This window comes from Streptomyces sp. NPDC057939, from assembly GCF_042887545.1.
Taxonomy (GTDB): domain Bacteria; phylum Actinomycetota; class Actinomycetes; order Streptomycetales; family Streptomycetaceae; genus Streptomyces.
This window is the reverse complement of record NZ_JBHVPG010000003.1, coordinates 111,925-169,595: the sequence shown is the minus strand read 5'-3', so window position 1 is coordinate 169,595 and position 57,671 is coordinate 111,925. Positions and strand designations below refer to the sequence as shown.

General features: G+C 70.2%; 47 protein-coding genes and 3 pseudogenes (2 of these 50 only partly in view). 27 read left to right on the top strand and 23 right to left on the bottom strand.

All coding sequences use genetic code 11. The features are described from left to right. The 10 genes from ACFVS6_RS05105 to ACFVS6_RS05060 form a co-directional block, all read left to right on the top strand. Nucleotides 1-28: the end of an AfsA-related hotdog domain-containing protein gene (locus ACFVS6_RS05105; protein WP_389700746.1), read on the top strand. The gene continues 773 nt to the left of window position 1, outside the view; the window shows 28 of its 801 coding nt (coding positions 774-801); the start codon falls outside the window, past its left edge; its stop codon occupies nucleotides 26-28. 277 nt (nucleotides 29-305) lie between these two features. Further along, nucleotides 306-923, top strand: a complete 618-nt coding sequence (locus ACFVS6_RS05100; RefSeq protein ID WP_389700744.1) for a hypothetical protein — start codon at nucleotides 306-308, stop codon at nucleotides 921-923. Between the two features lie 101 nt (nucleotides 924-1,024). Further along, nucleotides 1,025-1,876 carry a hypothetical protein gene (locus ACFVS6_RS05095; RefSeq protein WP_389700742.1) on the top strand — a complete coding sequence of 284 codons (852 nt, stop codon included), beginning with the start codon at nucleotides 1,025-1,027 and terminating at the stop codon, nucleotides 1,874-1,876. 14 nt (nucleotides 1,877-1,890) lie between these two features. Further along, the gene (locus tag ACFVS6_RS05090) at nucleotides 1,891-2,118 is read left to right on the top strand and encodes a 4-oxalocrotonate tautomerase family protein (RefSeq protein ID WP_389700741.1); all 228 of its coding nucleotides are present in this window, start codon (nucleotides 1,891-1,893) and stop codon (nucleotides 2,116-2,118) included. A 75-nt stretch (nucleotides 2,119-2,193) separates the two neighbouring features. Then, nucleotides 2,194-3,033, top strand: coding sequence for a carboxymuconolactone decarboxylase family protein (locus ACFVS6_RS05085; protein ID WP_389700739.1), 840 nt, complete (start codon nucleotides 2,194-2,196; stop codon nucleotides 3,031-3,033). A gap of 256 nt (nucleotides 3,034-3,289) precedes the next feature. Beyond that, a complete protein-coding gene (locus ACFVS6_RS05080; RefSeq protein WP_389700737.1) occupies nucleotides 3,290-3,991 on the top strand; it encodes an HAD-IB family hydrolase in 702 nt (233 codons plus the stop codon). Beyond that, a complete protein-coding gene (locus tag ACFVS6_RS05075; protein ID WP_389700736.1) occupies nucleotides 3,988-5,070 on the top strand; it encodes a 3-oxoacyl-ACP synthase III family protein in 1,083 nt (360 codons plus the stop codon). The genes ACFVS6_RS05080 and ACFVS6_RS05075 overlap by 4 nt, the downstream gene beginning before the upstream one ends. After that, a complete protein-coding gene (locus tag ACFVS6_RS05070) occupies nucleotides 5,067-5,300 on the top strand; it encodes a hypothetical protein (protein WP_389700734.1) in 234 nt (77 codons plus the stop codon). The genes ACFVS6_RS05075 and ACFVS6_RS05070 overlap by 4 nt, the downstream gene beginning before the upstream one ends. Before the next feature lie 2 nt (nucleotides 5,301-5,302). Beyond that, nucleotides 5,303-6,571, top strand: coding sequence for an MFS transporter (locus ACFVS6_RS05065; protein WP_389700733.1), 1,269 nt, complete (start codon nucleotides 5,303-5,305; stop codon nucleotides 6,569-6,571). Between the two features lie 48 nt (nucleotides 6,572-6,619). Further along, nucleotides 6,620-7,615, top strand: coding sequence for an aldo/keto reductase (locus ACFVS6_RS05060; RefSeq protein WP_389700731.1), 996 nt, complete (start codon nucleotides 6,620-6,622; stop codon nucleotides 7,613-7,615). Between the two features lie 169 nt (nucleotides 7,616-7,784). Here ACFVS6_RS05060 and ACFVS6_RS05055 read toward each other — a convergent pair whose 3' ends face one another. The 3 genes from ACFVS6_RS05055 to ACFVS6_RS05045 all read right to left on the bottom strand — a co-directional run bounded on the left by ACFVS6_RS05055 (nucleotide 7,785) and on the right by ACFVS6_RS05045 (nucleotide 14,495). Next, complete coding sequence (locus tag ACFVS6_RS05055) at nucleotides 7,785-9,014, bottom strand: DUF418 domain-containing protein (RefSeq protein ID WP_389700729.1); 1,230 nt, start codon at nucleotides 9,012-9,014, stop codon at nucleotides 7,785-7,787. A gap of 625 nt (nucleotides 9,015-9,639) precedes the next feature. Then, complete coding sequence (locus ACFVS6_RS05050; RefSeq protein WP_389700727.1) at nucleotides 9,640-9,954, bottom strand: hypothetical protein; 315 nt, start codon at nucleotides 9,952-9,954, stop codon at nucleotides 9,640-9,642. A 347-nt stretch (nucleotides 9,955-10,301) separates the two neighbouring features. Then, complete coding sequence (locus ACFVS6_RS05045; RefSeq protein WP_389700725.1) at nucleotides 10,302-14,495, bottom strand: ricin-type beta-trefoil lectin domain protein; 4,194 nt, start codon at nucleotides 14,493-14,495, stop codon at nucleotides 10,302-10,304. A gap of 683 nt (nucleotides 14,496-15,178) precedes the next feature. Between ACFVS6_RS05045 and ACFVS6_RS05040 the strand changes: the two genes are divergently transcribed. From ACFVS6_RS05040 to ACFVS6_RS05030, 3 genes are all read left to right on the top strand, one after another. After that, nucleotides 15,179-21,313, top strand: coding sequence for an RHS repeat-associated core domain-containing protein (locus ACFVS6_RS05040; protein WP_389700723.1), 6,135 nt, complete (start codon nucleotides 15,179-15,181; stop codon nucleotides 21,311-21,313). A gap of 41 nt (nucleotides 21,314-21,354) precedes the next feature. Continuing rightward, complete coding sequence (locus ACFVS6_RS05035) at nucleotides 21,355-21,822, top strand: hypothetical protein (protein WP_389700722.1); 468 nt, start codon at nucleotides 21,355-21,357, stop codon at nucleotides 21,820-21,822. Between the two features lie 306 nt (nucleotides 21,823-22,128). Further along, nucleotides 22,129-22,809 (top strand): adenylate kinase, encoded by a 681-nt coding sequence (locus ACFVS6_RS05030; protein WP_389700721.1) that lies wholly within the window; start codon nucleotides 22,129-22,131, stop codon nucleotides 22,807-22,809. 78 nt (nucleotides 22,810-22,887) lie between these two features. On the opposite strand, the gene ACFVS6_RS05025 is transcribed toward ACFVS6_RS05030, so the two are convergent. Genes ACFVS6_RS05025 through ACFVS6_RS05010 form a run of 4 tightly spaced genes read right to left on the bottom strand, consistent with a single transcriptional unit; the run spans nucleotide 22,888 to nucleotide 26,708 of the window. Beyond that, on the bottom strand, nucleotides 22,888-24,285 hold the full coding sequence (locus ACFVS6_RS05025) for an FAD-dependent oxidoreductase (RefSeq protein WP_389700719.1): 1,398 nt from the start codon (nucleotides 24,283-24,285) through the stop codon (nucleotides 22,888-22,890). Beyond that, entirely contained in the window at nucleotides 24,278-25,474 is a 1,197-nt protein-coding gene (locus ACFVS6_RS05020; RefSeq protein ID WP_389700717.1) for an MAB_1171c family putative transporter, read from the bottom strand. The genes ACFVS6_RS05025 and ACFVS6_RS05020 overlap by 8 nt, the downstream gene beginning before the upstream one ends. After that, a complete protein-coding gene (locus ACFVS6_RS05015; protein ID WP_389700715.1) occupies nucleotides 25,474-26,043 on the bottom strand; it encodes a hypothetical protein in 570 nt (189 codons plus the stop codon). Before ACFVS6_RS05015 ends, ACFVS6_RS05020 begins: the two co-directional genes overlap by 1 nt. An 11-nt stretch (nucleotides 26,044-26,054) precedes the next feature. Continuing rightward, nucleotides 26,055-26,708: a hypothetical protein gene (locus ACFVS6_RS05010; RefSeq protein ID WP_389700714.1), complete on the bottom strand. Its 654-nt coding sequence runs from the start codon at nucleotides 26,706-26,708 to the stop codon at nucleotides 26,055-26,057. 402 nt (nucleotides 26,709-27,110) lie between these two features. Here ACFVS6_RS05010 and ACFVS6_RS05005 point away from each other — a divergent pair, with 402 nt between their 5' ends. Next, on the top strand, nucleotides 27,111-27,830 hold the full coding sequence (locus tag ACFVS6_RS05005) for a DUF1963 domain-containing protein (RefSeq protein WP_389700713.1): 720 nt from the start codon (nucleotides 27,111-27,113) through the stop codon (nucleotides 27,828-27,830). A gap of 538 nt (nucleotides 27,831-28,368) precedes the next feature. Here ACFVS6_RS05005 and ACFVS6_RS05000 read toward each other — a convergent pair. Continuing rightward, on the bottom strand, nucleotides 28,369-29,232 hold the full coding sequence (locus tag ACFVS6_RS05000) for a class I SAM-dependent methyltransferase (RefSeq protein ID WP_389700712.1): 864 nt from the start codon (nucleotides 29,230-29,232) through the stop codon (nucleotides 28,369-28,371). A 48-nt stretch (nucleotides 29,233-29,280) separates the two neighbouring features. Between ACFVS6_RS05000 and ACFVS6_RS04995 the strand changes: the two genes are divergently transcribed. The 5 genes from ACFVS6_RS04995 (at nucleotide 29,281) to ACFVS6_RS04975 (ending at nucleotide 32,593) form a co-directional block, all read left to right on the top strand. Further along, nucleotides 29,281-29,904, top strand: a complete 624-nt coding sequence (locus ACFVS6_RS04995; protein ID WP_389700710.1) for a helix-turn-helix domain-containing protein — start codon at nucleotides 29,281-29,283, stop codon at nucleotides 29,902-29,904. A gap of 124 nt (nucleotides 29,905-30,028) precedes the next feature. Beyond that, nucleotides 30,029-30,712 (top strand): PepSY domain-containing protein, encoded by a 684-nt coding sequence (locus ACFVS6_RS04990; RefSeq protein WP_389700709.1) that lies wholly within the window; start codon nucleotides 30,029-30,031, stop codon nucleotides 30,710-30,712. Nucleotides 30,713-30,891: 179 nt separating this feature from the next. Continuing rightward, nucleotides 30,892-31,224 (top strand): hypothetical protein, encoded by a 333-nt coding sequence (locus ACFVS6_RS04985; protein ID WP_389700707.1) that lies wholly within the window; start codon nucleotides 30,892-30,894, stop codon nucleotides 31,222-31,224. 300 nt (nucleotides 31,225-31,524) lie between these two features. Continuing rightward, nucleotides 31,525-31,857, top strand: a complete 333-nt coding sequence (locus ACFVS6_RS04980; protein ID WP_389700706.1) for a hypothetical protein — start codon at nucleotides 31,525-31,527, stop codon at nucleotides 31,855-31,857. A gap of 274 nt (nucleotides 31,858-32,131) precedes the next feature. After that, the gene (locus ACFVS6_RS04975) at nucleotides 32,132-32,593 is read left to right on the top strand and encodes a hypothetical protein (protein ID WP_389700704.1); all 462 of its coding nucleotides are present in this window, start codon (nucleotides 32,132-32,134) and stop codon (nucleotides 32,591-32,593) included. Nucleotides 32,594-32,656: 63 nt separating this feature from the next. Here the strand turns inward: ACFVS6_RS04975 and ACFVS6_RS04970 are convergent, their stop codons facing one another. Continuing rightward, entirely contained in the window at nucleotides 32,657-35,341 is a 2,685-nt protein-coding gene (locus tag ACFVS6_RS04970; protein WP_389700702.1) for a LuxR C-terminal-related transcriptional regulator, read from the bottom strand. A 641-nt stretch (nucleotides 35,342-35,982) separates the two neighbouring features. On the opposite strand from ACFVS6_RS04970, the gene ACFVS6_RS04965 reads away from it, so the two are divergent. After that, nucleotides 35,983-36,159, top strand: coding sequence for a hypothetical protein (locus ACFVS6_RS04965; protein ID WP_389700700.1), 177 nt, complete (start codon nucleotides 35,983-35,985; stop codon nucleotides 36,157-36,159). Between the two features lie 215 nt (nucleotides 36,160-36,374). Here ACFVS6_RS04965 and ACFVS6_RS04960 read toward each other — a convergent pair whose 3' ends face one another. The 9 genes and pseudogenes from ACFVS6_RS04960 to ACFVS6_RS04920 form a co-directional block, all read right to left on the bottom strand. Beyond that, nucleotides 36,375-37,079 carry a hypothetical protein gene (locus ACFVS6_RS04960; RefSeq protein ID WP_389700699.1) on the bottom strand — a complete coding sequence of 235 codons (705 nt, stop codon included), beginning with the start codon at nucleotides 37,077-37,079 and terminating at the stop codon, nucleotides 36,375-36,377. 196 nt (nucleotides 37,080-37,275) lie between these two features. Next, nucleotides 37,276-37,881, bottom strand: a complete 606-nt coding sequence (locus ACFVS6_RS04955; protein ID WP_389700697.1) for a hypothetical protein — start codon at nucleotides 37,879-37,881, stop codon at nucleotides 37,276-37,278. Nucleotides 37,882-37,928: 47 nt separating this feature from the next. Then, a complete protein-coding gene (locus tag ACFVS6_RS04950) occupies nucleotides 37,929-39,860 on the bottom strand; it encodes a protein kinase (RefSeq protein WP_389700696.1) in 1,932 nt (643 codons plus the stop codon). A 102-nt stretch (nucleotides 39,861-39,962) separates the two neighbouring features. After that, a pseudogene (locus ACFVS6_RS04945) lies at nucleotides 39,963-40,157 on the bottom strand (beta-propeller fold lactonase family protein); the annotation flags it as partial. 38 nt (nucleotides 40,158-40,195) lie between these two features. Further along, nucleotides 40,196-40,306: pseudogene (locus ACFVS6_RS04940) on the bottom strand (beta-propeller fold lactonase family protein); the annotation flags it as partial. Nucleotides 40,307-40,748: 442 nt separating this feature from the next. Beyond that, nucleotides 40,749-43,643, bottom strand: coding sequence for a LuxR C-terminal-related transcriptional regulator (locus tag ACFVS6_RS04935; protein WP_389700694.1), 2,895 nt, complete (start codon nucleotides 43,641-43,643; stop codon nucleotides 40,749-40,751). A 349-nt stretch (nucleotides 43,644-43,992) separates the two neighbouring features. Then, nucleotides 43,993-44,157 carry a hypothetical protein gene (locus ACFVS6_RS04930; protein ID WP_389700693.1) on the bottom strand — a complete coding sequence of 55 codons (165 nt, stop codon included), beginning with the start codon at nucleotides 44,155-44,157 and terminating at the stop codon, nucleotides 43,993-43,995. A 325-nt stretch (nucleotides 44,158-44,482) separates the two neighbouring features. Continuing rightward, entirely contained in the window at nucleotides 44,483-44,998 is a 516-nt protein-coding gene (locus ACFVS6_RS04925; RefSeq protein WP_389700691.1) for a DUF4232 domain-containing protein, read from the bottom strand. Nucleotides 44,999-45,598: 600 nt separating this feature from the next. Continuing rightward, nucleotides 45,599-46,171 carry a dihydrofolate reductase family protein gene (locus ACFVS6_RS04920; RefSeq protein WP_389700689.1) on the bottom strand — a complete coding sequence of 191 codons (573 nt, stop codon included), beginning with the start codon at nucleotides 46,169-46,171 and terminating at the stop codon, nucleotides 45,599-45,601. A 1,031-nt stretch (nucleotides 46,172-47,202) separates the two neighbouring features. On the opposite strand from ACFVS6_RS04920, the gene ACFVS6_RS04915 reads away from it, so the two are divergent. Continuing rightward, entirely contained in the window at nucleotides 47,203-48,057 is an 855-nt protein-coding gene (locus tag ACFVS6_RS04915; RefSeq protein ID WP_389700687.1) for a class I SAM-dependent methyltransferase, read from the top strand. Nucleotides 48,058-48,490: 433 nt separating this feature from the next. Here ACFVS6_RS04915 and ACFVS6_RS04910 read toward each other — a convergent pair whose 3' ends face one another. Continuing rightward, complete coding sequence (locus ACFVS6_RS04910) at nucleotides 48,491-48,652, bottom strand: hypothetical protein (RefSeq protein ID WP_389700685.1); 162 nt, start codon at nucleotides 48,650-48,652, stop codon at nucleotides 48,491-48,493. Between the two features lie 215 nt (nucleotides 48,653-48,867). Between ACFVS6_RS04910 and ACFVS6_RS04905 the strand changes: the two are divergent. Continuing rightward, a pseudogene (locus ACFVS6_RS04905) lies at nucleotides 48,868-49,278 on the top strand (transposase); the annotation flags it as partial. A gap of 26 nt (nucleotides 49,279-49,304) precedes the next feature. After that, nucleotides 49,305-49,511: a hypothetical protein gene (locus ACFVS6_RS04900; RefSeq protein WP_389700683.1), complete on the top strand. Its 207-nt coding sequence runs from the start codon at nucleotides 49,305-49,307 to the stop codon at nucleotides 49,509-49,511. Nucleotides 49,512-49,633: 122 nt separating this feature from the next. Here ACFVS6_RS04900 and ACFVS6_RS04895 read toward each other — a convergent pair whose 3' ends face one another. After that, entirely contained in the window at nucleotides 49,634-50,827 is a 1,194-nt protein-coding gene (locus ACFVS6_RS04895) for a barstar family protein (protein WP_389700681.1), read from the bottom strand. Nucleotides 50,828-51,003: 176 nt separating this feature from the next. On the opposite strand from ACFVS6_RS04895, the gene ACFVS6_RS04890 reads away from it, so the two are divergent. Together ACFVS6_RS04890 and ACFVS6_RS04885 are read left to right on the top strand one after the other, a co-directional pair. After that, nucleotides 51,004-51,549, top strand: a complete 546-nt coding sequence (locus ACFVS6_RS04890) for a hypothetical protein (RefSeq protein ID WP_389700680.1) — start codon at nucleotides 51,004-51,006, stop codon at nucleotides 51,547-51,549. A 121-nt stretch (nucleotides 51,550-51,670) separates the two neighbouring features. Then, nucleotides 51,671-52,156, top strand: a complete 486-nt coding sequence (locus ACFVS6_RS04885; RefSeq protein ID WP_389700678.1) for a hypothetical protein — start codon at nucleotides 51,671-51,673, stop codon at nucleotides 52,154-52,156. Between the two features lie 156 nt (nucleotides 52,157-52,312). Here ACFVS6_RS04885 and ACFVS6_RS04880 read toward each other — a convergent pair whose 3' ends face one another. Both ACFVS6_RS04880 and ACFVS6_RS04875 read right to left on the bottom strand, forming a co-directional pair. Continuing rightward, nucleotides 52,313-52,609, bottom strand: a complete 297-nt coding sequence (locus ACFVS6_RS04880; protein WP_389700676.1) for a hypothetical protein — start codon at nucleotides 52,607-52,609, stop codon at nucleotides 52,313-52,315. A 1,067-nt stretch (nucleotides 52,610-53,676) separates the two neighbouring features. Next, entirely contained in the window at nucleotides 53,677-54,507 is an 831-nt protein-coding gene (locus ACFVS6_RS04875) for a tetratricopeptide repeat protein (RefSeq protein WP_389701128.1), read from the bottom strand. A 793-nt stretch (nucleotides 54,508-55,300) separates the two neighbouring features. On the opposite strand from ACFVS6_RS04875, the gene ACFVS6_RS04870 reads away from it, so the two are divergent. After that, a complete protein-coding gene (locus ACFVS6_RS04870) occupies nucleotides 55,301-56,272 on the top strand; it encodes a ribosome-inactivating family protein (protein WP_389700674.1) in 972 nt (323 codons plus the stop codon). Between the two features lie 458 nt (nucleotides 56,273-56,730). Then, nucleotides 56,731-57,216, top strand: a complete 486-nt coding sequence (locus ACFVS6_RS04865; RefSeq protein ID WP_389700672.1) for an RICIN domain-containing protein — start codon at nucleotides 56,731-56,733, stop codon at nucleotides 57,214-57,216. 434 nt (nucleotides 57,217-57,650) lie between these two features. Here the strand turns inward: ACFVS6_RS04865 and ACFVS6_RS04860 are convergent, their stop codons facing one another. Further along, nucleotides 57,651-57,671, bottom strand: the 3' end of a protein-coding gene (locus tag ACFVS6_RS04860; protein WP_389700671.1) for a hypothetical protein. Its footprint extends 396 nt past the window's final position; only the last 21 of its 417 coding nucleotides appear in the window; its start codon lies off the right edge, out of view; the stop codon is at nucleotides 57,651-57,653.

Below are 57,671 nucleotides of genomic sequence, written 5' to 3'. Positions count from 1 at the left end.
CCCGGCCGCAGCCCTCTCCGGCGTCTGACCGACCCGGTTTCCCCGGCCTACCCGGTTTCCCCGGCCTACCCGGCCGCACCCGGCCGTCCCACTCGCCGTACGCCGGCTGACCTGCCGGTCGCACCTGGCTGACGTGCCGCCCGCACCCTGCTGACGGGCCGGCCGACGGAACGGCCGCACCCCGGCCGCACCCCGGCTCCGGCTCCGGCTCCGGCCCACCCGCGGCTTCCGGCCGCATCGCGGGCCCTGCCCGCTTCCCTGCACCGAACCCCAACCACTCCACACCACTCCACCGAGGAGCAGTCATGTCCGCATCACTCATCACCGCCGTGGAACTGTCCGTCAAGCCCGATCAGGTCGATGCCGCCGCCACCGCGTGGAAGGCCCACCACGCCGCGTCCGCGTTCGAGGGTCGCGCCCTGTTCCGGAGCCTTGAGGGAGCCGGCCTCCTGGAGCTGGCACCGGTCGCCGGTTGGGAGCAGTTCGCCGATCTGCGATCCGACTGGGCGCAACTGTGGGACGCGCTGGCCCCGATGGCCGAGGGCGACTTCCGGCGTCAGGTGCTGGGCTTCGTCGACGCGCCCAAGCCGACCGACACCCCGTTGCCGCAGACCCCCTACATACAGATGCGGCACATCGAGGTGCCGCCGCGGGTCCACACGCCGTACCGCGCATGGCGCGAGGAGACGATCTACGACGTGGTGCGGACCTCCGACGAGGTCGAGGTCTTCGAGGCGTACCACTCCGTGCTGAGCACCGAGCCCGGTGTCATGTTCGTCTCCGGATTCAGCTGCGACCCGGCCGAGTACACGGCGGTGTTCACCTCCCCGCGCTACCAGGAGATCGTCCGGCAGGCCGGCGACCGCTTCATCGCGGGAGGCGAGCGCGGTCTCTACACCACGATCTACGCCCGCGTGGCGTAGCACGCCCGCCCCACGACCTGCCCGTCATCCGTATGACACGAGACCCCGAACACAAGACCCATGACGCCTGAAGACGATCATTCGAAGGAGAGGAGAAGCGGATGGGACCGTCGCGCACCTACCAGCTGAGTCTCACCACTCAGGGGCCGACCTACCCGCCCAGTGAAGTGATGGACGCGAACGGCGACTTCGTCGTGATCGGCCGCATCAACCGTGACGACGGCACGGGCGGCGTGTCGAACGGCTGGGGATGCGCCATCGTGTCCGCCGAGAGCCCGCTGCCGCCGTTCGGTGGCAACGAGCCGTACCGCATCGTCCGTGAGCTGCCGGATCATCCCGGCCAGTTCAGTCCGGCCGACAACGAGATCGTGCTGCACACGCTGCCGCTGCCCCTGCCATGCAGCAACTACCCGATGGTCTTCGCCCCGGAGCAGTTCCCGAGGGCGTCCGAGGTGGTGCGTCCGAGCTACCCGTTCCATCAGGTCGACGTGCCGGACATGCGCGCCCAGGACGGGCCGAAGGTGACGGAACCGGTGACGCTCGGCACCTGGGGGCGGGCGCGCGGCGAGCTGGAGGTGCGGCTTGCCGACGACGCGAAGTCCGCGGAGTTCCGCTTCGAATTCGCCGGGATGCTTCCCAACAGCCTGTACACGGTGATGTCACTACGGGCACGCGACCTGGACCCGGCGGGGCCGACCCGTCCCGGACCGCTCGGCGTGCCCAACGCCTTCGTCACCGACCAGGACGGCAAGGGCCGCTACCGGGCCTCCCTGCCCGACCCCTTCCCGGCACCCGGCACCGGCGGCAACCGCATCGTGAACGTCATCGTGCTCTGGATGAGCTACCAGCAGAACTACGGCGGTGCGATCGGCCAGTTCGGCCTGGGCGGGGACATCCACGCCCAGCTGAAGCTGCAAGGACCCAGCTTCGAGGAATTCACCACCACCGGCTGACGAGAGGAACCACCATGCCGATCATCTCCGTGACGACCTGGCCCAGTGAGAACGACGAGAAGTGCCACGAGCTGATGGAGGAGCTCACGGAAACCGTCCACCGGGTCACGGGCGCGCCCCGCGACCGGATCACGGTCTACATCCGGGAAGTGCCGCGCAACCGCTGGTCCGAGGGCGGCGCGGTCGGGTCGGACCCCGACTTCGCCCGGCTCAGCCGGCTCAGCAGGCCCGCCGCCGTCTGACGTCGCCCTCGACGGTCCCCGGGGCCGGGCGCGATGCCCGGCCCCGCCCGTCCCGTACCAGGAAGGACTTCCGCCATGAGCGCACACTCCTCCGCCTCCTCCGCCTCCTCCGCCTCCTCGGCCTCCGCCGACACCCACGACCGTATGGAGCGCGGACTCCGGACCCTGCGCCGGATCGAAGCCACCGAGCGCCCCGGCATCCTCGACGGCTTCCAGGACATCGCCCCCGGCTTCGGAGAGCTGATCGTCGGCTTCGCGTTCGGTGACGTCTGCTCCCGGCCGGGCTTGGAACTGCCGACCCGTCAGCTCGTCACCGTCGCCGCGCTGACCGCACTGGGCAACGCCGCCCCGCAACTGGAGTTCCACGTCCGTGGCGCGCGCAACGTCGGCTGCGGCCGCCGTGACATCGTCGAAACGGTCCTGCAGGTGAGTGACCATGCCGGATTTCCCGCGACGCTGGAGGCGCTGGGCGTCGTCAGGTCCGTCCTCGCGGCCGAGGCGGTGAGCCCGCGGTCCACCGGCCGCGGCGACGCCGGGCCGGGCGCGAAGGCCCCCGGCGCCCACGATGGCGTCGGCGCCATCGGCGGTGTCGGCCGGCAGGTCCTCGCCGCCGTCGCCGCCATCGACCCGGCCCTCGCCGACTTCTTCGTCGAGAACGTCTTCGGCGACCCGGATCCCGCCGTCCCGCGCGGCGGCGGCCCCGATCCGCTCACCCGCGCGATCGTGTCCGTTGCCGCCTGCACGGCCGTCGGTACGCGGCGACCGCAACTCATGGCGCACGTGCACGAGATCCTCGACGCCGGCGGCACGCGGCAGGACGCCGTCGAGACCATTCTGCAGATGGCCGTCTACGCCGGAGTCCCGGCAGCGGTGAACGGCCTCAATGCGGCGCGCGACGTCTTCCGGACGCGATAGGCCGACGACGCCCGAACCGAGCCGGGCCGCGCCGTCGGACACCACCTGGCCACGACCAGGACACGGCACCCGCCCGGCCCCCGGCGCCGACAACCGGGCCTCCGGCCCCGGCTCCTGCCCGCAACCGGGCCCCGGCTCCTGCCCGCAACCGGGCCCCGGCTCCGCCCCGCAACCACATCCCGACCACATACCCGCGGCCGACCACGCACCCGCGCCCGAACCCGCACCCACCCTGACCTGAAGGAGGGACCCCACCATGACCGCTCGTCCCTACCTCGTCTTCGCCGACGTGGACGAGACACTCATCCACTGCAAGAGCATGTTCGATTTCCTCCGCTACCACCTGACCGGTCGGCACGGGCCCGCCGGCACCGCCGAACACGACCGTCTCCTCGCCGGCTTCCAGCAGGCAGCAGCCGCCGGTACACCGAGGGAGCTGATCAACCGCGCGTACTACGCCGCGTACGCCGGCGAGTCCGAGGCCACCATCGCCGCCTGGGGCGAGCGCTGGTTCGCGGAGCGTGCCGCGGGCGGCCTGTTCATCGAAGAGACCCGGGACGTACTGCGCGCCCACCGCGAGGCCGGCGCCGAACTCGTCCTCGTATCCGGGTCGTTCCCCGCCTGCCTGAACCCCGTCGCCCGGGCCGTCGGCGACGCGCACCTGCTGTGCAGCCGTCCCCTCGTGGAGACCGACGCGGCCGGCCCGGGGACCGCCGGTACCTACACCGGCCTCATCGAGACCCCGATGATCGGCCCGCACAAGGCGACCGCCGTACGCCGCTTCCTCGCCGACCGTCCGCACATCGACCCGCGCGACTGCTACGCGTACGGCGACCACCCGTCCGACCTGGAGATGCTCGACTGCGTCGGGCACCCGGTCGTGGTCGGCGACGACCCCGCCCTGCGCGCCCTGCTCGATGCCCGGCCTTCCCCCACTCCTCTGGAGCACCAGCGATGACCGTGTACTCACCCGCCACGACCGCCGTCGGCATCATCGGATCAGGCTCGTACCTCCCGAGCGAGATCGTGCCCAACTCCGTGGTCGCGGAACTGGCCGGCGTGACCGACGAGTGGATCGTGCGCAAGACCGGCATACGGGAACGGCATCGCGCCGCGCCCCACGAGGCGACCTCCGACCTGGCCACCGCCGCCGCGCGCGCCGCGATGCACGACGCCGGGATCCACGCGCGCGACGTCGCCTGGGTGATCGTCGCGACCTCCACCCCCGACTACCCGCAGCCGGCCACCGCCTGCCTCGTGCAGAACCAGATCGGTGCGACCCGGGCCGCCGCCTTCGACATCAACGCCGTCTGCGCCGGCTTCGTCTTCGCCCTGCAAACCGGTGCGCAACTGCTGGCGGGCATCAGCGAGCACACCGAGGCCAAATACGCCCTGGTCATCGGCGCGGACGTCTACTCGCGGATCCTGGACCACAGCGACCGTCGGACCGCCGTCCTGTTCGGGGACGGCGCTGGAGCCGTCGTGCTCGGTCCGACCCGCCCCGGGTCCGGCATCGTGGGGACCGGCACCAGCACCGACGGCAGCCTCCACGACCTGATCGGGGTCCAGGCCGGCGGCAGCCGCCACCCCGCCTCCGCGGGCACCCTCGCCGACGGGCAGCACTTCTTCAGGATGCGGGGGAGGGAGGTCCGCGACTTCGTCAACGAGCGCCTGCCCGCAGCCGTCCAGGGCGTGTTGGCCGCGCACGGCGTCGATCCGGCCGAGGTCAAGCACTTCGTACCCCATCAGGCCAACGGCGTGATGGTCGGCGAGGTCATCCCCCGACTCGGACTGCCCAACGCCCACGCCCACCTGCCGGTCGACCTGCACGGCAACACCGGGGCCGCCTCCATACCGCTCGCACTCGACCATGCCAACCGCTCCGGCGCGCTACGGGACGGCGATCTGCTGCTGTTGGCCGGCTTCGGAGGCGGGATGGGAGTCGGCACGGCCCTGGTCCGATGGGACGCCACACCGCCCCGACACCCGGCCGGGCCGTCGCACTCCGCCCAACTCGTCGGGAGCGTGGCCCGATGAACCGACTCGTCACCGTCCCGGCTTCCGCGTTCCGCTCCACCCCCGTGTCCGACGCGCTGTGCGCGGTGCCCGGATGCGACATCGCCCACTGGTCGATGGGACGCGACGTCCACGACGCCGGCCCCTGCACCCACGGCTGGAGCCCCACGGCCCGGACCGACACCCCCACCCCCACCCCCACCCCCACGGGCGGCCCGTCCGCCCCCACCCTCGACCACGGAGACCGGTAGCCATGACACAAAGCTCCTCCACCCTCACCCCGGACAGGCAACGCCCCGAGGCCGCCGCGGCCTCGCCCGGCCCCGGCACTTCACCGGTGCGTGCCTGGCTGGCCGTGATCGCGCTCTCCCTGGGCACGTTCTCCTTCGTCACCACCGAAACGCTGCCCATCGGACTGCTGCCGTCGATCGGCGCGGGCGTGGACGTCTCCGTCGGTACCGCCGGCTTCCTCGTCACCGGCTTCGCCGCCGTCGCCGCGATCACCGCAGCACCGCTGACCACCCTGTGCGGACGCATCGACCGCAAATGGCTGCTGGCCGGGCTGCTCGTGATGTACGTCGCCGGCAACCTGCTGGCCACCGTCGCCTCCTCGTACGGCGCCCTGCTGTCCGCCCGCGTCCTGGTGGCCCTCGCACACGGCGTCTTCTGGTCGATCGCCGCGGCCATCGCCGTACGACTGGTCCCCGAGCGGCATGCCGTACGGGCCACCGCACTCGTCCTCGGCGGGATCTCGCTGGCCTCGGTGCTCGGCGTCCCCCTGGGCACCATGATCGGTCAGCGGTCCGGCTGGCACACCGCGTTCGCCGCGGTCGCCGCGATCGGCTTCGTCGTCCTCGTCGCGGTGCTGTTCCTGCTGCCGAACCTCCCCGCGCAGGGCAGCGGAAGCCTCGCCGCCCTCCCGCGCGTCCTGCGCAACGGCCGGCTGCGCGTCGCCGTCGCCGTCACCGCGCTGGTGATGATCGGCCACTTCCTCGCCTTCACCTACATCGCCCCCTACCTCGAGCAGATCACCGGAATCAGCGAAGGCATGGTCGGCGTACTGCTCCTGGTCTTCGGAGCCGCCGGCTTCGCGGGCAACTTCGTCGCGGGCGCCGTGGTCGGCCGCTCGGTGCACGGCACCCTGACGGGCGCCCTCGTCCTGATGACCGTCTCGCTCGCCCTGCTGTGGGCCTTCGGCGACTCCCGGCCCGCCGCGATCACCCTGCTCGTCGTGTGGGGCCTGGCCTTCGCGGCCCTCCCCGTCGGCCTGCAGACCTGGGTGCTGCAACTGGCGAAGGAGGAGTCCGACGCCGCCTCCTCGCTCTACGTGGCCGCCTTCAACGGCGCCATCGCCGTGGGCTCCCTCGCGGGCGGACTGCTCGTCGACTCCGCCGCCGGACCGCGCGCCGTGACCGCCGTCGCCGCGGCGCTCACCGCCTGCGCCCTGCTCACCCTGCTGCTCTCCGCCCGCGGCACGCGCACCCGCGACCGCGCTCCGTCCCCCACCCCGACGAAGGCCTGACCGAGCAGCAGGAACACCCACCCGAACCGGAACACAGGAGAGCACCACATGGACCACCGCACCCTCGGCACCCCAGGACTCCGGGTCTCGGCGATCGGCCTCGGCTGCATGGGCATGTCCGCCTACTACGGAACCAGCGACGAAACCCGATCCATCGCCACCATCCGCCGGGCCCTGGACATCGGGGTGACGTTCTTCGACACCGCCGACGCCTACGCCGCGGGCCGCAACGAAGAACTCCTGGGCCGCGCCCTCAAGGGGCGCCGCGACGAAGCGGTGGTGGCCACCAAGTTCGGCATCCGCAGCGTCGGGCCCGGCGGCACCGCCGGCGGCGCCGTGATCGACTCCAGCCCCGCCCACGCCCGGCAGGCGTGCGACGCGTCCCTGGCCCGGCTGGGCGTGGACACCATCGACCTGTACTACCTGCACCGCCGTGACCCCGACACGCCGATCGAGGAGACCGTCGGAGCCATGGCGGAGCTCGTCACGGCCGGAAAGGTCCGGCACCTGGGCCTGTCCGAGGTCAACTCCGACACCCTGCGCCGGGCCCATGCCACCCATCCCATCACGGCCCTGCAAACCGAATACTCCCTGTGGGAACGGGACGTCGAGAGCGACATCGCCCCCACGGCCACCGAACTCGGCATCGGACTCGTGCCCTACTCGCCGGTCGGCCGGGGCTTCCTCACCGGGGCCCTCACCTCCCTCGGCCAACTGGAGCCGGACGACTACCGCCGCAACGACCCCCGCTTCCAGGGGGAGAACCTCACCCGCAACCTCGCCCTCGTGGAACGCGTCCGGGCCCTGGCCGCGGACATCGGCTGCACCCCGGTCCAGCTGGCCCTCGCCTGGCTGCTCTCCCGAGGACCGCAGGTCGTTCCGATCCCCGGCACCCGGCGCGTCACCTACCTGGAGGAGAACGCCGGCGCGGCGGACCTGCACCTCACCGCGGCCCAACTCCACGAACTGGAGCAGGCCCTCCCCGCGAGCGAGGTGTCGGGAGAACGCTACGCACCCGCGGCGCTGCGCCTGCTCAACACCTGACCCCGCGACCGTACGCCCCCACCCACCCCCACCCCCACCCCCACCCACACACGCACCGCTCGGCGGGCGCCGTGCCACCGGCACGCGGCGCCCGCCGTGCGACACCCTCCTCCGTCCGTCCCTCGGGCGGGGTCGGGGCGGGGCGGTGGGGAGGACGAGCGAACGTGCGTCACCGCGCTGCCGCCGACGACCGCGGGCGATGGGGGAGACGCGCCAGGGTGACCGCTCGGAGGAGCCATTCGACGGGCCCGTACCGGTATCGGGCCATCAGCCGCGCGCTGAGGACGATCTGGGTCGCGTACAGCACGAGAGCGCCGAGGACGACGGCGGCCGAGCCGAGGCGGTCGTACAGGGCGAGACCGTAGGCGGTGAAGACGAGGGCCATGACGAGGGACTGGCTCAGGTAGTTCGTCAGGGCCATGCGGCCGGCGGGGGCGAGGAGGACCGCGACGCGCGCGCCGCGGGCGGTCCTCATGAAGAGGAGCATCCCGCAGACGTACGCGGCGGTGAGGCCCGGAGCCGTGACCGTTCCCACCACCTCGCCGAGGGCGGACCATCGGGGGCCGAGCACGCCGCCGACGGCCAGGGCCGAGAAGAGACCGCCGGGCAGACCGACGGCGACACCGAGCACGCAGATGCGGCGCATCCGGTCCGTCCGTTCCGTCCGGCCGGCCGTGTCGGCGAGCAGGCGCCGCTTTCCGCAGTGCACGCCGACCAGGAAGGCCGCCAGTACGAACCCGCCCATCACCGCCATGCCGAGGAGCACGTCGGGCAGCTGCCCGATGTTGGCCCGGATGACGGACGCGGCGTCGTCCCGGTATCCGGCGACCAGTCCGGCGTGGTCCGCCGCGAGTTCGGCGTCCACCTCGGCGCTCTCGGCCGCCGATACGAGCAGGGCCACCAACCCCAGGAGGAGCAGGGGGACGCTCACACAGCCGTACACCACACGGGCGGCGCGCAACGCCCCCTGCGCCGAGCAGTTGCGTGCGGCGATCAGGATCAGGCCGAGCAGCGCGTAGGTCATGAGGATGTCGCCGATGTACAGCAGTACGGCGTGCAGGACGCCCAGCACGAACAGGCCGAGCGAGCGGCGCAGCAGCCGAGGAACGGCGCTCGCGCCGTCACGGTCCGCGGAGGCCAGCTGGAGGGTGAAGCTGTAGCCGAAGAGGAACGAGAACATCAGATAGAACTTGCCGACGACGAAGGCCTGGACGAAGCCCTCGACCGTCCGGTCGAGCGTGGACTCGGCCGGTACGCCGGCCGAACCCTGACCGTACGGACCGGCCATCACCAGCGCGTTGACGAGCAGGATGCCCAGGAGGGCGAAACCGCGCAGGGCATCGACCTCCGGTATGCGAGGCGGCCGGTCTCCTCGTCCGTGCGCAACCGCTACGGCCATCGCTTCCCCCAAGTGGTGGTGGGCCTGTGACGGCCTCCGGTGTGGTCGGAGCCCGATGCCCCGCGCGGAACCAGTCTGGGCCGTCCCGACCGGTACGTCCGCATCGCCCCGGTCCACGTGCCATCTTTCACGCCAGGGCAGGGAGGACGCTCCTCGGCGGGACGGGTGCGTTCGCGCCACGGCCGTTCGGTCCGCGACCGCGACCGCGACCGCGACCGCGACCGCGAACGTCCTTCACCTGTCCCTGCCCTTCAGCGGCAGTTCGTGGCCATCCTTGGCCATCCGTAGAAGACCCAGAAGACCCGGAAGGCCACTCCGGCACTCAGACCTATGAGCACCGGTGCGCCGTCGTGGTTCCACGGGGAGGAGCGGCGGGCCATGCTCCACCCCAGGGCCAGAAGTGGGCCCCCGCCCAGCCCGGTCCGTGGATGGCCCACCGGGCTGTCGGGTTGTCGCGGACAGCGAAGGTGAACGATGCGAAGAGGGCGGCTCCGATCGGGGTTTCCCACAAAATGCGGTCCGTTTTCAGGACTCTGTCGGTGGCCATCGCCGGTTTCCCTTTCGGTGGTGGGGCGGGTGAATTACCGGGTTCGAATCGCACCCCAGGAGAGGATGGTCGGGAACGTCAGCCGAGGAGGTACTTGACCGGTTCCTCGAGGGCCGCGATCGGGAGCTGGCCGATGGTCCGCCGGAGCGGGTCCTTCCAGGAAAGGTTCTTGGCCCAGTTCTTGAGGCCCTGAGCACCCTTGCCCGCCGCGTTCTTCGCGCCGTTGTAGGCAGCGGGACCAGCCTTCTTGATGGCCGCCCAGGCCGCCTTGGCCGCGCTGCCGCCGAGGCTCCGCTGCATCCTCTCGTTGCCTTCGGAGTCGGCCGGCGCCCGGACCTGCGCTCGCTCCTGTGCGGTGAGGTGGTTGGCGGCCTCGGGCGTCTGCAGAACCATCCGGGCATGCGCGGGGGTGAGCTCCAGCGCAGCTACGGCATCGGAGTGCGCCACCGGCGCCGGCGGGGCCCCGGCGGCATTCGCTGCCGGCGCGGCCAGCCCGACGCGATCGCGGCCATGGCGGTGGCGGCGGTGATTCTTGATCACTTCTCGCAGGCAGAGCCCCGACAATCCGCCCTTCAGCGGGTCTTGCCCCGCCGACCAGCGGGGCCGCCGAACCGAAACGGTCACCCGCCCGGCGGCCCCCGCGAACCTGGGAGCGGGCGAAACGTACTCGCTCTCGCTCTCGCCTCGTTCCGACGTGTTGCCGCCTCACTGCGGAGGTGCGGCATCACGTCGGCGGGTGGTCAGTCGCCGGCTCCCAGGGGCGAGGCAAGGCCCGGTGCGGACCAGCGTTGAGGGTTGGTCTCGTTGCACTCCCACAGCTGGAGCTGGACGCCGTTTTCCACGCGGCCTTGTGGCAGGTCCAGGCAGCGGTTGTTCATCGGGTTGTAGAAGCTGCCGTTGGCTTGGGACAGCCACTGCTGGGGGCCGGTGCCGTTGCAGGTCCACAGTTGCACCAGGGTGCCGTGGTCGGCAGCATCCACGCACTTGCCGAGAACGCGTAGCTCGCCGTTTTCGCGTACCTCGAACTGCTGGGGACTGCTTGCGTTGCAGTCCCAGATCTGGATCCGGTTGCCGTCGGTGGTGCCCCCGGAGCTGTCATCCACGCATTTGGTGTCATGCACTCCCGAAACCAGGGAGGTGCGGGGGGAGGAGGGGACTGAGGAGTGGTTGTGGACGGTGAGGGCGCTGATTCGGCCGTCGAGGAAACCGCCCGGATTACCCTGCACCTTGTTGCGACCGACGACCAGGGGACCAGTGGCATTCCAGCCGTTCGCCTTTGCGTGGTGACCGGTGGAGGCGAGAGTGCCGTTGACGTACAGGGCGATCAGCCCCGTGGCGTCGTCGTAGGTGGCCGTCAACTGGGTCCACACCCCGACCCGGACCTTGGAGGCATCGTTTCGGATGTTCGTCTCGTCGTTGGTCGATCCGTCGGCGTCGGAGCGCCCCATGCCGAAGCGCCACGTACCGTCGGAATCGGACCGCACCGTGAACCCGCTGGATCGCTGCCCGTCCTGACTGACAACCACTCCGCCCGCCCTATCGGTCTTGACCCATGTGGAGAGGGTGAAGCTGCGCCTGGTGTCCACGGCAGGCCCACCTGCTGTGACGGTGGCTCCCGCGCCGTTCAGGTCGACGACCTTGGTGGAGGTGCCGGCGACGGTGTCGTCTGCCCAGGTGGCACCGGCACCGGTGAGGGACGCGTGGTTGCGGCCGCGCAGGTCGGCGGCGGTGGAGCCCGAGCCTTCGTTCAGCCTCCAGATGCCGGTCGAGATGCGGGAGTCCCCCATGGTCTGCGCGCGGCCGAAGCCGGTGACCGCGCCGCCGGTGGCGGTCGCGTTCCAGGTGAGCAGGCGGTGGCGGCTGTCGAGCGCCCACAGGTCAGGGGTGCCGTCGGCACTGGTGTCGCCGGATGAGCCCAGAACCGGGTGGGTGGTGGCGTTGACGCCACCGCCGATCCGGGTGCGTTTGGAATGGTCGCCGAGCGCCCCGGGGTTTCCGGCCGTATTCGCGTACTGGTAGAGCTCGCCCGTGTTCCTGTCACGAGCCCACAGGTCGGGCAGGCCGTCGCCGGTGGCGTCGCCGGGGGCGATGAGAGTGAGGTTTTCCCACCCGGTGCCGCTGAGGACGAGTACGACCGGATCGCGGAGCGACCCCGTCGAGGCCCTCCCCTGAAGCAGGACCAGCTGAGAGCCCCCCGCGCCGTTGCTCTCGACGGTCAGCAGGTCGTTGCGCGGCTCGACGCCCTGCTCGGGCAGTGCGTCGCCGACAGCGAGGATCTGCTTGACCCGGCTCCAGTCCGTCGCGTAGGAGCTACCGCAGGGACGCCCGGTGGCCGCCACGGTGCAGTCCTCCGCGTAGGGACGCTGCACGGCCGTGGCGTTGGCGGCGTGGTAGTAGAGGCCGCCGTTGGCGGCGAGGCCGCCCTGGGTGAGGGAGTTGCGGTAGAGCTTGAGTTGTCCGTCCCGGTAGGCCCACAGGTCGTCGATGCGGATGCCGTTGCCGCCGCGGTGCGTGGTCAGGGTGCCGTTGTCCCAACCCTTGCCGCCCGGGCTGTTGGCCGTGTCGGAAGCCAGAACGCCGCCGGAGGACGGGTCCACGGCGGTGGGGTAGACAACGAGGTCGCCGCCTGCTGTGGGCGCGATGAAGTCGACCCGCTCGTCCCCCGTGATGTCACCCAGCGTCGTCTTCGTCTTCGGGTCGTCGGGTACGTAGAAGGTGTACGTCTGTTGCTGCGAGCGATTGCCCGCCCGGTCCACGGCCTGGACGCGCAGGACGTTGGTTCCCCAGGTCGTGGGGGTCAGCGGGATGGTCGCGCTGCCGTTGGCGACGGCGTCGACGCGGTGGGCGCCCCCGACAGGGATGGTTGAGTTGAAGGACCACTCGTAGTACAGGACCCCACTGGTGGAATCCGAGGACTGCACCGTGAAGAGGCCTGGCAGTCCGGTGTACCGGGTTGAGCCGGGCAGGGTTCCGGACGGTGGGTACTCCGCCGAGATGACGACCGGGACGGAGGGCGACTGCGAGTCCAGGGTGAACGTGCAGCCGTCCACCCACTTGGATTCCATGTCGCCGTCGTGAGTGGTCACCCGCCAGCTGTAGGTGTGTCCGTCGGAGAGGTTCGTGGGGCGGACGGAGGTCCAGTGGGTGCCGGTGGCCTCGCCGACGCGCCCGCTGTCATGGACGAGGGAGTTGCCGACACGATCGTTGACCTGGAACCGGGCGGAAGTCGCCTGGTTGTCCGGGTCCCCGATCCAGGCACCGAGGCTGAGGCCTGCGTATGCGGTGGCGCCGACCCAGCCACAGCCGTTTCCGTTCGGGTTCTGCGGGGAGGGCGACATACCCAAGGCCCAGGGATCGTAGGGTGCCCGGTTGTACTCGACGTAGAGGAACGGCAGGTTGTTCCTATCGCGGGTGAACCGCTTGAAGGAACTGTTTCCGTTGCTCCTGGTCTCGTTCGAGGCGAAGAGACCGTAGGTGAGGCTGCCGCGCCACTCGTTCGCGATGAGGTGGTCGCGTACGTCCCACTCGCCGCGCGTGGTCGCGTCCGGGCAGCCCGGGCCGCCGGCGCTGTTGAGGGCTGTGGTGCGCAGGACCTCCCAGTCGCGGGGCTGGGTGTTCCAAGTGATGTTGGAGAGCAAGGGCTCGGTGGAGTGCAGGTCGACGTTGTAGGTGCGGCTGCAGGTGGCGTCGGCCGCATACGACTGGGTGGCGAAGAAGGACGCCTTCTTGATGCTCTTGTCCCTCAGGTCACTGGTGTCGACCTGCACGTAGTACCGTTCCAGCCCGATGCGCGAACGCCAACGCTGATAGCCGACGCCAGGATCGTAGGTATCGCCGTAGTCGTCATAACTGACGGTGTTTGGGTAAGCCTCCTGCACCCATGCCCAGTGATGTGTGCCGCGGTTGGTGGGCTGCCAGGCGGGGTCGATGAAGACGGGGTAGGCCGTCGACGGGTCGGACAGGAAGGCGCGGTCCGGGGTGAGGGCGACGGAGTCTTCGCCGAGTTCGGTCCGCAGGCTCGTGACCTTGGCCGAGTCACCGGGGCCCCCGCTGTCGGAGACGGGCCTGACGGCCTCCGGTTCCGTGCCGGCCCGGCGGGGTCCGTCGCCGCCCTCGGTGGCTCGGAAGGAATTGACCGACCCGGCCTCGCGGGCTGCCGCAGCGGCTGAGGAGGTGGAGTCCCACATCGTGGGGGTCGGTGCCTGGAAGACCGTACGCCCGGAGGCGTCGGAGGCCCGTAGGTTTCCGGCGGCGTCGGCCGAGACGGTGACCCCCTTCCCCTTGAGGCCCATCGTCAGTTTGGTCAGCTTCGGGTGGTGTGCCGCCTCGGCGGAAGCGACCACCAGCACTTGGGTAATGCCGCCGCTCTCGTCGGCCGTGACCATGAGGTCGGTTCCCGGGGCCACTTGTGGGTAGACCGCGCTCGACCCCTCCGGTACGGGCACGGGCAGTTGCTCCGGCCAGCTGAGGACCAACTGCTTGCCGTCCTGGTCCAGGATCGCGAGCGGGCCCGAGCCGCCTCCGGACAGGGTCAGCCCGTTGGACGCGGCCTTCGGACGTAGGGTGCCGTCCGGTTCCTTGATCAAGGTGGCGTCCAGGTTGGTCCAACTGCCGCCGCGCTTCGTGCGAACGGGGACGACGCTCCGGGTCAGGCCCAGGGTGCCGTCCGGGTTGGCGACCACCGTGTCGGTCTCGGTCGTGGCGGCCGGTACGGGGACGGGCCGCCCACTGCGCAGGGCCTCGGCCAGGGCGGTGCTCTCCGCACGCTCGCGCTCGGTGGTGGGTCGCTCCGGAGGCGGCTGGCTGCTTTCGCCGCTCGGTGCCGCCGCCGCGGCGGCTTCCTGCGTTCCGGAGACGCAGGTGAGGCTCATGGCCAGTGCGACCAGCCCGGTCAGTGCGACGGGCCTTCTGCCCCGCCGCCTTGTTTTCGGCATGCCCCCCACGGCAGCCCCCCAATTCGGTTGCGACTGACAACTGGGCGGGAACGCTAACAGTTCGTGGTGCACGTGCCGTCGACGTCTTGATGCGGAATTCAATGTTCCCGTCGGCGTATTCGAATAATCACGACTAATCACCTGTCGAAAACAAGTCATCGCGCAAGCGAATGATTTATTTTCGGGCAGTTTCTTGAACTCTGGGCCCCTAGCAGGAGCTTCTTGTCCAGGTTGGTCACAGTTTTTCGTTGTGTGAACGGGCTAGGCTCCCCAGTCAATTGAATCTCGGTGACCGTGGGGGGCATGCCGTGTCGGCGCCAAATGATCTTTTATCGACGGTGAGGAGCCGGGCGTTCCGGCGACGAGCCACGATTACCTTCTTGATCGTTCTATCCTTGATCTTCACCACGGGAACCGCTGACGCAACTTCCGGTTGGAAACCCAAAGACCCTCGCCGCTGGTCACCGGGGGTCTTGAGCAAAACAAAGTCGGTCTCGGGCAGGAATGCCCTCCCGCCGGCGCCGAAGGCGCCTTCGGGCGACGGGACCGGGCCCTGGAGGCCGCAGGACGTGCACTGGCCGGCTCCGGCCGAGGCCGAGGTCGACCTGACTGTTGCCCACCCATCGACAGTGCCTCGTCCACTGTTCACCACACCCGCGGTCGCCCCTCTCGCAAGTGCCCCGATGGTCCCCCTCCGCGACCGAAGTCAAGCCGGCGTCTCTCCGGTATGGGTCACTCCGTCCGAGAAGGGTGTCCGGGGCACGGGCAAGGCTTTCGTCCGCGTCACGGACCGGGCCGCCGCGGAGCGTGCCGGCGTTCAGGGCCTTCTGCTCTCGGTCCGCCCGATCGCGGAGGCCGCGGACGGCGTCCGAACCAAGGTGACCGTCGATGTCTCCACCATCGCCGGCGCCTTCGGCGGTGACTGGCTTTCTCGTGCCCGGCTGGTTCAGCTGCCCGAGTGCGCGCTGTCCACGCCCGAGCGTGCTGAATGCCGTGCCCAGACGCCGCTGGCAACGGCCGCGAGGGGCGACCGGTCCGGTCTGCTCAGCGCGGATGTGGCCCTCGACGTGGACACGGGGGCAATGGTCGACGGGCAGCGATCCGCTGCGGGAGGTACCACCGTGCTCGCCGCGACCGCCGCACCCGCCGGCCCAGCCGGCACGTACACCGCCACCAGCCTCACTCCGTCGGGCACATGGAGCAACGGCGGCAGCACAGGCGGCTTCTCGTGGTCCTACCCGATCGACGTGCCCGAAGGACTCGGCGGTACCAAACCCAACATTGCCCTCTCCTACAGCTCCCAGTCCGTGGACGGCCGTACGGTGGTCACGAACAACCAGGCCTCCTGGATCGGCGAGGGCTGGAACTACTCGCCGGGCTTCGTCGAGCGCCGCTTCAAGCCGTGCTCGAAGGACGGGCGTGAGGGTTCCAACGAGCAGTGCCTTGCCGGCCACAACGCCGTGTTCTCCCTGAACGGCAAATCCTCGACCCTCGTCCGTGACGACGCCTCCGGTACCTGGCGGCTGGAGAACGACGACGCGTCCAAGGCCGAGCGGCTGACCGGCGCCGCCAACGGAGACAACAACGGCGAGTACTGGAAGATCACCACCGCCGATGGCACCCAGTACTACTTCGGCGCAGGGCGCAAGCCCGGGAGCACAACAGCCCCCGCGACGAACTCCACCTGGACGACCCCTGCCTATGGCAACAACGCCGGCGAGGAGTGCCACCAGTCCACCTTCGAGGCTTCCTGGTGCCAACAGGCGTGGCGATGGAACCTCGACTTCGTCGTCGATCCCCGCGGCGGTGTCATCACGCACTGGTACGACCAGGAGACCAACCACTACAAGCGCGGTGCCACCGCCGCGAAGCCGGATGGAACCCGCACTTCCTACATCCGCGGCGGCACCCTCGCCCGGATCACCTACGGCTCCAAACTGACGGATGCCGACACCGTCAAGCCGACCGCCCAGGTCTTCTTCACCACGGCAGAGCGCTGCCTTCCGGACGCCGCCTTCGACTGCGCCCCGGCCAAGCTCACCAAGACCAACGCGACCAAGTGGCCCGACGTCCCCTTCGACCAGAGCTGCACGGCGGCCGGCACCTGCGAGAACACCGCCGCCACCTTCTGGACGACCAAGCGCCTCACCACCATCACCACCCAGGTCCGCAACGCCGCCGGGGGGTACGACAACGTCGACTCCTACGCGCTCAAGCACGAGTTCCCCGACCCCAAGGACGGAACCGCCCCGGCCCTGTGGCTCGCCTCCCTCACCCACACCGGATTCGACGGTGCGGCGTCCTTGTCCGCTCCGCCGGTGACCTTCGCCGGCCGTCTGATGAACAACCGGGTCGACTCCAGCAGTGACAACAAGCCCGCCCTCAACCGCCGCCGAGTCGTCGCCATCACGTCCGAAACAGGCCAGGTCACCGACATCGGGTACGCCGACCCCGACTGCGCCCCGGGGGCCGGGCTGCCCCCGGCCAAGGACTCCAACGGCACCCGCTGCTACCCCGTCTACTGGAACCCCGACGACAAGAGCCCTCTCGACCCCACCCTCGACTGGTTCCACAAGTACGTCATCAGCCGTGTGACCGAGATCGACCCCTTCGGCGGCTCCCGTCCGCGCGAAGTCCGCTACGAGTACGTCGGCCCCGCGGCCTGGCACCGCGACGACGATGAACTCACCGAGGCCAAGCACCGCACCTGGAACCAGTTCCGAGGCTACGAACAGGTCATCACCCGCGCCGGTACCGCACCGGACGTCGTTTCCAAGAGTGCCGCCTTCTACCTGCGAGGCATGAACGGCGACGTCAAGGCCGATGGCAGTAAGCGCACTGTCACCTATCCCGGTCTCGCCGGAAACACATTGCCGGACGACGATGCCCTCGCGGGCACCGTCCGTGAAACCCGGACCTTCGCCTCGGACCAGGGCGAGCCCGCGACGGTGAGCCGCTCCGAACCGTGGCTGTCCGCGGCCACGGCGACCCGCAGCCGTGGAGCAGGGCTGCCCGCGCTCACTGCCCGAATGCAGCGTCCCGGGGCATCCCAGGACAGGTCGCTCCGCGCCGACGGGACATGGCAGACCACCTCACGGACGACCACGTACGACTCCGTCCACGGAATGCCGACCGAAGTTCTGGTCCGCGCCGACGGCCTCCCCGATGTCTGCACGACCACCACGTATGCCCGCAACACCGCGGCGTGGATGATGGACCGGGTATCCGAGACCGTCCAGATCCAGGGCAACTGCGGTGCCACACCGGCCGAGACCAACACCCTCGCGCGCAATCGGACCACCTACGACGGCCGACCGCACGGCACCCTCGACGGCCCCGGCCTGGTCACCACCACCGAGTCGCTGGACCGCTTCGATTCCGGCCGGCCCGTCTACACGGTCGATTCCACCACCGTCTACGACGCGTACGGGCGGGCCACCAGCACCACCGACGCCGCGGGCGCGAAGACCACGACCGTGTACGAGCCTGCGACCCTCGCCGTTCCGATCACGACCAAGGTGACCAACGCCAAGGGCTGGACGACGACCACGACGCTCCACCCCCTGCGCGGGCTCTCGGTGAAGACGGCGGACCACAACGGCCGAACCACCGAAGCCTCCTACGACGCCCTGGGCCGCACCACCGGCGTCTGGATGCCCGGCCGTACGCGTGACATGAGTGCGAACACTCTGTTCACCTACGACCTCACCAACACCACGACCAGTGCGGTCACCACGCGCTCGCTCCGGTCGGACCAGTCCTACGCAACCTCCATCGCGATCAACGACGCCTTCGGACAGCAGGTTCAGCTGCAGTCCGTCGCGCAGAACGGCGCGGCGACGAGCCGCCTCATCACCGACACCGCCTATGACAGTCACGGTCGTGCCGCCAAGACCAATCAGATGTACGTCAATCACGGTTCCGCCCCGGCAATCACCCGCTTCGTCGCCGACGACGGCATGATCCCGGCCCAGACCGCGACGCTCTACGACGGCCTTGGGCGCCCGACAGCCTCGGTGTTCCTTTCCAAGGGACAAGAACAATGGCGTACCACCACGGCCTACCCCGGGGCCGAGCGCACCGATATCCTCCCGCCCATGGGTGACACCGCCACGAGCGTGATCACCGACGTCCGTGGCCGCACCGTCGAGCGGCGCACGTACAAGGGCGGCAAGGCTGAAGGCGAGTACGACTCGATGCGTTATGCGTACTCGACCACGGGCGAGCTGACCCGGCTCACGGACGCCGCCGGCAATGCCTGGACCTACGCCTACGACCTGCGCGGCCGCCGCATCAGCTCCGCGGACCCCGACAAGGGCGCGGCGACGACCACTTATGACCACGCGGGGCGGCCGGCCTCGACCCGGGACGCACTCGGGACCACCGTCTTCATCAGCTACGACATCCTGGGCCGTCCCACCTCCCGCAATCTGAACGCGGCCGACGGACCCAAACTGGCGACGTACGAGTACGACACACTCCTCCTGGGACAGCCCACCGCCACCGTCAGTTGGACCGGCGGCAAGCCATGGCGCCAGGAAGCCACCGGCTACGACATCGGCTACCGTCCCACCGGCACCAAACTCACCGTCCCCGAAGGCGAAGGCGCCCTCACCGGTACCTACACGCTTTCCACCAGCTACGACCCGGTCACAGGCCTGGAACGCCGCACCACCCTGCCCGCGGTAGGGGGCCTGCCCTCCGAACGGCTCGAAGCCGGCCGGAACATCAACGGCCTGCCGGTCTCATACGGATCGGACACCACCGACTACGTCAACTTCATCGACTACGACGAACACGGAACCGCGAAACGGACCACCTTCGGCGACGTCCCCAAGCAAGTCAGCGTCACCAACATCCAAGATCCCGCCACCGGACGCCTGCTCAGCACCCGGATCGACAAGCAGGACCAAACCACGCCCGTCGAGACCACCGGGTACACATACACCCAGACCGGTGACGTCACCTCAGTGGAGAGCACCCAGGGCGCGGTCCGTGACCTCCAGTGCTTCACCTACGACCATCTGCACCGGCTCACCCGCGCCTGGACCGACACCGACACCGTCACCACTCGGCCCGGACCGTCGGTCCCAGGGGTCGGCGGCTGTGCCCGCACCACTCCCCGCCCAGGCGCGACCGGCGGTCCTGCCCCCTACGACCAGGCCTTCACCTACGACATCACCGGGAACCGCACGTCGGTCACCGATCACGACCCCGCGGGTGACCCGACCAGGGCCGGCACGACCACCACCAGCTTCCCGGCCCCTGGCTCAGCACGGCCGCATGCACCGGCAACGACCACCCGACAGACCGGCACCGGGCCGTCGGCCGCCTCCCCCCTCACCTACGACGCGAACGGCAACACCCTCACGCGCCCCGACGGCAACGGGTCCCAGCAGAGCCTGACGTGGGACGTGGAAGGCCGCCTCGTAGCGAACGCGACCAGCGCCGGTACATCAACGTACGTCTACGACGCGTCCGGCACACGGTTGCTGCGCAAGGACCCGGGCAGGACCACCCTCACACTCGGGTCGACCGAACTCACCCTCGACACCACGACGAACAAGGTCACCGGCACCCGCTACTACGCCACGCCCGGCGGTCCGACCATCGTCCGCACTTCCGAGGGAAAGCTCTCCTACGTTGTCGCCGACCACCACAACACGGGCACCGTCGCCGTCGACGCGGTGACCCTCCAGGTTCAGCGCCGCTACACGAAACCGTTCGGAGAGCAAAGGGGAAGCGCTCCGATCACCTGGCCGGGGCAGAAGGGGTTCGTCGGCGGAACCCAGGACAAGGCCACTGGCCTCACCCACCTTGGTGCCCGCACATACGATCCCCGCACCGGCACGTTCCTCAGCGTCGACCCGGTCCTCACACCAGGTTCCAGCCAGTCCCTCAACGCCTACGCGTACGCACACAACAACCCGATCACCACCTCTGACCCCAGTGGCCTGTGTGCCGAACTCGACTGCCCCACAAGAGCCTGCGCCACCTGCCGAAACTCCACACCCGGCCACGCACCCCGCCCGGGCGATGACCAGCCCGGAAGCGGCTCCGGAAACCCCAAGGCGCGTTCCGGCGCCGGGGCCCATTACGGCAATACCTACCGGCCGTCTCCTGTCGGGGGCAAGCCCCTCAACTGCTCGATGAGCCGCAACGGCTGCGGTGGCCCGAAGCCCCCGGCCCCGCCGACCCCACTGCCGGCACCTCCGTGGCTTCCCCCGCCGCCGCCCGTCTTCGTACCGTCCGACTGCCGTCCTGACGACGGACGGGTCGCATGCATGACAGAAGTTTCACCAAGTCAGATTCGCTCCCATCCTTTCAATAAGGGAAACGTAGATAATGATGCGAACGAACTGGCGTACTGGTTTGCGGCGAAGACGGAAAGTTGCGCCAAGCGGGCGGAGCAGTACGTCTGCTTCGGTAAATCCCCGGCAGGGGACCAGCCGATAACGGTCGGGGATGTCCATTTCTACCCGTCCGATAAGGAGAGCTTCGCCAGGCGGATCAATGCAGAGGCTCGACGGCGCGATCAAATGATTCCTCTGGTTGGAGCGGCGGGCGTAGAAAAATTCGGCCCTGACCTCGAACGGCATGAAGCGATCCACTCGAAGCAGTGGGCGCGGTCCGAAAGGGCCGAGATCTTCATCATAAAGTATTTCAAAGAGGTGGCAGAATCCAGATATAAGGTAGGAACGATCTCGCATGCGAATGATTTCGAGAAAGGGGCGAATCTGTGGTGGGGTGGATATCTTACCTGGCGGAGGGATCAATTCATCGCCCCCGGGGAGGAGCTGAAATTCTCAGGAAATTGAACGCGGGTCGGCGAGCGACTCGACGTCTGGCGATCGGGGTCGTGCTGTCTACATGGACAGTCGTCGCGTGCAGCCCTGCTCCCAGTGCGATACTTGCCGTCGAACGCACGGATCCCGGGAAAGCCCGCGTTCTGATCGCCCCCTGCGCGGACTACGCTGCCCTGCAGTTCGATGTATTCAGTTCCGGTGGCACCGTCGGCTACAAGATTTGGGCCATCGATAGTGACGCCATGGGCGGACCGCTTTCCAGCGTCGATCTCTTCACGGCTCCCCCGGGGTGGAGTGTTGCAGAATCGAGCCTGACCGATCTCAAGGGCGCGCACGAATATACCGTGGTCCTGGAAGGGGCGGTTGGCAGTCGCGGCCTGGATGGGGAAATATCCTTCACTCCTGCCCAATTTGAAGGGTTGAAAGACGGAGAAGTCCTCGTGAGGGATGACGGAGAAACGAAAAAGATAAAGTCATCCGAGTTCATGAAAAAGGACTCGGGTCGGTGCGCGGCGGGATAAGGGTGGCGCGGCTGTGAAGGTGGCCTTCGTCTGATCATGTGCTCCCGTAAGGCGCGTGATCACCGACGAAGGTCACCTTCGGGGTCCATGGCCCGGGCGCCTTCGTGAACCCCGGGGCGGCAGGCGATCATCCATGGCAGGCTCGCGCTCTCCGTGCGAGGGGAGCACTTGATGGGGGTGCCGGGCGTGACACGGGCGACCGGACCGGGGGCCGTGTCAGGCTGTAGGGGCAGTGGCAACCCCATGGGACGCAGCCCCGGTCCTGGGATCGACCTCGGCCACGCATGACGAAGGGACGCTTCCTCGATGCGCATCATCCTGATCGGGCCGCCCGGAGCGGGCAAGGGCACGCAAGCGGTGCGCCTCGCGGCGCATCTGTCGATCCCGCACATCTCCACCGGTGACCTCTTCCGCGCGCACATGAACCAGGGCGATCAGCTCGGGCGGACTGCCGACGTGGCCGTGCGCGCCGGCCTTCTGGTCCCGGACGAGGTCACCATCGCGATGATCGAGGAGCGCCTTGCCCGCCCGGACACCGAGGGCGGATTCCTGTTGGACGGCTTCCCCCGCAACCTCGCTCAGGCGCAGGCGTTGGACGCCCTGCTGGCCGGGGCGAGGTCGAGGCTGGACTCGGTGCTCGACCTTGAGATCCCCGAGAGCCAAGTGGTCAGTCGGATCGCCGGGCGACGGTTGTGCCGGGAGGACCGCGAACACATCTTCCACCTCGACCACAGCCCGCCCCGAGTGGCGGGGACCTGCGACGTTTGCGGCGGTGAGCTGTACCAGCGCGATGACGACCACGAGGCGACGGTCCGTAGGCGGCTGGAGGTCTACCGCGCCGACACGGCTCCCGTCGTCGATCACTACCGTGGCCAAGGACTGGTGACGAGGATCTCGGCCCTCGGCTCGGTCGAGGAGGTCCTCGACCGAGCACTGGCCGCGATCGGCCAAGGCGAAGCCCAGGGCCACGGTCTGCCGTCGAAGTGATCCGGCGTCGTGGTTCACGCCCTGCCGCCCCGCCGCCGGGTACTCAGCCGTGCCGCACATGGCGCCGACGGACCGGCCTCAGCCGGCGACGGACTTCCGCTCGCTCTCGGAGAGCGGAGCGGAGTCCAGGTGGGCGAGTTTGCGACCCGTGAACATGTGGCGCAGCATGTCGGGCTTGAACAGTCGTGACGGCGGCCGCTCCATGCTCATCACGTCCAGCAGAGCCCTCAGGGCATGCGGGTTGCGTGCGCCGGCATCGACGGCACGGTCGATGAAGGACGCGAGGAATTTCTCCAGGTTCGTCGGCGGCTTCCCACTGGCCCCCGGGTAGAAGATGTCCTGACCCACTGCCAAAGCCCAGGCGATCCCCACCGGGCGTGCGACGGCTCGCTGAACGCGGCGGGCCGTGCCGGGGTTTCCGAGACCGTGCCTGCGCAGTACGTCTCCGAGTGCAACGGCGCATTGGGCGGAGACGGTCAGGCCATGTCCGTAGACGGGGTTGTATCCGGCGACGGCGTCGCCGAGGACTGCGAACCCGGACGGCCAGTGCGCGGCCTTCTCGTAGAAACGCCGCTTGTTGGCGGTGCTGCGGGTGGTGACCACGTCGGTGGCCGGCTCCGCGTCCGCGAGTAGCTCACCGATGACGGGATCGCTCAACGACTCGGCGAACTCCAGAAACTCGGCGTTCCGATTCGAGGGTTGTCCGCCTCGGGTGCCGGAGAGGGTCACCATCCAACGTCGGTTTTCGATCGGGATGATGATGCCGCCTCGGCCGGGCGCGTCGTTGGGGTTCGCCTGCACGTTGACGAGCGGGAAACCGTCGGCCGTGCTGCCGGGCGCATGATAGATCCGGCTCGCGTAGCCGACGCCGGCATCCACGACACGCTCCTGCACCGCCGGCACGCCCAGGTTCTTCAGCCATGTCGGCGCCTGGCTGCCTCGTCCGCTCGCATCGATCACGAGGTCGGCGCCCAGTGACTCCTCGGCTCCGGCGGAGCGGATTCGGACCCCGGTCACCCTGCGCGCGTCACCCTCCAGAGCCAGGAGTTCGGTCTCCTGACGTAACGTGATGCGCGGACGCCGTAGGACCTCCGTACGAATCGTCGCGTCGAGGAGATCACGGCTGCAGACGAGGTTGGTGTGGTGGCAGGCGTTGAAGCGACGGAACCACTGGCCGGAGGGGGCCTTCGAGACGAGGCCCGCCATGATGGGGATGCGTCGGGCGCCATGGCTTTCGAGCCGGTCGACGATGCCGGGCAGGAGCTCCTCGAACGCCTTGACCCCGCCGGACCACAGCAGATGGCCGTGGCGTGCTTGAGGCAGTCCTTTTCGAGGCTCGGGCCCTTCGGGCAGCGCGTCGCGTTCGATGATGGTGACGTCGGCGAAGTCGGCCAGGACCACTGCGGTCAGCATGCCCGTCATCCCTCCGCCGACCACTATCGCTGTGCGCCCCAGAGGGGTGGATCCTTCATCCATCGGTGTGACTGCTCTTTCTGTTTTCTGCGAGCCGGCGAATGGCTTCGATTCGTGCGGGGGATCGGAGAGCGTGCGAAATCGGTTCCACGCTGATCAGTTCACTGCTGATGGGGGCGGATTCCTCACCGTCCTCGGGCCGTGTTGCGGTGCGGAAGAGGTCGACCGCCACGAGGATGTCGATCGCGCCGGCCATTCCACGCGCGTGGTGCTCCTCGTACCCGGCCTCCAGCGCGGTGTGGAACGCGGCACGGCGACGCCGGTCATCGAGGTGCGGCGCCAGGAGCAACAGGCCGTCACGAATGTTCGTCTGTCGTCGCATCAGGCGCAGGGGGAGGGGGGAGAACTGGCGCACGCGGATGGGCACCGGTGACGGATCGATCGAATGGAGCAGTTGCCACAGCGGCCACAGACGGCGGTAGGTCGCATGGTCGGTCCAACGATCCCGCAGGAACGGGCCGGCCTGGGGCAGGATGAAACCGAGGGCGACCAGAATTCCATTGAGCAATGCGAAGTTGGGGGCAATGCGCAGGCTCAGGAAATCCCAGTCGGTGGTGCCGGACCAGCGGGCGATGATCGCGCACAGTTTTGTCACGTCGAAAACAAGACCGCAGGCGTATCCGGCCTGGAGCAGGCGCAGGCCCGCGCGTAGCCAGGCCGACTCCAGTTCCTGGACCCAGGGCAGGATCAGTCGGACGGCAGCCATGGCCGAAGCCATGTGGGCCAACAGGTAGAGCAGGATGTGCTCCCGCATCCACGGCGTGGTGGCGTAATAGGTGTCGAGATCCGTGATGCGCTCGCTGGGGACATCCGCCATGAGGAACGAAACCCAGAGGGCGGCGATTATCCCCACATGGATGATCCACACGCGGCGTGTGCGTCGGAGCCGCTGCGGACCCGGTCCGTCCTGCCACGTGATGAGCATGCTGAGGCAGCAGCCGCCGAAGGCGGTGAGCAACGAATACGTCCACGGCGCGGCGATGTTCGGGACGCCGACGAGCGTATTGATCCGGTGGACGGAGGTGGGCGCGATGGAGAGGAATATCAGCGTCGCCAGGAACAGCATCAGGCTGGTCGAGCGGACATTGGGATCGCGAAAAGCGCGCCTGAGAGTGGGCAATTTTATGAGCAGGGCCACCACGAAAAAAATGGCGGGCACGATGTACGGAATGCGTAGGTCGGTCAACTCCATCAGCCCATGGGTCCGCTCCTGGCCGTGAGCGACGACGCTATTCGGCCCGCCCGGGTTCGCTGGGTAATCGTGTCGCGGGCGCGCTGACCGGGTAGCCACGACCGGAATCGACTGCCGACGAGAAGCCCGAACTCTTCGGCCTGTATCTCGGCCCTCGCATGATGATCGGGCTGTGAGTCCGAGCGCGCCGCGATCCTGATCAATTCACCCCAGGGGATGTCGTCATCCGCACCGAAGCGCCGGGCGGCAGCGGCGACCGGTAGTCCGTGATGGCCGCAGTCCCCGTTCTTTATGTGCCAGAGCTCGTGTCCCAGGATGGTGAGCTGATGCTCCGGATGCGTGCGCTGCTCCACGATGACCAGAATGAATTTGTCGCCCTCCAGCGTGAGCCCGGAAGCCCTGGTGCTGTCGGGGAACGCGCGAATCCGTAACCTGATGGGCTTCTTCATTCTTTCAGGCATTTGCTCGGACATGGCGTTGCACAGCGTCTGCATCAACTCTTCCGGCTCGGCCGGAAACTCCAAAATCTTGGCGGTCTCCTTGGTGAGATCCGAGAGAAGGGTCTTCATGGCCCGGGTGCTCACTCGTCGCCGCCCTCGTCCTCGTTCTCGCCCTCGTCCATCCACTCACGAATCTTCTTGGCGAGAGTGTTCTTCCTCGCATGTGAGAGGGATTTGGCGCGAGTGGCCGCCCCTGACAGTCCGAGTTCCTCCATGATCTCGTGCATGGGGTCGCTCGGACAGAATTCAACCGGAGTTCGGTTGGGGATGCGTTCGAGGTCCGTGAGCGTTGACCGGAGTGCCCTGTTGACCAGCTGCGAGTTCGTCGCCCACAAGAAGCCTTCATCGATGCCCAAGGATCTCTCGAAGTATTCCTGCAGGGGAACGCCGTGCTCGATGGCCGGCACCTTGATGCCGAGGCACAGCTGTCGCACCCACTCGGGAGACAGATCGAGCTGAGAAGCGATCTCCCTACGCACGTCGGTGGCCCGCTTTCCGGTCTGGGCCACCAGCTTCTCGAAGAGGATCTTGACCCGCGCGCTGACGCGGTCGTTGATGCTCGCTTCGGGAAGCTCCTCGCCCGCCAGCAGCCCGCCGACCTCCGCCTCCGTCAACAGGGTGCGGCTCGACAGCATGGAGATGTCGACGACCTCGGCACGGTCGAGGCCTCTCTCGGTGATCAGCGCGTCAAGGCGTGCCAAGGTCTCGCCGAGAGGGGGATGGGGCGTACTCACCGATGTACTCCCGGAGTTGAGGGACAATCAGATTGCCGATCCGTGATGCGACCCTACGCGGCCGGTTCGGCCCGCGACCAGGCTCCGCCAACGATCGTGGCCGGATCACCAACGATCGTGGCCGAAATGCCAACGATCGTTGACGGTGGGGATGGCGAAGGCCGCCTGCCGCGAGGCCTCGGGACGCAGCCGCCGCCGGGCCTGATGTCGTACCGGGGTCCTAAGGTCTCGCGTATGTCCCGCCACACGCCTGATCGCCCCGTCGACGTGGAGAGCCTCTTCCCCGAGTTGCTCCCCTTCCGCCGCCAATCCGTCCGCCTGCACCCGCGTCCTGGTTCTCCGACCTGCAGGGAGAGCTCCGTCGGAGGTCCTCTGCTCTGGCCCGCTGCGGAGCCGTGGCCGGTGTGTCGGGAAGAGCACTACGGGTACGACATCAGCAACCGGCCGGAACCCGCCGTACCGCTGGTTCCCATCGTGCAGGTCCACCGAGCCGACGCGCCCGGCGTGCCCTTCCCCACCGGCACGGACCTGTTGCAGGTCCTGTGGTGCCCCTACGGTCACGGCGAGTTCTGCTACCCCCTGCCCCAGGTCCACTGGCGGGACTCCGGTGCGGTCGGCGACGTACTGCCGACCCCGCCCCCGGCAGCCGGGCTTCCGGTGGACTGGTATCCGGCGCCCTGCGTGGTTCACCCCGAGCAGGTGACCGAGTATCCGAGCTGGGACATTCCCGACGAGCTCCACGAGTCGCTCCGCGACCGCTTCGACGCACTTCTCGCCGAGACCGGCCTGCGCTACTCCTACCACCTCGCCGAGGCACCAGGGATCAAACTGGGCGGTTACCCGGGCTGGACGCAAGAACCGGCATGGCCCGACTGCGAGGGGTGCGGCAGCGGGATGGAGCACCTTCTGACCGTGTCCAGCTGGGAATTCGACATCGAGTCCCGGCGCACGTGGCTTCCTGAAGAAGACCGGACCGACGAGTACGAAGCCGCCGTCCTGCGCAGGGGCGGCAGGCCCCACAACCCCGCCGAGCTGTGCCTCGGCGACGCCGGAGGCGTCTACGTCTTCGAATGCCGCACCTGCCCCGACCGCCCCGTCGGGCACTGGTTCGACTGCTCGTGACCGCCCGGCGGGTCCCCTACGCCGTTCGGCAAGAACACGCCGTGAGGGGGAGCGGGGGCCTCCCTCGCGAGGGCCTGGGGCATCCGAATCGAAGGCACCGACCTGCGGGTCCTGGTCGCGGAGGCCACCCGCGAGCTCTGGAGCCGGGAGCTCGACGAGGACGACGACACCCCGCAGGAGCGGGAGGAGTTCCTGCTGCGCCAACACGCCCCGCTGTGGCTGGACGACGGGCCCGACGGCCCCGAGGGAGCCGCTGATACCCACGTTCCCGCCGCCCCCGACGGCCCCACCGCCCCCGACGGGGCCCGAGCCCGCCCCCACTTCCTGGGCGACGCGTCACCGCGCCTCCGTGACCCCGACACCGGCGCCCTGTTCCTCCTGGGCTGTTCCGGCGGGATCGACTGCTGCCGGCCCCTGCTCGCCAAGGTCCACGTCACGGCGACGGAGGTCACCTGGTCCGGCTTCCACCAACCCCACCGGCCGCAGTGGGGCGAACTGCCCCTGGCCCCCCTGCTGGGCGAGCGCTAGCCCGGCCGGGTCACGGACGGCGGGCGATCCAGGTCGTGCGCGTCGTCCGTACGCCCAGGTCACCGCGACCCGCGATGCCGTACGGGTGGGCGTCGTCCAGGAGGGCGTCGAGAGCCGCCCGATCGTCGGCCTCCAGCGAGCCGGCGCCGTGGAAGCGCAGCTTGGCCAGACAGACTTCGGCGTAGCGGTTCAGCGCCGGGCCGGCCTGGGCCGCGGTGAGGTCGATGTCGAAGGGGCGGCGTGCCTCGACGGTGAAGCCGGCGTCCGTCAACGTCCGGCTCCACTCGTGGGGCGGGTTGGGGTTCGTCACGGCGTGCAGCCGTGCCTCCAGGCCGGGACGGCCGACACCGGCGTCCTCGGGGAGGAAGCGCGGGAAGAAGTCCATCTCGGTGACCACCAGCACGGCGCCCGGCCGCAGTTGCCCGCGTGCCTGAGCCAGCGTTCGGGCCGGGTCGCGCAGGTGATGGAGGAAGGCCGCGGCCCACATCAGGTCGTACGGCTCCCCGTGGGTGGGCAGCGGCCAAGCCTCGTCCAGGTTCGCCTCCACGGTGCGAACGCGATCCGAAACGCCGCGTACGGCTGCCTGGTGCCGCAGCCGGCGCAGCGACCCCGGGGCGATGTCCAGCGCCGTCACCACGGCTCCGGGGAACCGGTCGGCGAGCGCGAGGGCACCGGTACCGGGCCCGCTGCCCAGATCCGCGATCCGCGTCGGGACGGTGTCGGCGACATCGGAGATCCAGCCGGTCAGTTCCGTGAGGTACGGGGTGAGGACCTCGGCGTCCAGTTCCAGAAGCTCGGCCATCGCGGCGTCGGCGTCGGAGTCGGGGCCGGAAGCATGTCCGATGTGGCCATCAGTGGTGTGGTGTGTGCTCATGGTCCGACCGTAGGACGAACGCCGCCACCTGGTCATACACTCTTGCCGGTGGAGCAAGAAACAACTCTGGACGCCACCGTGAGAACGCGGATCCGGTCCCTGCGCAAGGCGCGTGGATGGTCGTTGGACAATCTCGCCGACCGGGCGGACATCAGCCCGTCCCAACTCTCCCGCATCGAGACCGGGCACCGTCGAATCAGCCTCGACCAGCTCTCCGCCATCGCCGAGGCCCTGGGAATCTCGCTCGACCAACTGGTCGAGTCACCGCAGGACTCCGACGTCGTCATCCGCCCCGAGAAGGACGAGCACCGGGGACTCACCACCTGGCTCCTCACCGGGGACGACGGCCCCCAGGGCCTGACCGTCGCCAAGATGCGCATCACCGCCCAGGCGGGCGACGTCGGTCCCGGCGACATGGGGGTGCATCCGGGCAGGGACTGGTTCACCGTGCTGTCCGGCACGGTCGTGCTCTACCTCGGCGAACGCGTCATCCGCGTCGAAGCGGGACAGGCGGCCTCGTTCTCCACCATGACCCCGCACACCATCCGCGCAGACCACGGACCGGCCGAAGCCCTGTGCATCCTCGACCACAACGGCCAACGCACCCACCTCCAAGCCTCTTCCCGGCACCTGTCCGGCGGGAGCGCGCCGGAGCCCGCCGACCCGCGGTGACACAACAAGGCCAACAGGGGCAACCGGCTTCGATGGTCTGTTCGGATGTGTCGGCGGTGTCGATCGGGTGGGGCGCGGCGCGGCCTACGGCCCGGTGGGGGCCGGTGGGCGGAGCGTGGAGGGCATGACAAACCTTCTGGGTCTTCGTGCCCTCGCCGTGGGCGTCGCCGTTTCCTCCTCCCTGCTCGTGGGTTCCTGCGGTGCCGCCAAGCAGCCCGTGACCGCGGCTCCCGCCGCGCCGTCCTCCCCGCAGGCCAGTGCGACGGCCGGCGGCGGACTCACCGAGGACCAGCGTGAGCGGATGGCTTTGATCCCTCCGGCGAAGGTGCCGTGGGACAAGGCGATGGCAACGGCGGTCGGCGGGGTGCCGAAGGGCAGGCTCGTCGAGATCGAATTGGAGGCCTCGCGGGGGACTCCCCCCGGTACGGCCTCGGGCAGTCCGAGCCCGGCGGTCTCCGCCCCGGCGGCGGGCATGCCGGTGTGGGACGTGACGGTCGCCGCCGAGGACGGAACGATTCACGACGTCCAGGTGGACGCCATCACGGGCAAGGTGTCCCGCTCGCGCGTCGAGCCGGGCCAGGACGAGGACGACAAGCGCGAGGTCGCCGACCAGCTGAGCGCGGCCACCACCACCGTCCAACAGGCCGTGAAGACCGCCACGGACCGCAAGCCCGGCACCGTGACGGCCGTGGAACTCGACGACGACCTCTGGTCCGTCGACATCGTCACCCCGGACTGGAACAAGACCACCTACGACATCGACGCCGCCAAGGGCACCGTCGTACGCGAGCACGTCGACCGCGACTGACCCCACTCCCCAATGGTCCTGACCTGCGCGGAAGCCGTCATGTGGCACGCATCGGGAGGTCCGCGTCCCTGGGGCAACCGGCTGAACTATGCCACTGGCATGGAGGCGGGGCGCCCGTGTCGGGGAGGTATCGAACCGACTGCGGTCGCGACGGCCGCTCCAGCGACGAGGAGATGCTCATGGCGGTTCCCAAGGTCGGTCCGAAGGCGGACCCGGAGTTCTTCAAGGAGATCGAGGCGGTTTTCAAGAAGCATCCGGAGGCCGCCAAGAAGTACTCGATCCGTTTCATCGGCGGTGAAATCGCCGCGTTGAAGCTCGATTTCGACAAGACGGTCGGTGTTTCGCGGCTGGACGGGAAGCAGCTCGTCACCGAATTCGTCGATCGGGGCACCCTCATCAAGGACAAGTCCGGTGGTGGCCTCGATGAGGAAGAGGTACTGGAGGCAGACCGGTTCTGCTGTGAGTGGGTAACCACCGGGAGCCGGACGAGGTGCGTCAAGATCTGCTCCTGAGGAAGCCCGGGGAAGCCCGGGGAAGCCCGGGGAAGCGCGAGTAGGCCCGGGTAGGCCCGAGCAGGCCGGGGGAAGTCCGTCCCGTCGGTGGGCGGGGATGGTGGGGCCGTGGGCCGGACGCCGACGGCCCCACCTCTTCCGCGTTGCGAGAACCTGCTCCAGCGGGCCGCGGCATCGAGCCCCGTGCCCCTGGGGCAACCGGCTGAACTATGCCACTGGCATGGAGGCGGGGCGTCCGTGTCGGGGAGGTATCGAACCGACTGCGGTCGCGACGGCCGCTCCAGCGACGAGGAGATGCTCATGGCGGTTCCCAAGGTCGGTCCGAAGGCGGACCCGGAGTTCTTCAAGGAGATCGAGGCGGTTTTCAAGAAGCATCCGGAGGCCGCCAAGAAGTACTCCATCCGTTTCATCGGCGGTGAAATCACCGCGTTGAAGCTCGATTTCGACAAGACGGTCGGTGTTTCGCGGCTGGACGGGAAGCAGCTCGTCACCGAATTCGTCGATCGCGGCACCCTCATCAAGGACAAGTCCGGTGGTGGCCTCGACGAGGAAGAGGTACTGGAGGCAGACCGGTTCTGCTGTGAATGGGTGGTCACCGGTAGCCGGCGAAGGTGCGTCAGGATCTGCTCCTGAGGGAATCCGACCACCGGCGGCCGAGAACGGACAGGACGAACCGGTGCCGCCTGCCCGCGTGGGTATCCGTGCGCGCACCGACCGGTGCGCGCACATCCCTCGGTATCGATCGGGGCAGGCGTGCCCGACGGGCCGGTAAGCCCCGGAGAACACCTTGCGCGGGATTTCCCAGCAGCGGGCGGTGCTCGTCCCGTCACGCCTGCGGCACCGGCTATCGTTCGGCCGACACGAGCGGGCCGGGCCGGGTACGGGCTCCTCGGGGAGGGGGTGGGACGTGGCGACGGTCGCCGTCACCGGGCACATGCGCATCGATCCGGGGAGGTCTGCCGCCATCGCGGCCGCCATCCGCGCCGCCCTCGCGCGCTCGTCCGCCGACGGGCTGACCGGCCTCTCCTGCCTTGCCGAAGGAGCCGACGCCCTGTTCGCCGACCTCGTCCTGGAGGCCGGGGGCCGGCTGGAGGTCGTCCTCCCGTCACACGACTACCGTGCGCGCATGGTGGCCCCGCACTACGCCGCCGACTTCGACCGCCTGCGCGGCGCCGCGGCCCGGGTGACGGTCATGCCGTTCAGGCAGGCCTCCGTACGGGCCTACAGTGCCGCAAACCGCGTACTCCTGGGCCGCGCCGACCTGTTGGTGGCGGTGTGGAACGGCCTGCCGGGCGGCCCGGGCGGGACGGCCGACATGGTGGCCGCGGCGCGCACCGCAGGGCTGCCCGTCGAGGTCGTACCGGCGTGACACGTCGAGCGGACACCGCCCGTGGACCCGGATCCTGGATCCGGATCGTGCACGAAATCGGAGTCAGCCCGTGGGCGCTCCGGGGCTGAACGCCGATGCCGATGGCGATGGTTGTGTAGATGGCGGTGAAGCCGGCGGTGAAGCCGGCGGTGACGGAGCGAGGGCCTCGGCCAGTTCCCGGCGGTTCGTCACGCCGACCTTGCGGTAGATCCTCTGCAGCGTGTTGTCGACGGTCCTGACCGAGAGCACCAGCTCGCCCGCGATCTCCTTGCTGGTCATCCTGTGGGCGGCGCGCAGCGCGATCTCGTGTTCTCGGGACGTCAGTTCGGAGCCCGCCGTCGGCCCGGGCAGCAGGTGGGGGGCGTGCGCCCCTTGAAGGTGCTCCCGTTCCCGGGCCGCGAGCAGTTCCGCCTGCCGGGCGTGGCGGGGGCCGCGGGTGCGGTGCAGCAAGCGGGCCGCGAGGGCCGCGGCGTCGGCGGCCACCGCGTGCGCACCGAGGTCGGCCAGCGCGTGGGCGGCTGCGACGAGCAGTTCGTGGTCCTGGTCGGCGACCGCCCGCGCGTACAGCCCGCGGGCGCGGGCCAACGGCCCCTGGACCCCGTCGGCGAGCTCGCGCAGCGCCTCGGCGTGCTCGTGCGCGCCGAGGCGGAGGAGATCGGTGAGCAGCAGCATGCGGGAGGCGTGCTGTCCGGCCGCGCGGGCCTCGCGGCAGGCGGTTTCCAGGACGGCGCGGGCTTCGGTGATGCGGCCCTCGGCAGCGTGCAGCCAGGCCTCCCCGAGCAGGTCCTCACCGGCCATGAGGCCGAGCGGCGGATGGCTGCGGGCGGCGGCCGCGGCCCGCGCCGCTGCTGGCCGGTCCCCCAGCACGGCCAGGGCCGCGGCCAGACCGGAGCAGGCCAGGCGCAGGACGCGGGTGTACCCGATCCGCTCGCTGACGGCGATGGCGTCCGCGTAGTGCAGCCGTGCGTCGGCGGCCCGGCCCGCGATCCACGCGCAGCGTCCCCGACGGAAGGCCAGCCAGGTGTCGCGCAGGGGCGCGGACACCCCGGTCGCGGCCTGCTCGCGCGCCTCGGCCTCGGCCCGTTCCAGGTGGCCGAGTTCGGTCAGCGCGGCCACGTCGAGCACCCCGAGGACCGAGGGGTGGAAGATGTACGGCGTCGTTCCCCGGACGAGCCGCTCGCGCAGGCGCCCGGTCTCCTCCAGCGCGTACTCGGCCCGGCCGCCCGCGATGAGCCCCAGCAGCCGCATGCTGTCGGCGACGAACCGGGAATGCGGCGTGCTGGGAAAGGCGGAGAGCCGTTCCAACCAGGCGAAACCGAGGGTCGGGTGCCCCGACAGCAGCAGCACTCCCGCCGTGGTCTCGTCCAGGGCCCGTCTCCCGACCTCCGAGGTCAGCGCAGGGCGTGCCTGCCGGGCCAGCCGGAGGATCCTGCTGATCGGAGCACCCGACCAGAAGAGGTTGACCATGCCGACCACCACCGCGGGGGCGACCGCCTCGGTGTCCTCGGACCGGATGAGCAGACGCAGCCGCGCGTCCGCCGCCTGCCAGTCACCCCGGTAGTACAGCGCCTCGGCCCGCAGTAGTTCGGTGGCCGGTGTGGCGAGCGTCGAAGGCAGGGCGTCCAGCAGCGCGAGGACGGCCGTGTGGTCGTTGCCCCGCCGCGCCGCCTCGGCCGCTTCCAGGAGCAGGGCGGGTTCGGCGTCGCCCGCCACGGCCCGCAGCTTGGCCGTCGTCAGGAGGTCGCCGCTGCGGCGGGCACCGTGGAGCCGGATGCGTTCGGCCTGGCCGCGCAGGATCTCCCGGCGCCGCAGCAGCGGAATGCTCCGCCGCAGGACGTCCGCGAACAGGGGGTGCGCGAGCCGGGCGTCGGCCCGACGACCGTGCAACCGCACTTCGATCAGTCCTCGGGCCTCCAGCATCGGGAGGACGGCGGTACCGCTCTCGGCGAGGTCGGCGACCGAGACGGTACCGGCGAGCGCGAGGACCTCCAGGACCGCCCGTGCCCGGGGGCCGGCGCGGTCGAGCAGGTCCTCCGTCAGGACGGCCAGCCGGGGCGTGAGCACCACCGGCCCGGTGGCCCGCCACAGCTGGCCGTCGTACCGCAGGTGCCCGGCATGGTGCAGGCCGTCGATCAGCTCGGTGAGGATGCGGACGTTCCCGAGGGCGAGGCGGTCCAGCAGCCGCAGCGTCCCGCTGTCGACGTCCGCCCCCAGCAGGCCGCGGAGCAGCAGGGACGTGCCGTCCGTGTCGAGCGGGGCCAGGTGCAGGTGCAGGATGTCGTCGCGACGCGCGAGTTCCACGGCGAACGGGGGTGTCCCCTCGCCCTCGCGGAGCGTCGCGAGGAGGAAGGGACCGGCCCGCCGCAGATGGCTCCGGAGCGCGTCGGCGTCCGAGGGCCGCAGGTGTTGCAGCTCGTCGACCAGCAGTACGGTCCGCGGCCGGGTCGTCCGGCCCCGTCCGCGCCCGGTGTCCGCGGCGGGTGCGCCGACCCGGGCGAACAGGTCCTCCCCGAGCCCCGGAGCGGTCCTGCCGAGGATGATCCGCGCCGTCGGGTGGCGCCGCTCCGACGCCAGGCGCACCAGGTGGTCGGCCAGCCGGGACGTACCGCTCCCGGAGGCACCCCGGATGACGACGCCCCGAACCCGGGGGTCGACCAGCGCCCTGTCGAACGCCTCGATCTGGGCGACGCGGCCGATCAGCGGACGCGTCCAGGGCAGGACGGACCGTACGAGCCGTTCGCCGCTCACGCGTACCGTCCGGGGGGTGCGGTCCGGCGGGCCGGGAGGGCCGGCGGGAGGGTCGGAAGCGGAACGGTACGCGGCATGTGCGGGGTCCTTCGTCGAGTGGTTCCGGTCCGCGCTACGCGGGGGGAGGGCCCGGTCGCGGGGCGGGCCCGTCCGCCACCGGCAGCGGCACCGGCACCGGCAGCGGCGGTGGGCGGAGCGGGCGGTCCAGCACCGCCCGGCCCGGCGCACGGGAGGACCGCCGCCAATGTAGGGCGGGCCCGCCCCGGCCGGATGAGCAGGACCTACTCCATGTCCGTCGGGACGACGTGCGGGGCGGCGGGCCGCTGCCACCGGCCGCCGGCGGCGCGGTTCGGGGTGGCGCACCGGGGTCCGCGAGGCGGTGCGGTGTCCGACATGGCGCCACGGCGCCACCGCCCGGTCAGCACTCCTGTCCTTCGATCGGACGAACGACAGGACGGGAGAGGGGCGGGGACCGGAGGTTCACGCGGCGCGCGGACCGGCGGGCAACGGCCGGTCGATCCCGCCGACGGCGACCGCCGACGGCGAGCCGTCCGGCGCGGGGTCCGATCGAACGACGCGGAGCACGGCCGGGTCCGTGTGTGCTGGTGGTACCGCCTGTCCCGCCTCCCGGAGGAATAGCCATGAGCGACACGTCCACCCGCAGGTCGAGCACCGAGGTCCACGCCGTCGACATCGGCCTGATGCCCATGGTGCTGCCGGTCCTGCCCGTCGACCAGCGTGGATGCTCCTGCAACTACTGCGTCGTGGCCAAGGAGACCTTCATCGCGCCGCCGTCGCCGCCCTTCGACGCGATCTGACCCGGCCGGCAACGCGAACACCGGACCCCGCACCCGTACCGGAACCGGAAACCGCACCGGACCCCGCACCGGCACCAACCCCGAAACCGGCACCCACCCCCACGGGTGGGAGTCCCGGCCATGCCCCGGCCTACATTCAGACCGCCCGGGGTTCGGCCCCCTCTGACCGCCGGCCGACGGGTACGCCGCAGCGCCGCAGCGCCGCGACCTCGCGATCAGAGCGCTCGTGCGAGTGCGGCGTATGCGCCGTCCCGGCCGATGGTCAGGTCGCTCTGCGGCAGATTGCTCGCGTAACAGCTGTAGTTCACGATGCACAGGTTCACCGACCGTGCCATGTGGGAGTGGTAGGGCGATCCGAGCCCACTGCCGAGGAAGGCGATGGAACCCCCTTCCGGAGCCCACACGACATCGGTGACCAGGTTCTGCGGATAGACCACGCTCGACTTGTCGGTGAAGTAGTCGTGCCGGTTGTACGGGCTGACCGAGATGACCCGCGACCACTCGGCGCCCGCCACGGTGTTGGCCGTGCACCAGGAGAACTTGTGGTGCCAGGTGTAGATCGTGGTGCCCAGGTAGCTGGTGTTCGTCAGCGGGTGGTCGACGGTCAGGCAGTTCTGGTTGAAGTACGGACCCGCGGCGAACGCCGCCCGACCCGCCGGCGGGGCCGCCTCGGTGACGACGGGCGTGCCCGCCCGCCGGGAGACGGGGACGGTCCGGGCCAACTGCGGGTCGGACCCGATGATCCGGAGGTCGGCGGCCGTGGCCTTCCCGTCGATCGCGTGCCGGATGGCGTTCGAGACCTGCTGTGCGTCCGGCCGCCCGTCCGATTGCCCGCTCGCGAGCGCCGGCGCCGCCCCCGACACCACCGTTGCGAGGAGCGCCCCCGCGACCGCCGCGGTCGTCATGGCACGAGTTCTCATCCAGTCCTCCAGATGTGCTGCTGTTGCGTCGAGGCGCCCGAACGGGCGCGGTACGGATCCTGCGCGCTCCCGGATCGGGTCCGCTTGAGCAGGCATTGCTCATTCCCGCCCCGCACCCGCGCGGAGCTCCCGCCCGCCTCCTGCGGACGCCGCACGGCAGCGCCCCGGGGCGGGAGCCCCGGGGCGCTGTTCCGGTTCAGTCGGCGCAGGAGTAGGCGAACGACACCGATGCCGCTCGCGGCTGAGGGTCCGACACCTCCAGCGTCACCTCGGGGGTGAACGTACCGGGGCCGCTGATGCTCCACGTGGTCTCCAGCACCGCACTCCGCTGCCCGTCGGCGAGCCGCTCCTCCAGCGGTCCCGACGAGGTGCCGTCGCTGCGCCGCCACCGGTACCGCAGCGTGCCCGCGGCACCGTTCGTCAGCACCGTCGCATCGATGCGCGCCGTCCCCCCACAGTGCAGCACCGCGACGGACGGTCCCAGCGTCACGTCCCCGACCGAAAGGCGGCGCTCCCAGGGCGTGTGTCCGGCCAGGTGCAACATGCTCGCCGCCGCCACCGCACCGAGCACCGCCCATCCGATGCCCTTGCGCGCACGGGGCCCCCGCGATGGGGCGGGCGGTGGTGGGGGCACGGGTGACACACCGGGGCCGAACCGGACGGTCTCGGCGAGGGGAGGGGACAGCACGGGGAAGGTGACCGCCTCCGAGCCGCCGACCTCGGGCGCCGGCGGGGGCAGCGCCTCGTGCGTGCGCGCCTGCGGATCGACGAGGCCCCACCCGTCGTCGAGGAACGTGGGCATGGTGTGGCCCTCCCACTCCGGCGGGCCGGGTGACGGGCCGGCGCCACTCATCGAGGGGTCTCGATGCACTGGGCGGGGGTGTCCCTGCGGAGGGAAGGCCGTTCGGACCCGGTGTCGAAGGAGACCTCGACGTTCCAACGGGTGGCATGGCAGAAGAGATCGAAGGTGTGGACGGGGCGGATGGTGTAGGCGGTCCGTCCCTCAAGGACGAACGTCTCCACCGGCCCGTCCGGTTCGAGTTTCGCGTCCGTCGCGAACCCGTACGAGGACGACCACCGCACGGACAGGGTCACGGGCCCCGTGCCGTCGGTGACGACGGAGACGGGGGCGGTCACCCGGCCGTCCCGCACTTCCAACCGGCCGATGTCCATCCGCACGACCCGCGTCGGCGCGACGACCGCCGGGCCGGTGTCCACGGGCCGCGGGATCGCGGGCTCCGACACCACGGGCTGGGGGATCGCGGGCTCCGACACCACGGGCTGGGGGACCACGGGTTCCGACACCACGGGCTGGGGGACCACGGGCTCGGGAACCACCGGGCCCGGTACCGCCGGCTCGGGTCGATGGACGGCGGCCGGCGGGGCGGGCACCGCGGCCGGCGCCGACCGCGTCCGAACCGGCGGTTCCGCCGCGACGGCCGGGGCCTGCGGGGCGGCGGGCCGCGCGGTCGTAGAGGCAGGTATCAGGGCCGGTAGCAGGGTCTGTACCGGGGCCGGTATCGGCGCGGCCGTCGGGCTGGGTATCGGGTCGGGGGTCGGGGCGGACACCGGGACGGACACCGGTGCGGGCGTCGGGACGGACACCGGTGCGGGCGTCGGGGCGGGCGTCGGAGTCGCCGGGTCGGCGCGCGGCTCGCCCGGCTGGTCCGGCCCGGGCAGGTCGGGGAGGGCCGCGGCCGCCTCCGTCGCCCGGTTCGCCGAACCCTGCGTGGCGAAGACCCCGTACGAGGCGATGCCGGCCAGGGCCGCCACCACCGCGGCCATCCGACCGCCGCGCAGGGTGACGGCCGAGCGGGCGGCCGAGGGCTTGCGATGCCGGGGCAGGCCGGGGAGACGGGTGTGGGCCGCGTCGGAGGGCCCACCGGCGGAGTCCGGGACTCCATGGCCGACGGTCAGGAGGGATGCCACCAGGGCCGCCAGGCTACGGCGTCCCCGCTCCTCCCAGTCCGTGCCGAACCGCCCCCGCGCGGCCGCCTCCAGCGACTCCAGGAAGCGCTCCATGTCCTGGGGGCGCTCCCCGGGGTCCTTCGCGAGCCCCCTGAGGATCAGGTCGTGCGCGAACGCGGGCGCCCTCTCGTAGGGGATGGCAGCCGTGTTGTGCTGGACGGCGAGTTCCAGCAACGTTGCCGCGTGGTAAGGGCGTTCTCCGGTGACGCACTCGAAGAAGGTGGCCGTTGCCGCGTAGACGTCCGCGGCCGGCCCGACGGCGCCGCCGGTCCACTGCTCCGGCGCCATGTAGGCCGGCGTACCGGCGGCGCCGACCCCGGTGCCGGTCGGTACGGCGATGCCGAAGTCGATCAGCTTGGACCGGCCCTCGGGGGTGACGATCACGTTTCCCGGCTTGTAGTCGCGGTGCACGACTCCGGCGCGGTGCGCCGCGGACAGGCCGAGCAGGGAACCCTTGAGCACGAGCAGCGCCGATTCGCCCGACAGCCGTCCCTCCTGCCCCAGGAGGGAGCGCAGGGGGACGCCCGTCACGAGTTCCATCACGATCGCCGAGCCGTCGGGCTCCTGGACGTACTGGAACAGGCGCGCCACGTACGGACTGCGCAGGGTGGCCAGGAGCACCGCCTCGTCGCGGAACGACGAGCGGTGGTGCGGGTCGTCGCGGACGCTGTCGCTCAGGTATTTGATGGCGACCTGCTGCCCCGTCTCCAGGTGCAGGGCGCGGATGACCGTTCCACCGGCACCGTGTCCCAGGTGCTCCAACGGGCGGAAGCCCGGGACCGTGCATGTCGCATGGGTGTGTGAAGGTTGCACGACGTTCCTTGTACTGGTCGGTTCCGTTCGTCGGCGGTCGCTGCCGACGGATGTGCTCGGAGGCTAGGGAGGCCACCGGCCCCGCAGGAGAGCAACGGCTGCTCAAGTGCGCACGGCGCGGCTCGCGAGGGGTCGGACGATCAGGACGTGGGACACCGAGGGGAACGCCAGCCGGTGGGCCTCGCGGACGGGAAGGCCCGTCCGCGGGTCCAGGGCGAAGCACACGAGCTCGCCCGAACGCTGGTTGGCCACGTAGAGCCATCGCCCGGTCGCGTCGATCGCCAGGTGACGCGGCCAGTCGCCCCCGCATCCGGGGGGGGGGCGCCGAGCGCGAGGTGCCCGCCGTCCCGGCCGACGGCGAAGACCGCGATGGTGTTGCTGCCGCGGTTGGCGACGTACAGGTGCCGTCCGTCGGGGGACGGGACGAGCCCGGAGGGATGGTTGGGAACCTGCTCCCCTGTTCGGTCCCGCGGCGGAGGGGCCGCCCGAGGCGATCAGCGACGCGGCCCCCTTGTTGCTCCGGAGATCGGACAAGGCCTTGCGGGCGACGTCCATGTGGGCGTAAAGACCTGGCAACTCGGTTTCTCCTTCGGCGAGATGACGCGCGGCCTCCCGCTCGGAGCCCGGGAGCCCGGGAGCCGAAGAGCCCGGGAGTCCGGGAGCCGAAAAGAGCGAAGAGGCGAAGAGGCGAAGCCGGGGAGGAAGGTGGTGTGGGCGGAGTGGCGGAGTGGTGAGGTGTGGATGAAGCGTCACCCGCGTGCACGGGCCGGGAGTGAGCAACAACTGCTCATTCGCCACCGCCGCAAGCCGGGCGCGGACCGCGGCCGGATGAGTGACGGACTAGTCAGGCCCGGTGCGCCGACCCCCTGAGAGACTGCTCGCCGCGGCTCACCGGGTGGCGGCGGCCGGCCCGCCCGGGCCCACCCCGCCCAACGCGGCACCGAGCTGGGCGCGTCCGGTGATGCCCGTCTTGGTGTAGACCCGCTGCAAATGGTTGTCCACGGTACGGGTGGACAGGTGCAGCACCTCCGCGATCTCCCGGCTCGGCAGTCCCCGGAGCGCCATGAACGCGATCTCGGCCTCCCGGGGCGTCAACGCCGCCGCCGCACCCGCGGGCATCCGCAGCGCAGGCGTCCGCGCCCCCGGACAGCGGTCCAACAGCCCCGCGGCCCGGACCTCCAGGGCCTGGGCCGAGCGGTGCCGACCCCGCCGGCGCCACAGGGCGCCGGCCGTCAGCAGCGCCTCCGCCGCAACCAACCGCGCACCGACGCCGACCAGGAGCTCCGCGGCGCGCACCAGCCCGTCGGGGTCCTCCTCCGCCCAGGCCCGCGCCACGGCGGCGCGCGCCCGGTGGAAGGGCCCCTCGCAGGTCTTGGCCAGCCCGTCCAGCCGGTCCGCCGCCCACTGCCCGCCGCCGAGCCGGGCCACGTCCAGCAGCATGATCGCCTCGGAGTGCGCGTGGCCGAGCACGCGGGCCTCCTGCGCGGCCCGGAGCAACATCCGGCAGGCGTCGCCCAACCGTCCCGCCGCGGCCAGTGCCCATGCCGGCCCCAGGCGTTCCTCCGGCATGCTCTCAGCGACGGGCAGGGCCGCCCGTTCGGCCAGAGCACGTTCCGCGCCCTCCACGTCCCCCTGCTGGGCGGCGGTCGCCGCGAGCAGGCTGAGGGCCTCCGGCAGTGTGTAGGCACTGTGCGGTCGCGAGGCCCGGATCGCCTCGGCGAACAACTGCCGCGCCCTGGCGAGGTCACCGGCCAGGAGGGCGGTGCGGCCGAGCGTCACCTGGAGCATCCGCGCGTCGGAGTGGTCCCAGTCGGCGGGGGCCGCGTCGAGCGCCAGGGCGTCGTCCAGCAGTCCGTACTCCGTCAGCACCACCGCGGAGATCGAGGTGCGGGCCAGTTCCAGCGTGGTCCGTGAAATGGCGGAAGCCGTAGCCGGTACCTCGTACGCCTCCAACCCGCGCATCCGCTCCAGGGCCGCGGCCCCCCGCCCCGTGTAGGCCGACGAGACCGCTTCGGCCAGTCCCACCCGGAAGGCGAAGTCCCGGGCGACGGCGTCCGGTGCGACGGCGTCCGCGGTTCCGGCGACGCCCGCGACCTCCGGGGGCCGCGCGACCTCCGGGGGCTGCGCGACCTCCGGGGGCTGCGCGCCGCCATCCCCCGTATCCGTGCCTGCGTCTGCGCCCGCATTCGCCCTTGCATCCGGACCCGCGCCCGCCCCCGCCCCCGCCCCTGAATCCGCCCCTGCATCCGCGCCCGCGCCCAAGCCGGCGAACGCGGCGGACCCGTTGGCCTCGACGAACTCGCGGCAGAAACGGAGGGCGGCTTCCCACTCGTGGGTGGCGGCGGCGACGGTGATGCGCAGCACCCGCAGGACCACGGGCAGGGGCTCGTCCGATCCGGAGTGCCAGTCCCCCTCCACGACCGACCACGCCGCGTCGAGGCCGCGGCCCAGCCCCCAGACCAGGTTGTGCACGCGAGCGGTGATCGCCTCCAGCCTGTGGCGCGGATCCGAGGCCGACCCGACGGCGATCCCCAGAGCCGTCTCCGCCTCCGTGAAGCGACCCGCTTCGTACAGGGTGCGTCCATACAGCATCCACCGCTCGAAGGACCGTTCCTCGGGCGGGATCGCCTCGATGAGCTCCAGGGCCCGCAGGTGGTCCCCGGTCAGGGCCGCCCTGCGCGCCGCCTCGCCGAGCAGGCCCGGATCGCCGACCCGCCCGGTCGCCTCCAGCCGCGCGAGCGCGACCTGGAGCGGATCCTCCCGGCGGCGTGCCCCGAGGCCCTCGACCAGGTCGGCGTGGAACAGCAGGAGTGCCCGCTCGCGGAAGGTGGTGAGACGGGAACGGATCGTCTCCCCGTACAGGGGATGGGCCAGGCGGGCCGAGGCCCGGCGCCCGTCCCTGGTGACGGTCACGAGGCCGCTCAGCTCCAGGGCGTCGAGGCCCGCGTGAGGGGCAACGGCCGCGAGGTGGTGCAGGGGCAGGGGTTCGCACAGGGCCAGGAGGTCCAGCGCCGTGCGGGTGTCCGCCGCTGCCTGGGCGAGGCGGGCCCCGATCAGCTCCTCCAGGTGGGGGGAGAAGGTGTGGTCGTCGTCGAGTTCCCACACTTCGCCGTCGTGGACCAGGACGCCGGACGCGCGGGCACTGCGCACGAGCTCGCGCAGGTAGAGGGGGTTGCCGCCGCTCAGGGTGTGGAACCGGCGGGCGGTTCGGCGGCCCACGGGACGCTCCAGCACCGTGCTGAGCAGACGTACGGTCTCCTCCTGGCCCAGCACCTCGATGTCCACGCGGAACACCTTGTCGTCCACGAACCCGGCCGCGAGGGCCGTCCCCGGGTGTCCGGTGCGCGCGGTGGCCAGGAGCAGCACGGCGTCGACGTCCATCAGGCGTCGCAGGAGCAGCGCGGAAGCCTGGTCGAGCAGGTGCAGGTCGTCGACGAACAGGGCCAGGCCGGTGGGCGTGGCCAGCGTGCGCAGATGGGCGGCGGTCTGCTGGACCGCGGAGAGCAGGTCGTCGCGGTCCAGGTACGGGGGTACGAGGTGGGCGAGGGCGCCGAGCGGGACGGCCGCGGCAGCGACGGTGGCCTGTGCCCGGGCCACGGCGTAACCACGGGCGCGGGCCCGCTCCAGGAACTCCCCGGCGAGACGGGACTTGCCCACCCCGACGGCCCCGAAGACCACCAGACCGCACCCGGGGCCCGCGTCCATGGCCGACTCGCCCGTTTCCAGTTGGGGTTGACGCCCGACCAGCGGCCACGGCCGGTCCGGCCGCGTACTGCCTGGCATGCTCCTGCTCCTCACTCGCATCCCGACCGGCCGACCACCCCGCCCGCCGGGATGCGGTACGGGGCGCCAGCCATGGCCGGATCCGGAGCTCAGCCTCGCCGCTGAGCAGGCCCGCCGCGTGAGTAGCGGCTACTCGGACAGGCCTCGGAACTGCGGCGGAAGCCCACGGGTCGGTCCGTCCTGCTGCCGGGTGAGTAGTGGCTGCTCTGCTCGCGGTGGCTCGTTCGCTCCCACGGCGCAGCCAAGCCGCAGTCACAGCAGCCGTACGACGCTGCGGCGACCCACCGCCCAGGGGCATCCGGTGGAGTCGCCGCAGGACCGGGCAGGTGCCGGACCCTCGCCGGGGCGGTCAGGACCGGCCGTCGCCCTTCACGTCCGCCGTGCCCGGGGCGCGGCGGACGAAGGACACGCGCGCACAGGGCTGACACAGCAGCGCCGGCCGCTGCGTGGCGGCCACGGGGACGGGGCGGAAACCGAGGTCGGACAGGTTGCTGGTTCGGGTGCTGTGGGTCATGGCTCCTCTTTCCGGTTGACGGGGATCGGGGGGATCGGGGGATCGGGGATTCGGCGGTTCGGCGGTGCGGTGGCTCGGGATACGAGGCACGCTGCCGGTGTTGCGGCGTGACCGTGCACCGTCGTCACCAGGCTAGGGAGGGCCGCACCACACGCAGGTCGTCCCATTGGTGGACACCGGGGGTGAACGTCCGACGGCGCCGACCCGCGGCATCCCGTTCCCGAACGGAGCCTCGCTGCCGGCTCGGCCACCTCGGGCACGGACCCTCGTACGGGCCCGTCGAACGACCGGGGCACGGTTGCGCCCGGGGCCACGGCGGCCGTCGTCAGCGGGCGGGTGTCGCCGTCACCGGGCCGACGCCGAACTCACCGCCGCAGACCCGCAGCGGCACGGGCACGTACTGGGAACGGTGGAGCCCGGGCGGGTAGACGCGCAGACCGGCGGCGACCGGCCGGCAGCGCCCGCCCCCGGTCGTGCCGTCGGCCGTCGTCACGGTCGCCGCCCCCGTCACGCCCGGGGCGATGACCACATTGACGGGCTGCTGCCCGTTCCGCTGCGCGGGCGCCCCGACCTGCCGCCCGTGCGCGTCGACCGCGCTCACGCCGGGATATCCGTACAGGCTGCACGCCGCGCCGGTGGAGCCACTGAAACGGAGCGGGACGCTGAGCTGCCCCGCGCCGGGGTCGGGCCGACCGGCACTCACCGTCACCTGGCCGTCGCGGCAGGGGGACGGGGGCCGTGCTCCGGCCCAGGCGGAGGTGGTGGCGACGTATCCGAGCGCCAGGAGGACGGCGATCGGCAGGCAGAGGGCGTGCAGGGCGAGGCGGCGGTACCGGTTCATCGGAACTCCTACGGGACGGACGACCGGGGGCTGACACGGCGGGACACGACCGGCCCCCGTACACGGCAGAAGCCGTGCCACACGGGACGGGCGGACACCCGCCACCCACCAGCCCACCACGTAGATTCACCCCGTATGTCCTGCGACCGGAGGACCCGGGGGACGAACGTGCGACGGCCGACCCGAAGCACGGCAGCCCGCCTCCCGCTGACCACCCGGCAGGCGGCCCACACCCACGGCTTCACGGGGCCCCGGCCCGGATGCGGAACGTCAACCCCTCCGGGCTGCCAAGACGTCGGTCGTCCGGACCTGCGTGATCGGGCCCGAGCGACACCTCCTGCCCCAGGCTGCGTACGCGGGCCACGACCCCGCTCGGGGTCTTGGACGCCGACGGCGAACTCCCACCGGGCTGCGCACCGCTCGGGGCCGCCCCCAGGACGAAGTCCGCGCAACCGCAGCAGCCTGGCGCCGCGCCCGCAGCGACTTCCCGGCCCCGCCCCGGCAGGTGGTGAAGTCCCTGTCGGTCCGGGGGGAAAGATCGCCGTCCCGCAGTGACGCGTCGGGCGGTTCCCTGCGTGCTCGGCGAGTGTGGGGTACTTGTCAGCGGACGACGTCGAGGACGTTCTTCTGCAGGCCGTTGGCGTAGGCCTCGTGCTCGACGAGCTTCAGCTTCTGGGTGTCCTTGTCGGTGGTGCTGAAGAGCCGCTTGCCCGCGCCGAGCAGCAGCGGGAAGACGATCAGGTGGTACCTGTCGATCAGGCCTGCGTCCGAGAGCGCGTGGTTCAGGGTGGCGCTGCCGTGGACGATGATCGGGCCGCCCTCGGTCTCCTTCAGGGCGGCGACCTCGTCGAGGGTGCGCAGGATCGTCGTCTCGCCCCAGTTCGTCACCAGGTCGCCCTCGGCGAGGGTGGTGGAGACGACGTACTTCGGCATCACCTTGTAGTCGGCGAAGTCCTCGATGTCGGGCCACACCTGGCTGAAGGCCTGGTAGCTGGTGCGGCCCAGCAGGAGCGCGCCGGCTTCCTCCTGCTCGCGGCCTTTGATCTCGTAGGCCTCGGGAAGGAACTCGACGTCCTTGAAGGTCCACCCGGAGTTCCGGTATCCGGGCTCGCCGCCCGGCGCTTCCATGACGCCGTCGAGAGATACGAAGGCGGTGCTGATCAGGGTACGCATCTGGGTTCCTTGGTGTCTGGTGTCCGGTGTTGGGCTCTCAACGGGTTCGGCTGGTCCACGCTACGACGGCTCCTGTGGCCGCAGTGTGCACCTTCCACGTCCTATGACTGCGGATCGTGAAGGAACTCATCGGTCGTCGCCGGCCAAGTCCGACAGCCTCCGACGTCTGGACCGACCAACCCGGGCCACATTGCACCGCCACCCGCACTCCGGCCGGCAGGTACACAGCCCCCGGGGGCCGAGGCCACCGTGCGGGTCCGTGCGGGCCAAGGGGCCATCGCGAGGAAGCTGGAGAGGGCCGCGAAGGCGGGGCGGGGCCGGGGGCGCGTTTGCCGCGTTCCACCGGGCCGCGTACTCCCGCGTCAGCGTCGCAATGTGGGTGGCCCGGTTGATCTCGACGCAGAGCCGCCCTGCGACCAGCCGTGCGCGGACCGCAGTTCACGGATCAGCTCCCCGATGTCCATCCCCCCACCGTGCCCGTTCCCGTGTCGGGGGGCTTCTGGCCGACCGAGGGCAGGAGTACCGGCAGGCACATCCGAATGGGCCTTCGGCGCCGAAGATGAAGCGACCGGGCGGACCGCAGTCGAGGGGGGCGCGTCCATGGCCGATACCACCGGCGACACCCGTACCGACAGAGAGATCCGCGCGGAGCACGAGGCCGCGAAACTGTTCCCGAACCTGCCGGTCAAGCCCCCCCCAAGGGACATCCAGGCAGACGACGTCGGTGTCACGGAAGGCGGCGGCAGGTGCGGCGGCAGGTGCGGCGGTACGTGCTGCGAAAGCCCGCCCCCCTGCTCATGTCGTGGTCACGCGTTGTACGGCTCGATGTGTCGGCTTCGATCGGGATCCGGTGGTCCCCGGCCTTGAACTTGTTGGCGATGATGGTGAACTCAGGGAAGTCGATCTCGCCTCCGCGGCCACCGCGGGCGTCTGCCACGGCTGTGCCGATGTCGTGGGCGGTGCCCGCAGCCCGTCGGGCAGACCAGCGGCATCGACAGGCACGGCACCCGATGAGCACGACGGAGGATCCTGTGAACCAGACCGATCTGATGGCGAAGGCACCCTCGATCGCCGCCTCCATGGCAGCCGGCGCCATGAGCCGGGGTATCCAGCTGTCCCAGACCCGCTACAGGACCGCACTCGTCTCCGGCTGGGACATTCCGGCCGGCGCGTCGGTACTGGAGGTCGGCTGCGGACAGGGCGACATGACGGCCGTCCTTGCCGAGGCCGTCGGCCCACACGGCCGGGTGGTCGCCGTCGACATCGCGGACCCGTCGTACGGCGCCCCAGTCACCCTGGGGCAGTCGGCGAAGCACCTCGAAGCATCGCCGCTGGGCTCCCGCATCGACTTCCGCTTCGGACTGGACGTCCTCGACGAGGCGGTCACCTTCCCCGACAGCGGGTTCGACTACGTGGTCCTCGCCCACTGCTCCTGGTACTTCGCCTCCCTGGACCCGCTGCGGGAGACCCTCGCCCGGGTTCGCCGTTGGGCCCGGAACCTGTGCTTCGCCGAGTGGGACCTCGCACCCCGCTCGGCCGACCAGCTGCCCCACCTCCTGGCCGTCCTGATCCAGGGGCAGGTGGAGGCGAGCGGCTCTCGGGGCGAAGGCAACGTACGCACGCCGTTCTCGCAGGAAGGCCTGGTCCGGATCCTCCCGGCAACAGGCTGGCACCCCGCCCCCATACGGGCCGTGGACACAACCGCCCTGCAGGACGGCGACTGGGAGGTGGAAGCCTGCGCGGCACTGCTCGACGACGTCGATCGGATGACCGAGCTGCCGAAAACGGTACGAGACCTGGTACTGAGCCAGGCGGATGTGCTTCGGTCCCTGGCGAAGGAGTCCGGCAACACGCCATTGCCGGCCTACTCGCTGACCGCCCACTGAGCGCACCGGAACAACGGAACGCCGGTCCGGGGCCGCGACCGCCCGACCGGCGGGAAGCGGGACCGGGGCCCGGATCAGAATGCGCGTCCGACCGGACCCCTCGCCGAATCGGATCCGGCTCCTGAGGGACCACCCGCCGACCCTTCCGCCGATGCGCTCGCGGAGCTTCACCACTGTCCCCGCCGGTCGCCCGCGCGGACCAGCGACCGTAAGGCTGACCTGTAACAGCGAAGACGGACCGTTTGCCGGCGACGTCGGCTGACGGCTGTTCGCGTCACCGAAGATGGACCGCCGCGGGGTCAACGGGATGGAGGTGCTCGTCGGGACGGCCGGCTGACGAACGGCGGACGTATCCGGGCCGGCCGCCGGCTGTCTTCCGACAGGTGGTTCTGACCGGTTGCCAGAGTTCGATCAGGTCGGGGGCGCTGACAGGTCAGATGCTCGGCCGGTGTCGGTGAAGCTCCGCCCGACGCTCCTCAACGAAATCCATCGCTTCGTGGATCGTGCAGCCTGACGCGTCCCGGTACGCCTTGATCGCGTGGATGATCCGGTCGCTCAGGATCTCGTGGTCCACGTTCTCTGACACGTCGTTCACGGACTCACCGTACCGACAGGCGTTCGACCATGTCGGATAATTCCATCCGGTAATCGGTCAAGATCACATGCCAGGGGGCATCGGCTCGCAGAGGGGCGCCGAAACGTGAGCCGACCGTGCTGCGAACGGGCTCTGCGCTCCAGACCCGCGGCGGCGTATCTTCGCTGTCACGCAATGAGGTTGGTCCATCGTTGATGGCGATCAGTCCCGGTTCGCTGTCACAGGTCAAACGCGCCCGCCCAGCTGTTCAGCCCAGCGCGGACGAGTTGTGGCTGCTGTTCGGACGGGTGGTGCCGGAGGCGCCGTCGCGGCCCCAAGGCGGTGGGCGGCGTCGGCATGGTGACCGTGAAGTACCGGCCGCGATCGAGTTCGCCGCGACGTCGGGTTGTACCTGGAAGCAGCTGCCCACGGCATCGTTCGGCCCCGTCCGGGGCGACGGCCCACCGACGGTTCTCCGAGTGGAGCAAGGCCCGGGTATGAACCAAGCTGCACCCCCTGGTCCTCGACGAACCCGGGGCCCGCGGCGAGCTCGACCGGTCCCGCTGCGCGATCGACTCGGTGAACACGAGGGCTTTGAAAAGGGGGATCCGACGGGGCCGAACCCTGTCGATCGGGGCAGAGTTGGGCTCGAGGAGCCAAGCAGACTGGCCAAATGAGACGACGCCTCAGCGCCCTGTCCCGGCGCCCGGCCGTCCACCACATCTCCATCCGCCCAAGCCCCACCACCGCGTTGGTTCAGCTCGCCGAGCACCTGCCGCCCGCGATCCTCGCGTCCAGGCTCGGCCGGCCTGCAACCCCCCACTGCCCGGCAATGGCGCCGCTGCGCCGCCGACCGGACCGCCTACCTCGAAGCCCGTAGCACGAGCAGGGCACCGGGAGACTATACGACCGGATTCCGATGGCTTGGTCGTCCTCCACTCCCTTCCTTGTCCAGGTCAGAGGCTGTCTTCAAGGGGTCTGGGATTGTCGGTGGCCCCTCCGTCACCGGAGCACGACGGTGACGCTCTTCTCGCGCAGGAGGTTCACGGTCTCCTCGAAGTAGGACAGGCCGCCGCGGTGGGCCAGGACATGTCCGGCGAGGGCGTGGCGCGCGATGGCAGCGTGGTGCCAGACGAGGGTGAACGGGGGGACGACGGAAAACCCGCCGCACAGGCAGTCCTCCACCGAGTCCAGGCATCGGCCGTAGTTGGCGCCAGGGCCGAGCAGGGCTTCGCCGAGCGCCAGGAGCAAGCCGTTCCTGTCGGTGACGTGCTGTCCGTCCAGGTGGTACGTCCCACCGGAGAGGCCCTGCACCCCGTACGGGCCGACGCGGGTGAGGGCCAGCCACTCGGACCGGCCCTCGGCGTCGAACTGAGCCCACTGGTTGGGCTGCGTGGGGACACCGTCGGACCAGATCTCCCAGACAGCGCGGGCGGCCAGGGTGGGGCGGTCATCCCCGGGGTCGGTGACGGTGACGTCGATCAGGGCTCCGCCAAGGACGGATGGGCGTGCCTCGACGGTGTCCAGGTCAAGGCGGTACCCGGTCATCGTCCGGCCGTGGTGGTCGAGGGGCCGGAGCGTGATCGGGGCGCCCTCCTGCGGAAGGAGACGACACAGCAGGGCCAGTAGCGGTGCGGCGGGTTCGCAGCCGATCAGATGCACGGGCTGGGTGGGTCGTTGCGGACGCCGGGTGAACAGGCCGTCAATGGAACGGCAACTGTCCGATGCGCTGTCCCCCTGGATCGAGGGGAACCACAGGTCGAACCGCGGACTCGAAGGAAGCCGCTTGGTGCCCCAGGAGTCGTCCTCCCTGACGCCGGTGCCCACGACGATGTCCCAGAGTCCGGGATCGGCAGGCGTGGGCCACTGGGCCAGGACAGTCGTGTCCTCCAGGTCCCAGAAGCGGGCCGGCCCGTCGGCGGAGGGATCCACAGGCTCGATCGAGAGCGTTCCGTTCCCCAGCAGCCGTACCGGTTCGGCCCTGTCCGTCACGGCCTGGACCAGTGGGCTCTCGCGCGGGCAGCCGCGCAGCGTCAGGATCTCTCGAGGCAGTGGAGGCGCGTCCATGAACAGACCCTCGATTTCGGCGCACCGCCCCCACAGCACGCCCTCCTCCTCACCGTCGGTGTCCTCCCGCACCAGGAGATACCGGACCGGGAAGTCCCGCTCCCACCCCACATGTTCCTCGGACCGCACGCTTCTCCATTCCCACCAGGCTGTCTTGGCGCGCCAACCCTACGTTTCGCTGACGCCGAAGCCGTCCGACCGGCATGAGCTTCGTTCGCTGAGTGAGGTAAACCGTTGGACCCGCTGACGGGTGCGCGTCGTAGGGTTCGGGCGCGGAGATGCGGTCGACGGGGAGGACACGGTGGATGGCGGGACTGTACGAAATCTGGCAGAGAGCGGAGGCATCGCGCCGAATCGACGTGTTGTCGGGCTTCATCGCGATGTGCGAGGCGGGGAACGACGATGCGCGAATCCGGCTCGCCCGGCTGGTTGCCGGCGCGGACAAGGCCCTCTCCGCCTCGCCCCCGGATTTGGATATCGCCTCGGGGTACGTGGACGAACTCGTTCGGTGGGCTGACACGGAGTGGGCGGATCACCCCTATCGCCCTGTGGAAGCCCGGCCCGACGAGGCCGATCGGCAGACGCGTGACTACGCCAAGGATCTCCGGTACGCCGAACTCCCGGTCCTCGTGCGGGAGGAGATGGTCGGCATCGAGCTCAGTCTCGAAGTACGGTTCCTGGCCCTGTGTTGCCAACCAGGGTTGGATTGTCGGACCCGCCAGGACGTCTTCTACGTCGCCGGGCGTGCCGCGATGGCCCTGGACCTCGGGCATCTGGAAGCGGCAGAACGGGAAATCCGCCGCCTGGAACAGGTGGGTTCTGCGGAACCACAGGGGAGCCACTGCGGCTGATACCCCGAGCGGCCCATCACCGTGGCTGCCAGGCCCCGGGATAGACTGCCCCGCCCCACCCCGACCGGAGGCCATCTCAGTGTCACCTGCACGGATATCCGCCGTTCCTTCGCTGGCTCTGGTGATTCTCGCGCTGTCCGGTTGCTCTTCCTGGGGATGCACCGACACGACGGCGGAGCGCGGTCATGCCGGTGTCAGCGTGCAGGTTGTGAACACGCATGAGCGGCCACTCGGCGTCACCGCCGTGGTCGTCGACTGGCGCCTCGAGGCCCACCCGCAGGTCCCCTCCGAAGGCGACAAGGTCCACTTCCGGTTCCGTTTCGACGGCGCAGACCAATATTCCAACAGCACCGTGGACGCCTGCGCGGTCGACAAGGAACGTGTGGCGTTGGGATGTCGGACGGTTCACTCGTCCCAGGCGTTCGGGCCGGCCGAAGATCCCCTCACGGGTGACGCCTGGATCGCCGTCGAGCAACCTGATCAGGTTGCCGAAGTGTTGTTCATCCCCAATGACCAGTCCGACGACCGACGCACCTGTGACAAGGACTTCAAGGACGGTGGCGGAATGCATCCTCCGGAACCACCCCACCTGGGGGACCAACTGTAGGGCGGTCGGGACGGTTGAGCGCCGGACACGGGACCCCACCGAACCCCTGGGCTTGGTCCCGCCGATCATGTCCGGAGCCGGATGACGGTTGCCGCGACGGTGACGCTGCCGCAGGTACGGGTATGCGTGCTGAACCAGCGGGCGACATCGGTACGGTCAGCACCTGCGATGCCACCACGCCAGATCCGGGTCTGCTGTCGGCTCGTGGTGCGTTCGCCCGAGGAGTACCACGTCCAGGCGCTCCACCTGCGTCCGGAGTTCGCCGGCGGCCCTCGGCGGCAGCATGAGCAGCGCATCCTCCAGCTTGTCCCGGGCCCAACCCTCGCCGCAGCACAGGCAGGTGAACTCCGCTTCCCACCGTCTCCACCGGCGCCGCGTGCCGTGGACGCGCAGGGACCACACGCTCAGCGCCACCGCCACGATGCCCGGCGACAATCGCTCCCGTTCGAGCACACGGACAGCGGCATTCGCCGCTCCCGACAGACCCGGGACATCGCGATACCGCACCCAAGGCCTCCTACAGCCGCATTCCCGCGGCCGAAGCGAGGCAGGTGTTCTACGAGGCACGGCCCCTTCTGATGCACATCATGAGCCCGATCTTCCCCACAACCCGGATCGGCCGGACCGGACCCGGACGGGCTCACGGCTCCTCCCGCGCGACGTGCAACAGATGCCCATTGTCCCCGGGCTTCGGGAGAACTCCGCGGGTCCGAGCAGTACCTGGACATCCGTCCCGTCGTCGTCGGCGGTAGGTCGCCTACGGCCCGTCCGCGTCGTGCCATGCGCGCAAAGGCAGCCCGCGTTCGGGATTGGCGACGTCGCCGGACCCCCTGCACGGGCCCGGGCCGGGCGGGGCCGGGCCGGTGCGGGTTGGTCAGCAGGTCTTGTAGTCGTGCTGGGTGGTGTTGTCGGCGCGGCGCAGGGTTGAGGTGTCCTTGTCGTTGTTCCCGACATAGGCGGCGCGTTGCTGGTGGAGTGTGGTGGTGGTGTTCGGACGTCCCCCACTCCCGCGGCGCGTGCGGGCAACCGGTTGGAGGTCACCGCCGAGAGGGTCGGGTATGGGGCTGCCTGCGGCACCCGGGCCGACCTGACCACCGCCCAGGCTGCGGCCGCGGTCGATCTGGACGAAAAGCCCGCGATCCGCTTGATGGCCCCCTCCGGCTGATGGAGTCCCTGATGCCGGTCGCTGCGACCGGTGGTCGCCTGGCCGCGGCGCTGGCCGCGGCGGCTGGGATCGGCGACTTTCACTCACCCGCGTCGGGACCAGCTGCACCAACGACCACGGCACACCGGTGCACGGCGTGACCACGTCGGGCACCGGCGCTGGTAACGGCAACCTGCCGGCGGTTCCCCTGGGTAGTCCTCTCAACCAGTGCGGGGGAGCTGACCTGTGCGGATGCCGAGGAAACGCTCCTGGCCGGCGAGGGAGCCATCGCGGCGGAGGCCGGCACCCTGAACTTCGTCGAGGGCCGGCTGACGGCAGGGGTGCGGTGCGCTGTATACCGCCGTGACCCGCCTGCTCAAGCCCCGTTGATACGGTCGAGGAGTGCCTTGGCCTTGCAGGTGCGATGGTGGTCCGGGCCGAAGACCGCCAGGCAGACGTCGTACGCGGCCGCGGCCCGCGGTTGGGCCTCGGCACCACGGCCAAGCCCGAAAAGAGCAGTCGCCGCGGCCAGATCGATCGTGCCGGTCGCCGGCCGGTAATCCCCCTCGGACAAACTGCGACGCATTTCCTCGGCGCGCTGCACCTCGGCCAGGGCCTCCGCATGGCGGCCCTGGCCACTGAGGCTACCGGCCAGAGCAATCCGCAGGACCAACCTGAGCAGGTCGGGTTCGAAATGGGTGGCAAGCACCAGACGCACCAGTACCTCGGCCTCCACATGGCGGCCCAGAGCAGCGAGGGCGTTGACCTGCCCGTTACGGGCGCCCGCCGCTATGAACTGCATATCCGGCCCCGTGCCACGGTCCGCGAGCTGCGCGACAGCCGCGCACTCCGCCTCGCATTCGCCGTACCGGCCGAGAGCAGCCAGTTCCTGCGCGCGGTCCGAGCGCACCTTCAGGGTGTACCGGTCCTCGGAGCCATAGTCCCTGACGAAGGCCGGCAACAGCTCGTCGAACATGGCGACGGCATCGGCATGACGGCCTTGGGCGCCCACCGCGACCGCGGCGATGCCCATCGCGAGCGGCCCGTAGTGCGCGTGGCGCGGCCGGAACGGGCCCGCGGCCACGGAGCGTGCCTCAGCCTCGGCCTCGGCGTAGCGCCCCGACCGGTACAGGACCGCGGTTTGAGCGAAAGGGGTCCCTGCCATCGGACCTGCATCGTTCCGGCGACGCCAACGAAAGAGCCTCATGCCCGGAGCATACGAACAGCGCTCACCGGCGTCGGCGCGGCCCCCTGGTAGTGCTTTGCTACTGAGGTTCGCAGAGGCGCGGAGATGGAGTCCGGCAAGGTAGCTCTTGGGAGTTCTGCCGTAGCGGATGGCGATACCTCGCCAGGGACGAGTCCGGTCTTCGGCCAGGACCCGCAGCCGTTCCAGAGACGGGCCGCGGGCGGTGAAGGTGGGAAGGCCGCGGGGCGGAGCGAGCGTGTGGGACGCGGTGTGTCCCGGGACGGGTTCGGCCCGGCGCCTGCCGCCCGGCGCACCGGCGCATCGGCGAGCGGGGCGGAGGCGGTCCAGGATCGGGAGCCGCTCCAACTCCCTGGTGTAGTAGGTGTCCAGGAACAGCTCGTTCGCCCGGGCTTGCGCGGTGCGGTGCTGCGGCCCACGGGAGCGTCCGCGTTCCATGTACGAGAGCGCCCGCACGCTCACCCCCGCGGCGTGCGCCGGCTCCTCCTGCTTGAGCCCGGCACTCCTGCGCAGTCCGTGCAGCGGAGTGTCGAAGCCGCCGGTGGCCGGTGTACCGGTCCCCGTACTTGGATGCCCCTGAACAACAGGACCCGCCGGACCCGCAACCCCACCCGCAGAAGTGCGCGGCACCCTACTTTTGCAGGCGAATTTTCCTGTTACGCCTGACTTCCGTGGGGTTGGCTGTAGGAGCGGGCGGGGAACCGGAGTACCGGCGTCCCCGAAGCCGCCACTCTCACTCTCGTGGAGCCCTCGCCTCGGCGAGTGGCCCGCGCCGATCACCTCAGGGACGCCACCGATGAATCCGATCTGCGCCATACGCCGTGCGGGCAAACGCCTGGGCACTGTGTTCCTGGCCTTCCTGGCCACCTGCACCCTGGTGACCGTGGGCGCCACCCCAGCCCATGCGGAGACCTCCCGGCGGTACACCGTGGTCGACTGGCACGTTCACGGATTGGACACCGGCAACGGTGGCGCCATGGGCGCCGACCGTACGGTCCGGTACAGGGACTTCATCGCGCAACTCCGTGCCGCCTCCGGCCACCGGATGGCCGGGGCCAACGGCGACGACATGCGTGACACGCCGACGCGGACGAACACGAACCGCGTCATCGAGGTCCGTGTCTGGACCAACGAGGACGGCGGAGCGCCGAGGTCCCACCTGAAGCTGTACTTCAGTGTGGACAACCTGTACCTCCTCGGCTTCACCAGCCGTGGTCAGCACTGGATGTTCGAGCAGGACCCGAACTCCGCCTTCCCGTTGGCGAGCGAGGTCCAGTTCGGCCAGGAGCTTCAGCATCTGCCGCTCTTCCAGAGCCTCGGGTACAGGGGGAACTACGACAGCTTGGACCCCAACGGGCATCGCCGCGACTACAGCTACACCGCCGCGAACATGCACATGACCATGCAGTTCCTGAACAACTTCACCGCGGCGGATCGCCATGGCGCACGCAGCGAGTTGGCCTATCTCATCGGTGCCACCTCCGAAGCCGCCCGTTTCGGCTGGATCGAACACCGCATCGCCGCCGCCCTCAACAGGGGATACGACGACACCGACCCGAACCGCCCGAGCCACCTCGGCAACTTCGGGGTCGGTCTGCAGACCCAGTGGTCGGCCCTGTCCCGCGTCGCCCACCGAACCGTGAACGGCGGAACCACCGCTCCTGTGAACATCGACGGACGCACGTACGACAACTTCACGCAGATCCGCCTCGGAACCGGCGGCGTGCCGCGGCTCACTCCCTTCCTCGCGCTCCACGGCAGCCGCTGACCACGGAACCGGTTGCGGATGACATCCGCCGGCGGCGGGCACGGCCGCCCGGACCTGCCCCCGGAATCCTCCGCCCAGGACCTGTTGTTCGGATCATCCCTGGGTCGAGCGTGGTCCGGCACGCGCATCCGCGGCGTTGTCATCGCTTGCCGACGCCCCGCGGCGTCGCTCTCCTCCGCCTTGCGGCACCAGACCTCGCTCGGGCCAGGCCGAGAGACACCGGCGCCACAGCCGCCCTGATCCGAACGATTTCCTACCGATGCCGTCGACGTGTTCGACCGCGACAGGGCTCCACACGCCACCGGTTGACGACAGACCTACGAACACATCACAGCGCTACGACCCCCGGGCTCACCCCGCGGTCCGCGCACAGCCTCGCCGGACCATCCCGGCGAGGCCCCGGACTCCCGCCCCGGCGGGCAGTGCATTCTCAAGTGGAGGTAACAGTGAAGATCTCGGTGAAGAAGACTGGCACGCTCGGCGCCCTGTTCGCCGCAGCCTGCATGACCGTCGTGACCATGCAGACCCCGGCGGCTGCCCAGAGCATGACCAGTGGGCTCACCAACTGGCAGACGTCCTGGTGTCTCGACGGCGACACCACCGGATCCGTCTACACCAAGAAGAACAGCAACGGCTGCGGCACGAGCAACCCCTACCAGCGCTGGGTCTTCCACTCCACCGGCAACGGAACGATGCTGCAGAGCAGCAAGACCCACCTCTGCCTCGCAGGCGGGGGAGCAGGAAGCGACCGCGTGACGGCCAAAGCCTGCAACTCGCAGGACCCCCAGCAGTGGTGGGATCAGCACTACGTGATGCAGGACGTGTTCACACTGATCAACCATCAGAACAAGCGCGCCCTGGATTCCAACATGAAGGGCGACGTCTACACCAGCAACTTCTCGGACTCCAACCCCTACATGAAGTGGTACATACCGTACTCATAAGACTGAACCCAGTCCAGGCTCCGCCGCCCGACTGAACACCGCGTACGAGCGGGGCCGCTGAATTCCTTCGGCTGGCGAGCTGGAGTTCACCGCGGGCCTGGTGCGGAGGCCGTGGACGGAGCAACGATCCGTACCGCCCTGCGCGAGGTCGGCAACAGCGTGCGGATCGGCCGCCTGGGCCGGCTCCTGGACGGCGACGCGATCACCGTGCTGTGTCATGTGAGCGCGGATGATCCCGCGCTGGGCACGCACCGCGCCACCTGGTCGACGTTCTGGCCGCCGAGGCGGAGCCGTCGCCGTGGCCGCCTGACTCGCGGGCGCGGCGTGATCCGCAGGGCCAAGCCCCTCGCCCGGAACGCGCTGACCAGTGTCGAAGACTCTGTCTCGGGACCGGGGACCGGGGGCCGGCGGATGGTCAGGAGTCGATGTCGCGGTCAGTCCTGGTCGGTCGCCGT

Excerpts from the sequence above, each read along its gene's own strand:
- ACFVS6_RS05100 (WP_389700744.1), top strand. The coding sequence starts at position 306 with ATGTCCGCATCACTCATCACCGCCGTGGAACTGTCCGTCAAGCCCGAT.
- ACFVS6_RS05095 (WP_389700742.1), top strand. The coding sequence starts at position 1,025 with ATGGGACCGTCGCGCACCTACCAGCTGAGTCTCACCACTCAGGGGCCG.
- ACFVS6_RS05090 (WP_389700741.1), top strand. The coding sequence starts at position 1,891 with ATGCCGATCATCTCCGTGACGACCTGGCCCAGTGAGAACGACGAGAAG.
- ACFVS6_RS05085 (WP_389700739.1), top strand. The coding sequence starts at position 2,194 with ATGAGCGCACACTCCTCCGCCTCCTCCGCCTCCTCCGCCTCCTCGGCC.
- ACFVS6_RS05080 (WP_389700737.1), top strand. The coding sequence starts at position 3,290 with ATGACCGCTCGTCCCTACCTCGTCTTCGCCGACGTGGACGAGACACTC.
- ACFVS6_RS05075 (WP_389700736.1), top strand. The coding sequence starts at position 3,988 with ATGACCGTGTACTCACCCGCCACGACCGCCGTCGGCATCATCGGATCA.
- ACFVS6_RS05070 (WP_389700734.1), top strand. The coding sequence starts at position 5,067 with ATGAACCGACTCGTCACCGTCCCGGCTTCCGCGTTCCGCTCCACCCCC.
- ACFVS6_RS05065 (WP_389700733.1), top strand. The coding sequence starts at position 5,303 with ATGACACAAAGCTCCTCCACCCTCACCCCGGACAGGCAACGCCCCGAG.
- ACFVS6_RS05060 (WP_389700731.1), top strand. The coding sequence starts at position 6,620 with ATGGACCACCGCACCCTCGGCACCCCAGGACTCCGGGTCTCGGCGATC.
- ACFVS6_RS05055 (WP_389700729.1), bottom strand. The coding sequence starts at position 9,014 with ATGGCCGTAGCGGTTGCGCACGGACGAGGAGACCGGCCGCCTCGCATA.
- ACFVS6_RS05050 (WP_389700727.1), bottom strand. The coding sequence starts at position 9,954 with ATGGTTCTGCAGACGCCCGAGGCCGCCAACCACCTCACCGCACAGGAG.
- ACFVS6_RS05045 (WP_389700725.1), bottom strand. The coding sequence starts at position 14,495 with ATGCCGAAAACAAGGCGGCGGGGCAGAAGGCCCGTCGCACTGACCGGG.
- ACFVS6_RS05040 (WP_389700723.1), top strand. The coding sequence starts at position 15,179 with ATGGTCCCCCTCCGCGACCGAAGTCAAGCCGGCGTCTCTCCGGTATGG.
- ACFVS6_RS05030 (WP_389700721.1), top strand. The coding sequence starts at position 22,129 with ATGCGCATCATCCTGATCGGGCCGCCCGGAGCGGGCAAGGGCACGCAA.
- ACFVS6_RS05025 (WP_389700719.1), bottom strand. The coding sequence starts at position 24,285 with ATGGATGAAGGATCCACCCCTCTGGGGCGCACAGCGATAGTGGTCGGC.
- ACFVS6_RS05020 (WP_389700717.1), bottom strand. The coding sequence starts at position 25,474 with ATGGAGTTGACCGACCTACGCATTCCGTACATCGTGCCCGCCATTTTT.
- ACFVS6_RS05015 (WP_389700715.1), bottom strand. The coding sequence starts at position 26,043 with ATGAAGACCCTTCTCTCGGATCTCACCAAGGAGACCGCCAAGATTTTG.
- ACFVS6_RS05000 (WP_389700712.1), bottom strand. The coding sequence starts at position 29,232 with ATGAGCACACACCACACCACTGATGGCCACATCGGACATGCTTCCGGC.
- ACFVS6_RS04990 (WP_389700709.1), top strand. The coding sequence starts at position 30,029 with ATGACAAACCTTCTGGGTCTTCGTGCCCTCGCCGTGGGCGTCGCCGTT.
- ACFVS6_RS04985 (WP_389700707.1), top strand. The coding sequence starts at position 30,892 with ATGGCGGTTCCCAAGGTCGGTCCGAAGGCGGACCCGGAGTTCTTCAAG.
- ACFVS6_RS04980 (WP_389700706.1), top strand. The coding sequence starts at position 31,525 with ATGGCGGTTCCCAAGGTCGGTCCGAAGGCGGACCCGGAGTTCTTCAAG.
- ACFVS6_RS04965 (WP_389700700.1), top strand. The coding sequence starts at position 35,983 with ATGAGCGACACGTCCACCCGCAGGTCGAGCACCGAGGTCCACGCCGTC.
- ACFVS6_RS04960 (WP_389700699.1), bottom strand. The coding sequence starts at position 37,079 with ATGAGAACTCGTGCCATGACGACCGCGGCGGTCGCGGGGGCGCTCCTC.
- ACFVS6_RS04955 (WP_389700697.1), bottom strand. The coding sequence starts at position 37,881 with ATGCCCACGTTCCTCGACGACGGGTGGGGCCTCGTCGATCCGCAGGCG.
- ACFVS6_RS04935 (WP_389700694.1), bottom strand. The coding sequence starts at position 43,643 with ATGCCAGGCAGTACGCGGCCGGACCGGCCGTGGCCGCTGGTCGGGCGT.
- ACFVS6_RS04930 (WP_389700693.1), bottom strand. The coding sequence starts at position 44,157 with ATGACCCACAGCACCCGAACCAGCAACCTGTCCGACCTCGGTTTCCGC.
- ACFVS6_RS04925 (WP_389700691.1), bottom strand. The coding sequence starts at position 44,998 with ATGAACCGGTACCGCCGCCTCGCCCTGCACGCCCTCTGCCTGCCGATC.
- ACFVS6_RS04920 (WP_389700689.1), bottom strand. The coding sequence starts at position 46,171 with ATGCGTACCCTGATCAGCACCGCCTTCGTATCTCTCGACGGCGTCATG.
- ACFVS6_RS04900 (WP_389700683.1), top strand. The coding sequence starts at position 49,305 with ATGAGACGACGCCTCAGCGCCCTGTCCCGGCGCCCGGCCGTCCACCAC.
- ACFVS6_RS04890 (WP_389700680.1), top strand. The coding sequence starts at position 51,004 with ATGGCGGGACTGTACGAAATCTGGCAGAGAGCGGAGGCATCGCGCCGA.
- ACFVS6_RS04875 (WP_389701128.1), bottom strand. The coding sequence starts at position 54,507 with ATGAGGCTCTTTCGTTGGCGTCGCCGGAACGATGCAGGTCCGATGGCA.
- ACFVS6_RS04870 (WP_389700674.1), top strand. The coding sequence starts at position 55,301 with ATGAATCCGATCTGCGCCATACGCCGTGCGGGCAAACGCCTGGGCACT.